This window comes from Mycobacterium sp. 852002-51613_SCH5001154, from assembly GCF_001667425.1.
Lineage (GTDB): Bacteria > Actinomycetota > Actinomycetes > Mycobacteriales > Mycobacteriaceae > Mycobacterium.
On sequence record NZ_LZII01000031.1, the window covers coordinates 1 to 57671 of the forward strand.

Genomic DNA, 57671 nt, shown 5'->3' on the forward strand with positions numbered 1-57671 from the left:
AACCTTCTCCTCGGGGGCTCCGCTTTCGCGCGCCCCCCCAACCTGGGCAAAAATATTGTTGCTAAATTTTTCCTCCCTGTGTCCAATACCCCCCGGCCCCGGGGCGGGGGCGGGCCCGCCCCCACGCCGTTCGTCTGGCGCGAGAGGGCGCCGACATCATCGCCGTCGACATCGCCGGAAAGCTGCCGTCCTGCGTCCCCTACGACCCGGCGACTCCCGACGATCTGAGCGAGACCGTTCGCCTGGTTGAGGAAACGAACCGCCGGATCATCGCCTCGGTGGTGGACACCCGCGACTTCGAGGGGATTCGCAAGGCGGTCGACGACGGTGTCGAGACTTTCGGGCGACTCGACATCATCGTCGCCAACGCCGGGGTCGCGGCCCCGCAGGCCTGGAACGACATCACGCCGGAAAACTTCCGCGACGTCATGGACATCAACGTGACCGGTACCTGGAACACCGTGATGGCCGGCGCCGACAGGATCATCGAGGGGGGCCGCGGCGGCTCCATCATTCTGATCAGTTCCGCGGCCGGCATGAAGATGCAGCCGTTCATGATTCACTACACCGCAAGCAAGCACGCCGTCACCGGAATGGCGCGGGCTTTCGCCGCCGAGCTGGGCAAGCATTCGATTCGCGTGAACAGCGTTCATCCCGGACCGGTGAACACTCCGATGGGAACGGGCGACATGGTCGCGGCGGTGGGCAAGGCCATGGAGACCAACCCCCAGCTGTCCAACGTCCTCACCCCATTCCTGCCCGACTGGGTTGCCGAGCCGGAGGAGATCGCCGATACGGTGTGCTGGCTGGCCAGCGATGAGTCCCGCAAGGTGACCGCTGCCCGCATCCCGGTCGATCAGGGCTCGACCCAGTACTGACCGGTCGCCCGATCCCGGGAATATATTCACCGGCATCGGCGCTTGCAGGGCACATGAAAGCCTTCACCGAGAGCGAACGTCAGGAGTTTCTGGCCGCCAAGCACGTGGCCGTGCTGTCCGTCGACGCCGCCGACGGCCGGCCGCCCGCCAGCGTCCCGATCTGGTACGACTACACCCCCGGTGGCGACGTCCGGATCATGACCGGAGCGTCCAGCCGCAAGGCGCGGCTCATCGAGCGGGCGGGCAAGGTGACGCTGGTGGTCCAGCGCGAGGAGCCCCCCTACCAATACGTGGTGGTCGAGGGCACGATCGTCGATACCACCAAGCCTGCCCCGGCCGACGTGCAGGAGGCAGTCGCCATCCGCTACCTCGGTGAGGAAGGCGGCCGCGCGTTCATCCGCAGCATGGAGGGCGTGGAAGAGGTGTTGTTCACCATTCGCCCCGACCGCTGGCTCAGCGCGGATTTCACCGGCGACCTGTAGAGTTCTCAGCCGATCAGTTCCAGCGTCCCGAGTTCGCGGATCGCTCGACAGCCTCGGCCGAGCATGGTCAGCACCATGTCGTCGCCGCGTTCGGTGGCGGCGGCGAACGCGAACCCCAGCGCCGAGATCAGCGGCGCCTGCAACACCCCGAGCCGGTAATCGCGCCAACATGTTTGGCCGTCATAGCCGGTGACGCCGCAGGCCACCAAGGCGCGGTGATAGTCGGCGACGAGCTCCTCTTCGATACTCGCGCGCAGCTGCGAATTGAGACTCGTCGCGGTGAAGTAGGCGAGATCCCTGGCCGGCAAACCGACGCCGAGCGTCTGCCAGTCGACCACGCTGACCCGGGTCTGGTCCGGGTCGAAGAGCAGGTTATCCAGGCGATAGTCGCCGTGCAGCAGGGCGAACCGGTCATACTCGGAGAGCAGCCACGGCGTGACCAAACCCATTGCCGTGCTGAAGGTCTCGCGGTCTTCGGCGCTCATCCGGTCGCCCAGCTTGTCCAGCGTGATATCGGCGCTCATCTTCGCCACTTCGCCCATGCCGCCGGCGCCCGCCTCGTCCGGCCTGGCGAACGCGATGCCCGGGAAGTCGAGCCAGACGGGATCACACCAGCTGGGCGCGTGCAGCCCGGCCAGAGCGGTAACCGCGAGGCGCGCTTCCGTCTCCCCGCAACCGGCCAGCTGATCGCCCTGCACCGCCGGCGCCTGGTCGGCGAGGAGCAACGCAAAATCCATCGCATCCTCGGTGATCTCGGAGTAGAAGCACTGCGGCGTCGGCACCTGCACCCGGTCCGCCACGGATGAGTAGAACGCGCATTCGCTGCGATATCCGATGACGACCCGGTCGCGCACGGTGTCGTCCAGGGCCGGCAGTTTGATGACGAAGGTCTGCGGCAAGTCACCGGGGTCGGTCGCGTAGCGGGCGCACACTCGGTAGGTGGCACCGGTCTGCCCGGTGCCGATCGCGACCACGTCGACGTCGGCGACCTCGACAGGGGCGCCACGCCCGCTGAGCGCGGCCGACAGCCATTGCGGGGTCACGTCGCCGGGATACCGCGGAATCGACACCACAGCACTCATGAACAGCACGCCTCCTGTACCCGGACCGCTCCGTCCGACTGACAAACTGTAAGGCATACCGCAAGTGCTGCGGTCAACTACGGTGACCTAGTCCGCGAGAATCCGCCAGTCGGCGGCCTCGTGCTGCTGGCGCCAGAACTCGTCGAAACGCCCACCCGCCGCAAGCAATTCGTCGACCGTGCCGTCCTCGATCACTCGGCCGTCGTCCAGAAACAGGACGCGGTCGGCGTGGCTGATGCTGGCCAACCGGTGCGCGACGATCACCTGGGTGCGTGAGCGCGGGTCTAGTGTGAGCGCGTCGACCACCGCGGCCTCGTTCTCGGTGTCCAGGGCGCTGGTCGCCTCGTCGACCAGCAGGATCGGCGCCGGCTTGAGCAGTGCCCGCGCGATGCTGACCCGTTGGCGTTCACCCCCGGAAAGCGCGGAACCGGCCTCGCCGACGATCGTGTCGGCACCGTCGGGCAGCCGATTGATGAGTTCATCTACACGGGCGAGGGCGACGGCTCGTTTGAACTGGCCGTCGCCGGCGCCGGGATCCCCGGCGAACACGTTGTCGCGGATCGACCCGTGGAAGAGATAGGGATGTTGGAACACCACGCTGCTCGCCGCCCGGCGGGCTTCGGCGTCCAGCGTCGCCGTGTCGACGCCGTCGATCAGGACCCGGCCGCGGGTGGGTTCGTGCAGTCCGGCGATCAGCGCCAGGATGGTGCTCTTGCCCGATCCTGACGGTCCGACGATCGCCGTGGTGCCCCCCGGCGCCAAGGTGAAGCTCACCCCATCGAGCACCGGCACGGTCGCACCGTCATAGCGAAAAGTGACGTCGTCGAACTCGATGCGCGGCGCCGCGGCGGCGTCGGGCAACGTGGCCGCCCCGGCGTTCATCAGCGGCGCGGTGAGGACCGAGCGAATGCGATCGAGCGTGGCGCGGGTGCTCTCCAACGCCGGTGCCAGCTCGCTGATCGTGGTGAACGGCTCCAGATAGCGCACGATCACGACGATCAGGGCGATGGCTTCCGGGATCGTGACCGTCTTGTTTACCGTCAGCGCGGCGGCCGCGCCTGCCAGCAGGATCAGGGAGAGCTGGCTGGCAAGGCTGAACAGCAGCTGGCCCGGGATCTGCATGGACAACAGCCGCATGGTCGCACCGTGCTGCGCGGCCAGCGCATCCCCGACCAGGCTGCGCGCGGGCTCGACGCGCCGCGCGGCCCGCAACGCCTGCTGGGTGCGGGCGAACTCGATGATCCGTTCGGTGAGGGCGCCATTGGCTTCGTCGGCCGCGGCGTCGGCTCGCCGCGTCAGCCGCGCCGACGCCCACAGCGCCCCCAGCAGCAGGGGCACGCCGCCCAGCGCGGCCGCGCCGAGCTGCCATGAAACCGGGAGTAAGGCCAGCCCGATGGCCGCGGGCAGCAGGATGGCCGAGATCAGCGGGGTCAACAGGTTGACGACGAGGCCGACCAGTTCGGGTCCCGTGGCGGCAATCGCCTGCCGTGCGGTCGCGGTGTGCTCGGCGGTGAACCAGTCCAGCCGGACGCCGGGCAACCGGTCCGCCACATCGTGCTGGCTGTGGTCGAGCACGGCAAAGCCGAGGCCGAAGCCGATGCGCGCGGTCGCGGTGTCGATCACCCATCCGATCACGGTGGCGGCGGAGAGCCAGCCCAGCCACACCAGCGCGCGGCGCGGATCATCGCCGAACAGGGCGCCCACCAAGGGAACCAGCAGGACGGTGGCCACCGCCCGCACCACCACCGAGAGCACCGCGAGCGCGGCGTAGGCGATCACCTTGGCGCGGCGATCCGCGGGCACCAAGCCCAACCACGTGCGGATCATCGCGCCCCCTCCTGAACCGTGGTGGCCGCGACCGGTTCTCGACGGCCACGCTCCCACAGCCGTCGATACCGACCGTCAGCGGCAAAAAGCTCGTCGTGCGTGCCGCGTTCGGCGATCCGGCCGTGGTCGAGCACGACGATCTGGTCGGCTCCGGTGATGGTGTGCAATCGATGGGCGATCACCAAAACGGTTCGATCCTGAGTCAACCGGCTAAGCGCTTGCTGCACAAGGTATTCCGATTCCGGATCGGCGAACGCGGTGGCCTCGTCCAGGATCAGCACCGGGGTATCCGCCAGGATCGCCCGGGCGATGGTCAGCCGCTGTCGTTCGCCGCCCGAAAGGGCGGTTTCCGCGCCCAGCACGGTGTCGTAGCCGTTGGGCAATCGCATGATCCGGTCGTGGATCTGCGCCTGACGCGCCGCCTCCTGGATCTGCCCCTCGGTGGCATCGGGGACGGCCAGCGCGACGTTCTCCGCGACGGTGCCGTGCACCAGCTGCGTCTCCTGCAGGACGAAGCCGACCTTTGCGTAGAGTTCGTCGGCGGTCATCGCCCGGATATCTTGTCCCCCAACGCGTATCACGCCCTGGTCGGCATCGTGAAAGCGGGCCAGGAGGGCGGCCAACGTCGACTTGCCGGACCCCGACGGCCCCACGAGGGCGGTGACCGTGCCGGGCCGCAGCGTCAGCGAGACGCCCTGGATCACCGGAACCCCCGGGCGATAGCCGAAACTGACGTCGTCGAACGCCACCGCCGCCGACGAATCTCCGGACCGCTCCTGCTCACGCACGTCGAGCTCGGGCTCGTCGAGCGTGTTCTGCAGGCGCCGGGCGGCAAGCATGCCGGCACTGATACCGCCGACCCCGTACGCGATCCCGAGCAGTCGCGCGCCGAAGGTGGTGCCCAACAACAGGAACGGCAAGAGGTTCACCGGATCCATTCGCCCCGTGACGGTGAGCAGGGTGCCCGTGAGCGCGATCAGCCACAGGAATGTCGACGGCCGGGTAACCAGGTCCATGAGCGTCTTCTTGCCGGCCAGCGGGCGCTGCCAGGAGACCAGGAATTCGACGTACTCGTCCAGGCGGCGGCGGAAGCTTGATGGGGCCGCCCCGCCGAAGACGCGGATCACCGGCTGGCCCTCCAGGTAGGCGCCGGCCTCACCGCTCATCTTCTCGGCCCAGCGCTGTGATTGGGGGATGCGCGGGCCCGACTGAATGGTGAGTGACGACGTCAACACCAGGTACACCAGGACGGGCAGGAATAGCACGAGCGCTACGCGCCAGTCGACGACGAAGAGGTAGACCAGCACCGCGACTGGCGCGACGATCGCCGCGACCGCGTCGGGGATGGCGTGGGTGACCAGATAGTGCAGTGAGAGCGTGTCGTCCTGCAGCAGCTGTTTGATCGAGCCCGATCCGCGCGCGGTGAACCAGCCCAGCGGTAGCCGAGATAGCTTGCGCAACAACCGCGAACGCAGGTCGGCGGCGAATCGCGCGTCGATGACGTGCAACCACAGCGTGAGGGCCGCACCCAGCACGGTTCCCGTTCCGAGCAGCGCGACAGCGGCGATCCCTACGTCCCAGAGTCGCGATGCGGGTGCCCCGGCGACCAGCAGCCGGGACAGCTCGACCAACAGCACGAACGGCGCCAGCTGCACCACCGTGATGACGGCCTGCAACACACCGGAGAGGATCAGCGCCGACCGCAGCGGCGCGAGCAACCGGCCGGCGCCCTGGGCGCGCCAACTTCCCCGGGCCGCGGGGGCGGGCGTCTTGTCAGGCGGCTTTGGTGGGCAAACATGCTCGGGGACAACGTCATTCACCGGCTCCGGCTCGTCGCCGCGGCGGGTGCCCATCGCACGCCCGGCACTCCAGTACGCCTGCGCATGTATTACCGACTTGGGGAAACCGAACTCGTCGCGCAGCCGTGTCCGCACGTGCTTGAGCACCGCCGCCTCGGGCGTGGCCCAGGCATACCAGTTGGACCAGTCGCGATTATCAATCGCCGCGGCAAGCGACCGCTCGTCGCGCCGCGTGACCCAGTGCACTTGCAGGCGAGGATGCTGGGCGAGCGGGATCAGGACGTCGTTGTCGTCGTGCTGCTCGAGATACATCTCGATCGGGACGTCGTCGGGGATGACCCCGATGATCCCGTTCATCCCCGGGATCGACGCCGAGTCGCCGATCAGCAGATAGCCGGCCGGCTGTTCGTCGGGCACGTCGAATCGGGACGAGCCCATCAGCGCCATGACGGCGATCGTCGCGCCGGGCTGCACGGTGCGCGCCCACTTCGACGCCGGGCCGGCGGGCTCGTGCAGCACGACGTCGACGGCGAAGCGGCCGCTGGGGACGTCGGCCTCCGAGATCGTGTAGGCACGCTGGAACTCGGTGTTGGATCCGTCCGGGTCCGGAAACCAGAACCGCAGCCACGCGGCGGGCTCGGCGTCCACGTCTTCGAACAACGTCGGGGATGTCATGCGCACCCGCACGAAATGCGGCGCAATCCGGACGGTTTCGATCACCGTTGCGGTGTGGTCACGTGCGCCGAAGCTTCGCAACATCACACCGGAGAACCCGCGCGCCATCAACGGTCCCTTCCTGCGGCGCTCAACTCCGCGACGACTTCACCGAACCGGGGCCCGGCGGACCCTCCGCTCGACAAGTTACCGCAAAACTAAGGGTTGCCTTACCAAAGGTCAACTCGTGGCCCGCGGGCTGTTGGGCCAGTAGCCTGGAAGCGTGAGCAGCGAAACGGTGCCGCCCGTGTTGCTTTACGACGGGGTCTGCGGCGTCTGCAACGCCGCGGTGCGCACGATACTTCGGTTCGATCACCACGGCACCCTGCGCTTTGCGGCCTTGGACAGCGACTTCGCCCAAGCGGTCTTTGCCCGGCACCCATCCATCAAGGACGTGGACTCCGTGGTGTTCGTCGACGAGCCCGAGCAGCCTGGAGAACGCGTCGCCGTGCGATCCGCCGCCGCGTTGCGGGTGGTGGATTACCTTGGCGGGCCGTGGAAGCTGCTCGAGGTCGCCCGCGTCATCCCCACTCCCCTACGGGACTGGCTATACGACAGGGTCGCCGACGTCCGCTACCGCATCTTCGGCAAGTACGACACCTGTCCGCTGCCGCCGCCGGAGGTTCGGGCACGCTTCCTCGACGCCTAGTCGATAACCAGGTCGGCCTCGGACTCTTTGCGCTTCAGCTCGGCGAGCTTGCGGTGGCCGATTCGCGGTTTTCACCCATCATCACCGCCGCCTCGTGATCTTCTCCCCGTCATGACGTGCCCGCCGAGAACGGGCCAACACCGCCCCAATCCCTCGCGTTGAGATAACGCCTCGGACGCCGAAAGCTCCTCGCCCTACCCCCGTCGCATGGAGTGAAACCTTATGTTGCTCAGCCGATTTCGCAGCCAAATCGGCTGACTCGCAACGACCTCAGGGAGACACCGCGATTGGCGACGCAGCGAAGCAGGCTGACCTATTTCGACCGACCGGTGCCGCCGTGCCAGGAGCCCGACCCCTGCTTGTGTTGGGAGTGGCTGTATGTGCCGTCGCCGTCCGGAAGGTTGCTCCGGGTGTGGTCCGGCGATGGCACGCAGTTTCCGTCGACGTCGGTGTAGCCGCCGCACAACGGAAGTGGCGCGTGCGGCGACAGCGGGGCGACCACTAAAGGCGGTTGAGCGCTCGCGATGGGCGCCGAACCGATGGCAGCCGAGATGAACATTGCGGCGCCGACGAGCACAGAACGAACCATGCGTATTTCCCCCTGAATTTGGCTTGTGAACCTGCCGTGGCAGTCCCGAGCGCCGCCTTGGGGGAGGTTAGCGTGACAGCCGCCTCCGAGAGGCGGTTTTCGTACAGAAGTACCAAAAGGGCCCAGAGAAAGCTCACTCCAATACCACGTGCTGATGATGTCGAAGCCAGTCAGACCGCTGCATGGACCGCCCTTGAAGATGAGTGCGGGCGGAGGGACTCGAACCCTCACGCTCTTTCGAGCACCGGCACCTAAAGCCGGCGCGTATGCCATTTCGCCACGCCCGCGCGCCTCAGCGATCGTACCGCCCAGTACAGGAAGCGACCGGACGGCGGCGCCTCGACGAATTCGTCGGACCCAGATCGTGAGCGGTACCGTCAAGGGGTGTCCACTACGCATCGTCGCAGGCCCGCGCTGATCGCCTTGGTGATCGTCGCGGCGTGCGGTTGCCTCGCGCTGGGCTGGTGGCAGTGGACCAGGTTCCAGTCGGTGTCAGGCACGTTCCAGAACCTCGGCTATGCGCTGCAGTGGCCGCTGTTCGCCTGGTTCTGCGTGTACGCGTACCGCAAGTACGTGCGCTACGAAGAGATGCCACCGGAGCCTCGGCAGGACGCCGCCGTCACCGAGATACCCGCCGGCTTGCTGCCCGAGCGCCCCAAGCCGACGCAACAGACTTCCGATGACCCCGCCATGACGGAGTACAACGCCTACCTGGCCGAGCTTGCCAAACAAGACACCGAAAAACAGAACAGGACCACCGCATGACCACACCGGAGAGATCAGCGTCGGCATTCCCCGTCGAGAAGATCCGCACCGCGTTGCTCGGCTACCGGGTCATGGCGTGGGCGACGGGTCTGTGGCTAATCGCGCTGTGCTACGAGATCGTCTCGCATCTCGTCTTGCACCACGAGATCCGCTGGATCGAGGTGGTTCACGGTTGGGTGTACTTCATCTATGTCCTGACCGCGTTCAATCTCGCGGTCAAGGTGCGGTGGCCGATTCCCAAGACGATCGGTGTGCTGCTTGCCGGCACCATCCCCCTCCTGGGCATCATCGTCGAGCAAGTCCAGACCAGGGATGTGAAGGCCCGATTCGGGCTGTAGGGCTCGAGTGTGCGGCTGGCTTCACACTCGAGGCCGAACGTGCGGCCAGCTTCACACTCGGCAGGCTCTAGGGCAGGTCGCGCAGCGCCGGCACTAGCGAAGCGAGAGCACGACCGCGATGGGAGACCGCGTCCTTCTCCTCGGGGCTGAGCTCGGCCGCGGTGCGGTCGGAACCCTCTGGAATGAAAACCGGGTCATACCCGAAGCCGCCGTCCCCCCGCGGTTCCCGGGCGATGCTGCCGGGCCACTCCCCGCGGACGACGACCTCGCCGGACGGCCCGGCCAGGGCGCACGCCGACACGAACGCCGCTCCGCGCCGTTCGTCGGGCACGTCGCGCAACTGCGCCAACAGCAGCGCGGTGTTGGCGGCGTCGTCGCCGTGATCACCCGACCAGCGCGCCGACAGGACACCGGGCATGCCGTTCAAAGCGGCCACCTCCAGGCCGGAGTCGTCGGCCACCGAAGCCAGGCCCGTCGCGGCGAATGCATCCCGCGCCTTGGCCAACGCGTTGTCCTCGAACGTCGCGCCCGTTTCGGGCGCCTCGTCGAAGGGCGGCACGTCATGCAATGAGACCAGTGTCAACCCCGTCAGGCCGGCCGCGTCGAGCACCCGGCGCAATTCGGCCAGCTTCTTGCGGTTGCGGCTGGCGACCAGAAGCCGGGTCATCATCTATTCCTAAATAGGCGTCTGGGCCGTTGCCGATGCACCCCGGCCACCTTACGGACCGCGAGATATGGGTCGGCGACGCGAAGGGCATCAGCAGTGCCGGCGTACAACGCGACACGCTCCGCAAGGAATAGCCAGGGCGCCGAAGTAGCTTCGTCCAGAGTGAGTCAAAAACCCGATAACGAGACGCTCAAGGCGCTCAATAACAACATCACCGATGAGTTTCGCGCCAATGCCGGCAAGGTCGGCGGACGATTCGAGGGCAACGAGCTGTTGCTACTCACTACGAAGGGCGCGAAGTCCGGCGAGCCGCGCGTCGCGCCGCTGGTGGTCTTCCGTATCGACGGCAAGCTGCTGATCGTCGCGGGTTACGGTGGCGCCGACGTCAACCCGGGGTGGGTCCACAACCTGCGGGCCAACCCGCGGGCGCGCGTTGAAGTCGCTTCCGACTCGTTCGACGTCGTCGCGCACGAGCTCGACTCGTCCGAACGCCAGGCGATCATCCCCAAGATCAACGCGACCGTACCCGCGTTCGCGTTCGCGAACTACCAGTCAAAAACCACACGCACCATCCCAATATTCGAGCTGCAGAAGGACGAGTCATGACCGACCGGAAGGGGTCTCGTCTTGGCCGCGGCGTCGGCGATGGTAAACGCGGGCAGTCAGGCCAAGGTCAAGCTGCCGACCAGAAGCCGGGTCAGCTGCCGAACGCCTTCGGCGGCGCCGAGCCCTCGGGCAGCTCACCCGGATAGGGCAGGGCCAGCGCCTCGCGCTGGGCGGCGAACAACTTGTCGCAAGCGGCTAGCGCCACGTCGAGCAATTTGTCCAGCGTCGAACGCGGGAACGTCGCGCCCTCGCCGGTGCCCTGCACCTCCACGAGTGTCCCGGTGTCGGTGGCGACGACGTTCATGTCGACCTCGGCCCGCGCGTCTTCCTCGTAGGGCAGGTCCACCCGGATCCTGCCGTCGACCACCCCGACGCTGACCGCAGCGATGGCACACGACAGCGGCCGCGGATCGGACAACTTGCCCGCCGCCGCCAGGTAGGTCACGGCGTCGGCCAGCGCCACGAAGGCGCCCGTGATGGCGGCGGTGCGGGTGCCGCCGTCGGCCTGCAGCACGTCGCAGTCGACGGCAATGGTGTTCTCCCCCAACGCCGCCAGATCGATGCAGGCCCGCAGCGACCGGCCGATTAGTCGGCTGATCTCCTGGGTGCGCCCGGACGGCCGCCCCTTCACGGATTCGCGATCGGAGCGCGTATGGGTTGCCGACGGCAGCATCGCGTACTCGGCGGTCAGCCATCCCAAACCCGACCCCTTGCGCCAGCGCGGCACCCCATCGGTGACGCTGGCGGTGCACATCACCTTGGTGTGGCCGAATTCGATGAGTACGGATCCCGCGGGGTGGTCTGTGAATCCGCGGGTGATGACTACGGGACGGAGCTCGTCGTCAAGACGACCGTCTTCTCTTCTGGTCACGACGCCAACCCTAACGCGGGCTTGCTCAGACCCTTTCAGAGCGGCGGATATCGAAAGATTCGCCGCACACCACCGCATGTACGGGGCCGTCGAACTCGGCCTTGGCCTCGCTGATCACGTCCTCGCGTGAGGTCCACGGCGGGATGTGGGTCAACAACAGCTCGCGAACGCCGGCCTGCGCCGCGATCCGGCCGGCCTCGGTGCCCGACAGATGCAGAGCGGGCGGGCGGTCCGGCGAGTGCGTCCAAGAGGCTTCGCAAAGGAAGACGTCGGCGTCCCGCGCCAGCTCGACCAGCTGATCACAGACGCCAGTATCGCCGCTGTAGACGAACGAGGCGCCGGTCGAATCGGTGAACCGCAGGCCGTACGACTCGGTGGGGTGGGCGACCACCCGCGGTGTCACGGTCAGCGAGCCGAGCGTGACCGGTTCGCCGTCGACCCAGTGCCGAACGTCGAAAATGTCTGAGCAGTCGTCGATTTCACCGCCATACGGTGACGACGCCGCACCCAGCCGAGACCAGGTGTCGCCGGGGCCGTACAACAACGCCTTGCCGTCCGGCCGCGACGGGTGGTAGCGCCGCCACACGAACAGACCGGGCAAATCGAGGCAGTGGTCGGCGTGCAGATGGGACAAGAGCACGTGCACGGAGGCGGGATCGGCATAGCGCTGGAGCGCGCCCAGCACGCCGCCGCCGAAGTCGATGACCATCGGCGGTGTGTCCGGTGCCCGGAGCAGATATCCCGACGCGGGCGAATCCGGCCCTACCACGCTGCCCGAGCAGCCGAGCACGGTTATTCGCACGGACACTACTGTGCCATGCCCGATAGGACCGTGACGAAAACATCGCCGCATTGGTGTGATGAGAATCTCGTCAGCACTAGTCGATCCGCACGTGGTGAACGGGCTGCACGCCGGTGACCGCGGGACCGAGGAATCGCGCGGCCAACTTGGTGAATGCCTCGGGGTCGCCGGTGGCTTCGAAGACCCGGGTCGCGGGCGGCGCGTCATGCGGGCGCAGCAGGTCACGCTCGGTGAGCACGCGGAGTACCTCCTTGGCCGTCTCCTCGGCGCTCGACACCAGCGTCACCTGCTCGCCCATGGCCAGCTGGATCAGCCCGGACAGCAGTGGGTAATGCGTGCACCCGAGCACCAGGGTGTCGACCTGGGCGCGTTGCAGCGGCTCGAGGTAGCCCTCGGCCAGCCCGAGCACCTGACGGCCACTGGTCACGCCGCGCTCCACGAAGTCGACGAATCGCGGGCAGGCCACGGCGCTGACCTCGGTGTCGCGCGCGGCCGCGAACGCGTCCTGGTAGGCGTGCGAGTTGATGGTCGCCTGGGTGCCGATGACACCGATGCGGCCGTTGCGCGTCGTGGCGACGGCACGACGGACCGCCGGCAGGATCACCTCGACGACCGGTACGTCATACCGCTCGCGGGCATCCCGCAGACAAGCCGCGGACGCGGTGTTGCAAGCAATCACCAACGCCTTCACCCCGCGCCCGACAAGGTCGTCCCCGATGGCCAACGCGTGCGCGCGGACCTCGGGAATCGTGAGCGGACCGTATGGCCCGTGACCCGTGTCGCCCACATAGACGATGTCCTCGTCGGGCAGTTGGTCGATGATGGCCCGCGCGACGGTCAGGCCCCCCACGCCGGAGTCGAAGATCCCGACGGGCGCCAACGGCGAGGTCATGTCTTGGGGCGCGGCGTGGCGGCGCCGGCTTTTCTCTTCGCGCGGGCTTTGCGTTCCGGCGCGGACAACCAGTACGCGGCGACGACGCCGGCGATCGCACCGCACAGGTGACCCTGCCACGACACGCCACCGCATCTGCCGAGCACCGGCATGGCACCCAGCAGCACTCCGCCGTAGGCGAACAACACCACCAGCCCGATCGCGATGTCCGCGAAGCGGCGCACGAAGATCCCGAACACGAGCAGGAAGGCCAGCCAGCCGAAGATCAGGCCGGAGGCCCCGATGTGATCCGTCGGCCCGCAGGAGCTGCCCATGTCCCCGATCAGCCAAGTGCCGAAGCCGCCGAGGATCCACACGATCGCGGTGGCCCAGACGAACCGGCTCAGGCCGGCGAGCGTCATGAGGAAGCCGAGCACCAACAGCGGGACCGTGTTGGCCATCAGATGCTGCCAACTGGCGTGCAGTACCGGGGAAAAGACGATCCCCCACAGCCCGTCGGCCTCCAGCGGTCTGATGCCGTTCTCGTCCAGGGAATGCCGGGTGAGCTGGTCGATGAGCTCAATCAGGTAAAGCAGCGCGACGAAGGTGAGGATCGTGGCTGCGCCGACCACCCACGGAGGACGCTTTGCCGACGTCGCCGGTGTCCCGGAGCGCCCCGTGGTCTTACCCATAGCTGCAGGTTACCGGCGCGGACGGCGGGGAACTTCTCATCGGTTAAACGCCCCGGGCAACACGTCGCGGTAGGCCGGTATGCCGGCCACCGAATCCGCGGCGAACACGCCCACCAGCACCGCGCGCGCCAGGCAGTCGGCCGCGGCGGCACCGACCTCCGCGGCCAGCCGCATCTCGGGCGAAAACGAGGCGGGCGCGTCGGGCGGGGGTGGCACCTCGACCGCCCCGGTGGCCAGTGCGAACACGGTGTCGCCGTCGTACGGGGTGTGCGCCGGCCGGACGGTACGGGCCAGGCCGTCCTGCGCGGCCACGGCGACGCGCCGGCACGCGGCCGGGCTCAGCGCCGCGTCGGTCGCCACCACGCCGATGACGGTGTTCAGCGGGCTGTCCAGCGAGCTCGACGCAGTCGGCAACTGCGCGAACGCGTCGATCTCCTCCCTCGGCGGTGGCCGCAGCGCGAACTCCTGGATGAGGTCCGCCATCCACGGCAGGCCGGTGGCCCGGTCGGCGACGTCGCCGGCGGAATTCACCACTACCACCGCGCCAACGGTCGCCCCGGACGGCAGCGTCGTGGAAGCGGTCCCGACTCCGCCCTTGAACACCCCGGCACGTGCCCCGACGCCGGCACCGACGTTCCCGACGGCCGGCGCCCCCTCGCCACTCGCCGCCGCGGCTTCGCAAGCCAGGTAGCCGAACTCCGCCGTCGGGCGGCGATCCCAGCCGCCGACCGGCAGATCGAAGATCACGGCGCCGGGCACGATGGGCACCACGCCACCATCCATCGCCACCCCACGTTCGCGTTCTTCCAACCAGCGCATCACGCCGTCGGCGGCGGCCAGACCGTACGCGCTGCCGCCGGCGAGCAACACGGCGTCGACGTAGCGGACGGTGTTGGCCGGATCCAGCAGGTCGGTCTCCCGGGTACCGGGGGCGCCGCCGCGACAGTCGACGGCCCCGACGGTGCCGGGCGGGGTCAGCACGACGGTGACGCCGCGGGCCCATCCGGCGCCCATGGACGCGTCGGGGTCGAGTCGATGATGGTGACCGACGCGGATACCCCCCACGTCGGTGATGGCGTCCATCCGGCGTCCATCGGGGCTCATCGGGACCCCATCAGCACCAGGACGAGGTATTCCTGCAAGACGGTCAACCACTGGTACACGTCGAAGTGCACCGCCAGCGGGTGGTCAGCGGGCAGCCGCTCCGGCCCTTCGGGCCCGACCTCGAGCATCACCCCCAGCGTGAGCCGGATGTCGTTCACCGCCGCCACCCAGGCGTTCGCGTCCTCCTCGGTCAGGTCGAACCGGCCACCGTCTGCCGGAACGGTGTCCAACATCCGCTGCGCCGCAAGGCGTTTGGCGTCGATGATCTCGGGCTCGTGCAGGCTGCGCAGCGCGGCGTTGAGGCTATTTACGGCGCCGGAAGCCGATGGGTCGTCGTCGTCGGGATGGAAGAAGTCGGGCAGCAGCCGGCGCAGGGTCGGGTCCTTCGGCGGATCACTGTTTCCGGTCTTTATGCCGGTGATCTGCTCGAGTTCGTCTGCGGGCGAGGATGATTCACGCTCATCGAGCAACCCGACCATGGCGGTTGCCAGGTTCTTCAGCAGGGCGGCCTCGTGGGACGCCAGGGCGGACCGAAAACGGGGACCGTCCGCGGTCTCGACGCGCTTCCACTTGCGCACAGGTATTCGCCGCAGCCCCGAGTATCAGCGGTCCTGCTGCAGCGTCGCCCACAACCCGGCCGCATGCAGCTTGGACACGTCGACTTCCATGGACTCCCGGCTGCCGGCCGACACCACCGCCCTGCCTTCGTTGTGCACCTGCAGCATCAGCTTGGTGGCGTGCGGCTCGCTGTAGCCGAACAACTTCTGGAACACATACGTCACGTAGGTCATCAGGTTGACCGGGTCATCCCACACGACCGTGACCCACGGACTCGCCGTGACGTCTACCGGAGCGGACTCGCGTTGTCCTGTAGTGCCCGGCTTAGTGGGCGCTGACATAACAACCATGGCCTCCACGATACCGAGCGACCGGCGAGGTTTCCGAGCCCCCGAGGGCAGCCGATACCGTTATGGAATGAACGACCCGGTCGTAACTGGGCTGCTTACCGACAAGTACGAGTTGACGATGCTGGCGGCGGCGCTGCGAGACGGTACCGCCGACCGACCGACGACCTTCGAATTGTTCGCGCGCCGACTCCCCGAGGGGCGCCGCTACGGCGTGGTCTGTGGGACCGGGCGCCTGCTCGAAGCGTTGCCGCAGTTCGGCTTCGACGACGAGGCGTGTCAGCTGCTGGCGCAATTCCTCGATCCAGATGCGTTGCGCTACTTGCGCGATTTCCGGTTCCGCGGTGATATCGACGGCTACGCCGAAGGCGAGCTGTACTTCCCCGGCTCTCCCGTCTTGTCGGTGACCGGCACGTTCGCCGAATGCGTCGTGCTCGAGACACTGGCGTTGTCGATCGTCAACCACGACACGGCGGTCGCGTCCGCAGCTGCGCGAATGGTGAGCGCGGCCAGGGACCGTCCGCTGATCGAGATGGGGTCACGGCGAACCCACGAGCATGCCGCGGTCGCCGCGGCACGCGCGGCCTATATCGCCGGCTTCGCCGCGTCCTCCAACCTCGAGGCCCAGCGCCGATACGGAATCCCCGCGCAGGGCACGTCGGCGCACGCGTTCACCATGCTGCACGCGAGCGGAGAGCCCGCCGATGTGACCGAACTGGCCGCTTTCCGCGCGCAGGTCGACGCGTTGGGCGTCGACACCACGCTGCTGGTGGACACCTACGACGTGACGACCGGCGTTGCCAACGCCGTGGCCGCCGCCGGGGAGTCGCTCGGCGCGGTCCGTATCGATTCCGGGGAGTTGGGCGTGCTGGCCCGCCAGGTCCGCGAGCAGCTCGACGGTCTGGGAGCCACCGCAACCCGCATCGTGGTCTCCGGCGACCTCGACGAGTTCTCGATCGCCGCCCTGGCTGCCGAACCGGTGGACAGTTACGGCGTCGGCACGTCGCTCGTGACGGGTTCGGGCGCGCCGACGGCGAATATGGTCTACAAGCTGGTCGAGGTCGACGGAATGCCGGTGCAAAAGCGCAGTAGCCACAAGGAATCCCGCGGCGGCCGCAAAGAGGCGCTGCGCCTGACGCGCACGTCCGGCACCGTCACCGAGGAGCTGGTGTATCCGGCCGGCCGCCGGCCCTCGGTCACCGAGCCGTCGCGGGTGTTGACCGTCCCGCTGGTCCGTGGTGGCGACGTGGTGTCCAAACCGAATGTGGCCGCGGCACGCGAGCTGGTAGCTTCCGGGCTGCGCAGTCTGCCGTGGGAAGGGCTGAACCTGTCCCACGGAGAACCTGCGATCCCGACCACGCAGATCCCCGCCGGCCGCCGGTAGCACCGCAGAGCAAAAGAGGCTGACCACGTCCGAAGTGTCCGTGCCCGAGTTGCTGGCCATCGCCGTGGCTGCGCTCGGCGGCAGCGAGCGCAGCGGCCAGCTCGAGATGGCCGACGCCGTCGCGCGGGCGTTTGCCACCGGCGAGCATCTCGTCGTGCAGGCCGGTACCGGCACCGGAAAGTCGCTGGCCTACCTGGTGCCCGCGATCGTCCGCGCCATCGATGACGACTCGCCAGTCGTCGTATCCACGGCCACCATCGCGCTGCAGCGGCAGCTCGTCGATCGGGACCTACCCAGGCTGATCGATTCGATCGCCGACGCCCTTCCGCGCCGCCCGCAGTTCGCGCTGCTCAAGGGCCGCCGAAACTATCTGTGCCTGAACAAGATTCACAATGGCGGCGCCGAGGCCGAGGAAGACGCCGGCGACCGGCCGCAGGAGGAGCTCTTCGATCCGATGGCGTCCACCGCCCTGGGCCGCGACGTCCAACGGCTCACCACGTGGGCGTCGACGACCGAGTCCGGTGACCGCGACGACCTGAAACCCGGTGTGCCGGATCGATCCTGGTCCCAGGTCAGCGTTTCGGCACGGGAATGCATAGGCGTGGCCCGCTGCCCGTTTGGCTCCGAATGCTTCTCCGAACGGGCGCGCGGCCGGGCCGGGGGTGCCGACATCGTGGTCACCAACCATGCGCTGCTCGCCATCGACGCCGTCGCCGAGTCTGCGGTGCTGCCCGAACATGCGCTGCTGGTCGTCGACGAGGCCCACGAACTGGTCGACCGGGTGACGTCGGTGGCCACCGCGGAGCTGACACCGGCCGCCCTGGGCGTCGCGGCGCGGCGGATCGCCCGATTGGTCAATCCGGAACTGACCCAGCGGCTGGAGGCGGCGACGGCCAACTTCGCCGCGGCGATCCATGACGGCACACCGGGCCGCATCGACCGCCTCGACGAGGAGCTCGCGACGTACGTGACCGCCCTGCGCGACGCGGCCGGCGCGGCGCGCTCGGCGATCGACACCACGAGCGACGCGAAAGCCGCCGCCGCACGCGCCGAAGCGATAGCGGCGTTGAGCGAGATATCCGACGCCGCCTCGCGGGTCCTGTCGTCGTTCACCCCGGCCATTCCCGATCGCACCGAAGTCGTGTGGCTGGATCACGAGGACAACAGGGGGGCGATGCGCCCGGTGCTGAGGGTGGCGCCGCTGTCGGTCGCGGGCCTGCTGCGCGACCGGGTGTTCGCCCGTTCCACCACCGTGTTGACGTCGGCGACCCTGACCATCGGCGGGTCCTTCGACGCGATGGCCGCGGCGTGGGGTTTGACCGCTGCCGATACCGAAATGCCATGGCGCGGCGTCGACGTCGGCTCGCCGTTTGAGCACGCCAAGGCCGGAATCCTCTATGTCGCCGCACACCTACCGCCACCTGGGCGGGACGGCACCGGGTCGGCCGAGCAGCTGACCGAGATCGCGGAGCTCATCACGGCGGCGGGCGGGCGGACGCTGGGATTGTTCTCGTCGATGCGCGCCGCGCGGGCCGCCGCGGAAGCCATGCGCCAACGGCTGTCGATGCCGGTGCTGTGTCAGGGCGACGACAGCACCTCCGCGCTGGTGGAGCAGTTCAGTGCCGAGGAGCAGACCTCGTTGTTCGGCACGCTGTCGCTCTGGCAGGGCGTCGATGTTCCGGGGCCGTCCCTGTCCCTGGTGCTCATCGATCGCATCCCGTTTCCGCGGCCCGACGACCCGCTGCTGGGCGCGCGCCAGCGAGCGGTGGCCGCGCGCGGCGGCAATGGCTTCATGGCGGTCGCCGCCAGCCACGCCGCGTTGCTGTTGGCGCAGGGCTCGGGTCGGCTGTTGCGCCGCATCACCGACCGCGGGGTGGTCGCGTTGCTGGATTCGCGGATGGTCACCGCCGGTTACGGCGGCTACCTGCGTGCCTCGCTGCCGCCGTTCTGGCAGACCACGAATCCGGCGCAGGTCCGCGCCGCCTTGGAGCGGCTGCGCACCGCGTCGGAGGGCCTTCCCGCGTGAGGTCAGCGGGCCAGAGTGACCAGACCCAGCTCGGTGCCGGCGCCAAGCATCGGGTGATGGGGCAGCACGCGAACGGTGTATCCGACCGCCCCGGCCAGCGGTAACGACAGCGTCGTCGAGAACACCTGGTTGCCGCCCTCGGCGGTCCCGGTATACGACATCTCGACGGTGACCGGGTCCAGCAGCGCGTCGCTGGCGTCGACCCTGCCCACCACCCCTTGGACCGTGACCTCGTCGGGCGCCAGCCCGGCGAGCGCCACGGTGGCGGTCAGGGTCAGCTTGGAGCCGAGCACGGGCGTGTCCGGCAGCCCGGTGCTGTCCACATCGGTGATGGTGATCTTGGGCCAGGCCTCCTCGGCGCGCCGACGGTAGGCGGCCACCTCGCGGGCCGCCCCGAACTCAGCGCCGTCCGCACCGTCCTCGGCGGGACCGATGGTCCTGCGCAGCGACTGCGCCGCGTGCGTGTAGTACCGCTCGACGTAGTCGCGCACCATGCGCGAGGCCAGCACCTTCGGGCCGAGCGTCTGCAGTGTGTGCCGCACCATCTCGATCCACCGTGGCGGCACCCCGTGTTCGTCACGTTCGTAGAACTTCGGCGCCACGGCCTGCTCCAGCAGATCGTAGAGCGCGCTGGCCTCCAGGTCGTCCCGGCGAGCCTCGTCGGCCACGCCGTCGGCAGACGGTATCTCCCAACCGTTTTCGCCGTCGTACCACTCGTCCCACCACCCATCTCGGATGGACAGGTTCAGCCCACCGTTGAGGGCGCTCTTCATCCCGGAGGTGCCGCAGGCCTCCAGCGGCCGCAGCGGATTGTTCAGCCAGACGTCGCAACCCCAGTACAGGTGCCGGGCCATGGACATGTCGTAGTCGGGCAAAAACGCGATGCGGTGGCGCACTTCCGGCCGGTCGGCGAAACGCACCACCTGCTGGATCAACGCCTTCCCCCCGTCGTCGGCCGGGTGCGACTTCCCGGCGACGATCAGTTGAATCGGCCTGTCCTCGTCGAGCAGCAGACGTTCGAGCCGCTCCGGGTCGCGCAGCATCAGCGTCAGCCGCTTGTACGTGGGCACCCGCCGGGCGAACCCGATGGTGAGCACATTCGGATCGAATGCCGTTGCTATCCAGCCTAATTCGGCGTCTGATGCGCCGCGTTCCAGCCAGGATTTACGCAGTCGCTGCCGGACGTCCTCGACAAGCAGCGACCGCAATTGCGAGCGGATCCACCAGAGATGCCCCGCGTCAACCTGGTTCAGTCGGAGCCAGACGCCCGGATCGCCGAACGAATCCGACCCGGCCAGTTCGCGCCCCAACTGCAACCATTGCGGCGCCGCCCAGGTGCGCGCGTGAACTCCGTTGGTGATCGACCCGATCGGCACCTCGTCCGCGTCGAACCCGGACCACAGCTCGTTGAACATGGCCCGGCTCACCTCACCGTGCAGCAAAGAGACTCCGTTGGCCCGCTGCGCCAGCCGCAGACCCATGTGCGCCATGTTGAACTTGGTCGGATCGTCCTCGGCGCCGAGCGCGAGAATCCGGGCCGTCGGTACGCCCGGCAACAACGAGGGCGCACTCTTGGCACCGGCTTTCTTCTTACCGGGATCGTCCTCGACGTGACCGTCGAAGTAGAGCCGCACCATGTCGATGGGGAACCGGTCGATACCCGCGGGCACCGGAGTGTGAGTGGTGAACACGGTGCTGGATCGCACGACGGCCAGCGCGGTGTCGAAGTCCAACCCGGCATCGACCATCAACTCGCGGATGCGTTCCGCTCCGAGGAACCCCGCGTGCCCCTCATTCATGTGGAACACCTCGGGCGCGGGCAGGCCTTCGATGGCGGTGAACGCGCGGATCGCCCGCACCCCGCCAATGCCGGCCAGCAGCTCCTGCCTCATCCGGTGTTCCTGGTCACCGCCGTAGAGCCGGTCGGTGATGCCGCGCAGCTCATGCTCGTTCTCGGGGACATCGGAATCGAGCAGAAGCAGCGGTACCCGGCCCACCTGAGCAACCCAGATCCGCGCGTGCAGCTGGGCGGAGTCGGGAAGCGTGAGCTCAACCAGGACGGGATCGCCGGCGGCATCGGTGAGTAGCCGCAGCGGCAGCCCTTGCGGATCCAGCGACGGATAGGTCTCGTTCTGCCAGCCGTCTGCGGTCAGCGACTGGCGGAAATAGCCGGACCGGTAGTAGAGGCCCACCGCCACCAGGGGCACCCCCAGATCGGAGGCCGACTTCAGGTGATCCCCCGCGAGGATGCCCAAGCCGCCCGAGTAATTGGGCAGCACCTCCGCGACGCCGAACTCCATCGAGAAGTAGGCGATCGCCGTCGGCATCGCCACGCCTTCGGCTTGCTGCTGCTGGTACCACAGCGGACGGCTCAGGTACTCGTTCAGGTCGGCGGCCAACTGATCGAGCCGGCCGAGGAACGCTTCGTCGAGCGCCAGCTCATCGAGTCGTGCCGGGTTCACCGCGCCCAGCAACGCCACCGGATCAGAGCCGCACCGCTCCCACAGGCCGTCGTCGATGGTTGCGAACAAGTCCTGGGTCGGCTTGTCCCATGACCATCGCAAGTTGGTCGACAGCTGATCCAGCGCGGCCAGCCGTTCGGGTAGGTGAGCGCGGACGGTAAAGCGGCGGAGGGCTTTCACGCGTCCTTACCTTACTGAGGATTTCGCCCCACGCACGGCGGCGGTAGAGACCGCTTTTCCCGCCGAGGGTGTGACCGGACACTAGGCTGGGTATCGGTTAGTTATTGGGGCCGCAACGCTGCTTCCCCACAAAGGAAGTTCCCCACGACAGGAAGTTTCGCCAGACGAGAGGCCTTCCGCGGCGGAGCACACCGCGGTTGGGCCGCACACAATCGGAACCAGTCGACGACGATGCGGTCCGAGAATGCGGACCGAGGAGGAGTCGGCTAGTCGGAATACTGCCGGCGACGATGCGGTCCGCGAAGCGGGCCGAAGAAGAGCTGGCAAATCGGAACGGAGTGTTGTGCCTGGTCGTGTCGAGATCGATAACGTACAACCGGTCGTCTCCTGCGGCGCGTATCCCGCCAAGGCGGTGGTTGGTGAGACCATCCCGGTCAGCGCGGCGGTATGGCGGGAGGGCCACGAGGCCGTCGCGGCGACGCTGGTCGTGCGATACCTCGGGCCGCGTTATCCGCAGGTAAACGAAACCCGCCGGATCAAAGCGGTCCAGGCCCCGGTGAAGGCCGCGACGGAAGTCGACGGGGCCGGCGATCAGCAACGGATCAAGCCGCTGCTGCTGCCGATGACGTTGGGCCTCGAGCCCTATGTCTTCCACGGGCAATTCACGCCCGACCGGGTGGGCCTGTGGACCTTCAGAATCGACGGGTGGGGCGACCCCATCCACTCCTGGCGGCACGGCCTGGTTGCCAAGCTCGAGGCCGGCCAGGGCGAGACGGAACTGTCCAACGACCTCTTGGTCGGGGCCGCGCTGTTCGAGCGCGCCGCGATGGGGGTGCCGCGCGCGCGGCGCGAACCGCTGATGGCGGCCGCGACGGCGTTGCGAAGCCCCGGGGACCCGATCACCCGCACCGTGCTGGCCCTGGGGCCGGAAATCGACGAGATCCTGGCCGAGTATCCGTTGCGCGATCTGGTCACCCGCGGCGACCAGTACGGGGTCTGGGTGGACCGGCCGCTTGCCCGCTTCGGCTCCTGGTACGAGATGTTCCCCCGCTCGACCGGCGGGTGGGACGCCGAGGGCAAGCCCGTGCACGGCACGTTCGCCACCGCGGCCGCCGAGCTTCCGCGCATCGCGGCAATGGGATTCGACGTGGTGTACCTGCCGCCGATCCACCCGATCGGCAAGGTACACCGCAAGGGCCGCAACAACTCTCCCACCGCCGCTCCCGGAGATGTCGGTTCTCCGTGGGCAATCGGCAGCGACGAGGGCGGCCACGATGCCGTCCACCCGGACCTGGGCACGATCGAAGACTTCGACGCATTCGTCGCCGCGGCGCGTGAGCTGGGCATGGAGGTGTCGCTGGACCTGGCGTTACAGTGCGCCCCGGACCATCCGTGGGCGCGCGATCACCGTGAGTGGTTCACCGAGCTGCCCGACGGCACCATCGCCTACGCGGAGAACCCGCCCAAGAAATACCAAGACATCTATCCGCTCAACTTCGACAACGATCCGGCGGGCCTCTACGACGAGGTGCTGCGCATCGTCCGGCACTGGATGGACCACGGCGTCAAGTTCTTTCGGGTCGACAACCCGCACACCAAGCCGCCGAACTTCTGGGCATGGCTGATCGCCCAGGCGAAGAGCATCGACCCCGATGTGCTGTTCCTCTCGGAGGCCTTCACGCCCCCGGCCCGCCAGTACGGACTGGCCAAGCTCGGGTTCACGCAGTCCTACAGCTACTTCACCTGGCGCACGGCCAAGCAGGAGCTCACCGAGTTCGGCGACGCCATCGCCGCCGCCGCGGACTTTCGGCGCCCGAACCTGTTCGTGAACACCCCGGACATCCTGCACGCCATCCTGCAGCACAACGGCCCTGGCATGTTCGCGATCCGGGCGGTACTGGCGGCGACCATGGGCCCGGCCTGGGGCGTGTATTCGGGTTACGAGCTCTTCGAGCACCGCGCGGTGCGGGAAGGCAGTGAGGAGTACCTGAACTCGGAGAAGTACGAATTGCGGCCTCGTGATTTCGCGGGCGCCCTGGCCGAAGGGCGCTCGCTCGAACCGTTCATCACGCGGCTCAACTCCATACGCCGGCTACATCCGGCGCTGCAGCAGTTGCGTACCATCCATTTCCACGCCGTGGACAACGATGCGCTGCTTGCCTACAGCAAGTTCGACCCGGCGACCGGCGACTGCGTGTTGGTGGTCGTGACGCTCAACGCGTTCGGGGCCGAAGAGGCCACGCTGTTTTTGGATATGGCGGCTTTGGGTATGGAGCCCTATGAGCGTTTCTGGGTGCGCGACGAAATCACCGGCCAGGAATTCCAATGGGGGCAAACAAACTACATTCGCATCGACCCTGCGCGAGCGGTCGCGCATGTCATCAACATGCCACTCATCCCGCAGGAGTCCCGAATGACGCTGCTCCGCAGGCCACCAAAAGGACCGGAGGGATTGTGACATGAGCCAAGCCGACCAACTCGCCAGGACACACCTGGCGCCCGACCCCGCCGACCTGTCGCGCCTGCTGGCCGGAACCCATCACAACCCGCACGGCATCCTGGGCGCCCACGAGTACACCGACCACACCGTCATCCGGGCGTTCCGCCCGCACGCGGCCGAGGTCGTGGCGCTCGTCGGAGACGACCGGTTTCCGTTGGAGCACATCGAGTCCGGCCTGTTCGCCGTAGCGCTCCCCTTCGTCAACCTGATCGACTACCGCCTGCAGGTGAAATACGAGGGTTCCGACCCGTACACCGTCGCCGACGCCTACCGTTTCCTGCCCACTTTGGGCGAGATCGACCTCTTCCTGTTCGGGGAGGGCCGGCACGAGCGACTCTGGGAAGCCCTTGGCGCGCACCCCCGTTCGTTCACCACAGCCGACGGCGTCGTCAACGGCGTGTCGTTCGCGGTGTGGGCGCCCAACGCCAAGGGCGTCAGCCTGATCGGCGAGTTCAACGGCTGGACCGGCAGCGATGCCCCCATGCGGTCGCTGGGCTCCTCGGGTGTGTGGGAGTTGTTCTGGCCCGACTTCCCCGCCAACGGCCTGTATAAGTTTCGCGTGCACGGCGCCGACGGCGTCGTGACCGATCGGGCCGACCCCATGGCGTTCGCCACCGAAGTGCCGCCGCACACCGCGTCCCGCGTGACGCGCAGCGAATACACGTGGCAGGACGCCGAATGGATGGAACGGCGCGCCCAGCGCAATCCGGTGTTCGAGCCGATGAGCACCTACGAAGTCCACCTCGGCTCGTGGCGCCCAGGACTCGGGTACCGGCAACTGGCGGAAGAGCTGACCAATTACGTGGTCGAGCACGGGTTCACCCACGTCGAGTTGCTCCCGGTCGCCGAGCACCCGTTCGCCGGGTCGTGGGGCTACCAGGTGACGTCGTACTACGCGCCGACATCGCGATTCGGCACGCCCGACGAATTCCGGGCGCTGGTCGATGCGCTGCACCACGCCGGCATCGGCGTCATCGTCGACTGGGTGCCGGCGCACTTCCCGAAGGATGCGTGGGCGCTGGGACGGTTTGACGGCACCCCGCTTTACGAACACGCTGATCCCAAGCGCGGTGAGCAACTCGACTGGGGCACTTACGTTTTCGACTTCGGACGCGCCGAGGTGCGTAACTTCTTGGTGGCCAACGCGCTGTATTGGCTCGAGGAGTACCACGTCGACGGGCTACGGGTCGACGCCGTTGCCTCCATGCTGTACCTGGACTACTCGCGCCCCGAGGGCGGCTGGACGCCGAACATCTACGGCGGGCGGGAAAACCTGGAGGCCGTGCAATTTCTGCAGGAGATGAACGCCACGGTGCACAAGTCGGCCCCGGGCATCGTCACCATCGCCGAGGAGTCGACGTCGTGGCCCGGCGTCACCCGCCCGACAAACCTTGGCGGCCTGGGCTTTTCGATGAAGTGGAACATGGGCTGGATGCACGACACGCTCGACTACATCAGCCGCGACCCGATCTACCGCAACTACCACCACCACGAGATGACGTTCTCGATGCTCTACGCATTCAGCGAGAACTACGTGCTGCCGATCAGCCACGACGAAGTCGTGCACGGCAAAGGCACGCTGTGGGGGCGCATGCCGGGCAACAACCATGTCAAGGCGGCCGGACTGCGCAGCCTGCTCGCCTACCAGTGGGCGCACCCCGGCAAGCAATTGCTGTTCATGGGCCAGGAATTCGCCCAGCGCGCCGAGTGGTCCGAGGAGCGCGGCCTGGATTGGTGGCAGCTCGACGAGCAAGGCTTCTCGAACGGCGTCCTGCGTCTGGTGCGCGACATTAATGACATCTACCGCAACCACCCCGCGCTGTGGAGCCAGGACACCGTCCCCGACGGTTACTCCTGGATCGACGCCAACGACTCCGCCAACAACGTGTTGAGCTTCCTGCGGTACGGCAGTGACGGCTCGGTCATGGCCTGCGTCTTCAACTTCGCCGGCAACGAGCACAGCGGATACCGCCTCGGCCTGCCGTCCGCCGGCCGTTGGCGCGAGGTGCTCAACACCGACGCCACCGACTACAACGGCACCGGCATCGGCAACATGGGCGGTGTCGACGCCACCGAGGACCCGTGGCACGGGCGACCCGCGTCGGCGGTGTTGGTGCTGCCGCCCAACTCGGCCCTATGGCTGGAGCCCGAGTAGGCCGTCAGTAGAGCGCGTTGGCGAGGTTGCGCCGTCCGGCGACGACCTCGGGATCGGCAGGATCGAAAAGTTCGAAAAGCTCGATCAATCGGGTGCGCACCCGGGTGCGCTCGTCCCCGGATGTGCTGCGCACCAAGGCAATCAGGCGGTCGAAGGCCGCGCTCGCATCCTGGTTGAGGATTTGCACGTCGGCGGCGGCGAAGGCCGCGTCGATGTCGCTCGGTGCCGCGTCGGCAGCCGCGAGGGCATCCGGCGAGTGGGTGGTTGCGCGCGTCAGAAAATCGATCTGCCGGATCGCGCCCTTGGCTTCGACGCTGCCCGGGTTGGCGTCCAGGATCGCTTGATACGAGGCTCTGGCCGCCTCGAAATCACCGGTCTCGAGCTGTTCGCGGGCCGCTGCCAGCTCGGGGTCGACCTCATCGGAGTCCGCGGAACCGCTTGGGCCCTTGAGCTTTCCGGCCGTGGCCGAGAGAAGCGAATCCACCCAGCCTCGCAACTGGTCGGGCGGCTGCATCCCCTGGAAGCTGGACAGCGGCTGCCCGCCGGCCAGAGCCACGACGGTCGGCACCGCATCGACACCGAATATCTGGGCCACCCTTGGCGCCACGTCGACGTTGACCGTCGCCAGGGACCACTTGCCGTCGTCCTCGGCGGCCAGGCCGGACAGGATGTCGACGAGCTGGACACACGCATCGCTGCGCGGGGACCAGAGCAGCGCCACGACCGGCACTTCCTCGGACCGGAGCAGGACTTCGGTTTCGAAATTGGCCTCGGTGATCGCGGTAACTCCGGGACCGGCCTCAGCGGCCGGCGTTGCGCCGGCGCCCGTCGCGCCGGCCGGCGGCTGTTGCTGGGCCCGCTGCTTCAGGCCGGACAAGTCGACCGCACCGGCCATCGCCGGGCCTATCGAGGGTCGCGGGCGCGTCACGTCGTCAAGTTTGTCATGGGCGTCGGTGACCTATCCACCCGGTGGCGAGGACGTCCGGGCCGGTCCGGAGGTCGCACCAACAGGCCCGACCGGCAGATATGACCAAGATCACAAAACTTCCCGTACGTCTGGAGCCAGCAACGTCTTCTGAGGGCGCTAGCGCCCCCCGGTCGAGCTACTTTGCCCGCAGAATCAGCGCGTCGCCCTGGCCACCCGCGCCGCACAGGGCGGCGACGGCGTAGCCGGAGCCGCGGCGGGCCAGTTCCAGGGCCGCATGCAGCGTGATCCGCGCGCCCGACATCCCGATGGGATGCCCGACGGCGATCGCACCGCCGTTGACGTTGACGATCTCGGGATCCAGGCCGAGTTCGCGGGTCGATGCCAGCGCGACCGCCGAGAACGCCTCGTTGATTTCCACGACGTCCAGCTGGTCGACGGAGATGCCCTCGCGGCTGAGCGCTTTCTTGATCGCGTTGGCGGGCTGCGACTGCAGAGTGGAGTCCGGCCCGGCCACCACACCGTGGGCGCCGATTTCGACCAGCCAGGGCAGCCCGAGCTCTTCTGCCTTGGCCTTGTTCATCACCACCACGGCGGCCGCCCCGTCGGAGATCTGAGACGCCGAACCGGCGGTTATGGTGCCGTCGCGACGGAAGGCCGGTTTGAGGCCGGCCAGGGACTCGGCGGTGGTGTTGGCGCGGATCCCCTCGTCCTCGGTGAACTGCAGCGAATCACCCTTGCGCTGGGGGATGTTGACCGGCACGACTTCGTCGGCGAAGACGCCGTCCTTCCACGCCGCGGCCGCCTTCTGATGCGACCGCGCAGCGAACTCGTCCTGCTCCTGGCGGGTGAATTTGTCCACGTCGTTGCGCTGCTCGGTGAGCGCGCCCATCGGCTGGTCGGTGAACACGTCGTGCAGACCGTCGTAGGCCATGTGGTCAAGGACCGAGACGTCGCCGTACTTGTAGCCCGCCCGGCTGTCCATCAGCAAATGAGGCGCCTTGGTCATCGACTCCTGCCCCCCGGCCACCACCACGTCGAACTCTCCGGCGCGAATGAGCTGGTCAGCGAGCGCGATGGCGTCGATGCCGGACAGGCACATCTTGTTGATGGTCAGCGCCGGGACGTCCCAGCCGATGCCGGCCGCAACGGCCGCCTGGCGCGCGGGCATCTGGCCGGCCCCGGCCGTCAGCACCTGCCCCATGATCACGTATTCGACCGCCGAGGCGGGCACGTTGGCCTTCTCCAGCGCGCCGGCGATCGCGATGGCACCCAGGTCGCTGGCCGAGAAACCCTTCAGCGAACCCATCAACTTGCCGATCGGCGTGCGCGCTCCAGCAACGATCACCGACGTCGTCATGAAAACCTCCTAGGGGTCCGTGGACGGCCGGTTCGGCCTCCCGGAGAAGCGCAATCTTTGCCGCCAGGTTACCTTTATGTGATGACGACCGATCAAGTTGACGCCCGTCAGATCCTGGCCACCGGCCTGGTGACGGCGATCGATCACGTCGGCATCGCAGTCGCCGACCTGGACGCGGCAATCGCCTGGTATCACGACCACCTCGGCATGAACCTGGTGCACGAGGAAGTCAACGAGGAGCAGGGAATCCGCGAGGCCATGCTGGCCGTGCGCGGTGCGCCGGCTGGTACCGCGCAGATCCAGCTGATGGCCCCGTTCGACGACTCCTCGACCATCGCGAAGTTCCTCGACAAGCGCGGGCCCGGCATCCAGCAGATGGCGGTTCGCGTGAGCGACCTCGACAGCGTGATCGAGCATCTGCGCGCCCAGGGCATCCGGCTCATCTACGACGCGCCGCGTCGCGGCACGGCAAACTCGCGGATCAACTTCATCCACCCCAAGGACGCCGGCGGCGTGCTCATCGAGCTGGTCGAACCGGCCGCCTGAGTCCCTCAGATCACGACCACTTCCGGGTCGGGCCGCGCGTGGCGCGGTGGCTCCAGCACGGGGCATGCCAATGCCGCCGATCGTCAGCTCCCCCGAGCGTCGAATCGATCGGCCACACCACCAGATGTGCGGTGCCGGCGCGTATTTCGTGGTCACAACCGGGGCAGCGGTACGTCTTGACCGCACGATCCGCGGCGACGGGACGGACTTCGTACTCGTGGCCGTCGGGCCCGGTCTCCACCCGGCGCGGCACCAGGGGCGGCGGTGACGCCCGCTGCCGGCGTGGCGGTGTGCGGCGCCTAGCCATGCCGCCAGCCTAGCGGGGTTCAGAACAGCCGGTACTCGTCGCTGTCCATCCCCCGCATCTTGTCGTAATCCAATGTGATGCAACGGATCCCGCGGTCAGTAGCCAGCGTGCGCGCCTGCGGCTTGATCTGCTGGGCGGCGAACACCCCCTTCACCGGCGCGAGCACGCTGTCGCGATTGAGCAACTCGAGGTAGCGGGTGAGCTGCTCGACGCCGTCGATCTCGCCGCGCCGCTTGATTTCCACCGCGACGGAACCGCCCTGCTCGTCACGGCAGAGCAGGTCGACGGGCCCGATGGCGGTCATGTATTCGCGACGCACCAGCGTGTAGCCCGCACCGAGCAGCTGCACGTGTTCGGCGAGCAACGCCTGCAAGTGGGCTTCGACGCCGTCCTTGACCAGCCCGGGGTCAACGCCCAGATCGTGGCTGGAGTCGTGCTCGACCTCCTCGACGGTGATGCGCAGCTGTTCCCCGGCCTTGTTCTGGACGACCCACACGGGCAGCTGATCACCGGGCTCCTCGGTGAGCCAGCAAGGTGGACTCATCCAGTTCAGCGGCTTGTAGGCGCGGTCGTCGGCGTGCACGCTGACCGATCCGTCGGCCTTGAACAGCAACAGCCTGCGGGCCGACGGAAGATGCGCGGTGAGCCGGCCGACGTAGTCCACAGTGCACTGGGCGATCACTAGACGCACCCGACTCACCTTAGAGCGTGGCCGACAAATTAGGCTGACGCCACCATGTCGGCCAACCAGAGCTTGGCAAAACGGATCGGCCGGGTGCTCGAGACGGTCACCCGGCAGAGCGGGCGGCTACCAGAGACCCCGGCGTACGGCTCGCTGCTGCTGGGACGGGTTTCCGAAAGCCAGCGACGTCGCCGCATCCGCATCCAGGTCATCCTGACGGTGTTGGTCTTGGGCGCCAACCTGATCGGCATCGCCGTTGCGCTGCTCCTGGTGACCATCGCCATTCCGCAGCCCAGCGTGTTCGACGCGCCCGGGTGGATCACCTTCGCGGCGTCACCGGCCTATATCGCGCTGGCACTGGCGGTGGGCACCTATTGGATCACCCGCAGGACCGTCGTCTCGCTGCGCTGGGCGATCGAGGAACGCACGCCGAACCGGGAGGACGAGCGAAACACTTTTCTGGCCCCATGGCGCATCGCCCGCTTCGATCTCATCCTGTGGGGTGTCGGGGCGACGGTCCTGACGACGCTTTACGGACTGGTCAACACGCTGTTCATCCCGCGCTTCCTCATCGCGGTCGGCATCTGCGGCATCTTGGTGGCCACAGGCAGTTATCTGCTCGCCGAGTTCGCACTGCGCCCGGCGGCGGCTCAGGCGCTCGAAGCAGGCCCACCACCGCGGCGATTCGCCTCGGGGATCATGGGCCGGACCATGGTGGTCTGGTTCCTCGGCTCGGGCCTGCCCGTTCTCGGCATCGGCTTCCTGGCCGGCTTCCAGGCCCTGATGCGCAATCTGACCGAGACACAATTCGCCGTCGGCGTGCTGATTGTGTCGATCGCCACGCTGATCTTCGGCTGCCTTCTGATGTGGATCCTGGCCTGGCTCACCGCAACTCCAGTCCGCGTGGTCCGCGCGGCGCTGAGGCGTGTCGAGCGCGGTGATCTGCGGGGCGACCTGGTGGTGTTCGACGGAACCGAACTCGGTGAGCTACAACGCGGATTCAACGCGATGGTCGACGGGCTGCGCGAGCGCGAACGGGTTCGCGATCTGTTCGGCCGGCACGTCGGGCGCGAGGTCGCCCTGGCCGCCGAACGCGAGCGGCCGAAGCTGGGCGGAGAAGAACGGCATGTGGCGGTCGTATTCATCGACATCGTCGGGTCGACCAGGCTGGTGACGACCCGGCCCGCGGCGGAGATCGTCCAGTTGCTCAACCAGTTCTTCGCGATAGTCGTCGAGGAAGTGGACCGACACTGCGGGCTGGTCAACAAGTTTGAGGGCGATGCAACGCTGGCCGTGTTCGGGGCGCCCAATCATCTGGACTGCCCCGAAGAGCAAGCGCTGGCCGCCGCGCGCGCCATCTCCGAGCGACTGAACAACGAAATCTCGGTGTGCCGGGCCGGTATCGGGGTGGCGGCGGGGCAAGTCGTTGCCGGGAACGTCGGCGCCCGGGAACGCTTCGAGTACACCGTAATCGGCGGGCCGGTCAACGAGGCAGCCCGCCTGTGCGAGCTCGCCAAGTCGTACCCGGGCCTACTGCTTGCGGCGGCCGACGCGCTGGAAGGTGTGAGCGAGAAGGAGCGCGCCCGTTGGTCTTTGGGCGAGACCGTGACCCTCCGCGGACACGAGCAACCAACCCGCCTCGCCACGCCCGCCGACCCGCCGGCTCAACGCGATTGATTTCGGGCCCGAATGGGTAAGGGGACTAAGGACATCGCCCCTCGAGAGATTGGTGTTGACATGACCGGTAGTGGGACTGCCCGCCGTGTTTCCCTGGCCGCGGGCATCGCCGCGGCAATCGCCCTGAGTTCGTTCACCGCGGGATGCAGTTCGAACAACAACAACAAGAGCCCGACGACTTCGACCGTCACCACCACCGTCACGACGCCCGCGAGCGTCACAACGACGGCACCGGCCGCAACGACTCCCGCCGGACCGGGCGGCGGCGGCCCCGAGACCGGACCCGGGGGCGCCACGACCGCCGGACCGGGTGGTTCCGGCGCCGGCGCCGGTCCCGGCGGGGCGAGTGCCGGTGTGCCCGGCGCGGGGGCTTCCGCCGGACCCGGCGGAGCGGGCGCCTGCGCCGGCGGCGTTTGCGTCGGAACCCCTCCCGCCCCGTAACGCTCGAGCTACGGCTACCGGCCGGGTCACCGGCCGGTAGCCGTAGTTGCACCGATGCGCCGTTTTGGTGCGGGGCCGCCGTCCGTCAGGGCTCCCGATCCGTCCGCACTACGATGTCGTTTTTCCGCCAGTTTTGTCGGCGGGCGGGTGTAAGTCTTGTAAGCGTGCACGAAGACTTCGAACGCTGCTACCGCGCCGTCCAGTCCAAGGACGCCCGGTTCGACGGCTGGTTCGTCACGGCGGTGCTGACAACCGGCATCTATTGCCGGCCCAGCTGCCCGGTGCGGCCGCCTTTCGCTCGCAACGTCCGGTTCTACCCGACCGCCGCCGCTGCTCAGCGCGCAGGATTCCGGGCATGTAAGCGGTGCCGTCCCGACGCATCTCCGGGGTCGCCGGAATGGAATGTGCGCGGTGACGTCGTCGCACGGACGATGCGGCTCATCGCCGACGGCACGGTGGACCGTGAAGGTGTCGGCGGCCTGGCGGCCCATCTCGGTTACACCACCCGCCAGCTGGAGCGGCTGTTGCAGGCCGAGGTCGGCGCCGGCCCGCTCGCGCTGGCCCGCGCCCAACGAGCGCAGACCGCCCGCCTGCTCGTCGAGACCACCAACCTGCCGTTCGGCGACATCGCGTTCGCTTCGGGATTTTCCAGCATTCGCCAGTTCAACGACACCGTGCGCTCGGTCTTCGACAATGCGCCGACGGAGCTGCGCCGGCGCGCCGCGGATCCATCGAGCGCCGCAAAACTCGGAGCCGCTTCGGCGGGGACGGTCAGCCTGCGGTTGCCGGTGCGCACGCCGTTCGCCTACGAGGGCGTCTTCGGTCATCTCGCCGCCGGCACGGTGCCCGGCTGCGAGGAGGTCCGCGAAGGTGCCTACCGACGCAGTCTGCGCCTTCCGTTCGGCAGCGCCGTGGTCGCCCTGACACCGGTGATCGACCATGTCCGCTGTGTGCTCACCCTCGACGATTTCCGTGACCTGACGACGGCGATTGCCCGCTGTCGCCGGCTGCTGGATCTCGACGCCGACCCCGAGGCGGTGGACGACGCGCTGGCCGGGGACCCGTACCTGGCTCCCGTGGTGGCCAAGGCGCCCGGCCAACGCATTCCGCGCACCGTCGACGAGGCTGAGCTGGCCGTGCGGGCGGTCCTGGGGCAGCAGGTGTCCACCAAGGCGGCCCGAACCCACGCCGGCCGCCTGGTCGCGGCATACGGTGAGCCGGTCGCGGACCCCGACGGCGGATTGACCCGCACCTTCCCGTCAGCGGAGCAGCTCGCCGAGATCGACCCCGTCCACTTGGCGGTCCCCAAAGCGCGCCGGCGAAGCCTCAACGCATTGGTCGCCGGCCTGGCCGACGGCAGTATCGTCCTGGACAGCGGGAGCGACTGGGAATCCGCCCGCAGGCAATTGCTGGACGTGCCCGGAGTAGGCCCATGGACCGCAGAGGTGATCGCGATGCGCGGCCTCGGTGATCCGGACGCGTTCCCCGCCACCGACCTTGGCCTTCGCCTGGCCGCCAAGCAGCTGGGCTTACCGATTGGCGAACGGGCCCTGGTCGCCCATGGCGTCCAGTGGCGCCCTTGGCGCTCCTACGCCACCCAATACCTATGGACCACCCTCGAGCATCCGGTTAACCAATGGCCACCACAGGAGGTCGCATGATCGAGTACCGCACCATCGACAGCCCGATCGGGCCGCTGACCCTTGCCGGCCAGGACTCGGTTCTGACCATGCTTCGGATGGTCGACCAGACCTACGAGCCGAGCCGCACCGGCTGGGCCCCGAATCCGGCGGCATTCAACGAGACCACTGAGCAACTCAACGCTTATTTCGAGGGCGAACTCACGGAGTTCGATTTCAAATTCGAGCTGCGCGGCTCCGCATTTCAGCGGCGAGTGTGGGAGGCCCTTCGGACTATCCCCTATGGCGAAACCAGATCGTACGGACAAATCGCGGCACAGATCGGCGCCACCGGCTCCGCTAGGGCCGTTGGGTTGGCCAATGGCCACAACCCGATCGCAATTGTCATCCCCTGCCATCGCGTCATCGGTGCCAACGGCAGCCTCACCGGCTACGGCGGCGGCCTCGACCGAAAGCGAACGCTGCTCGCATTGGAAAAGAAACGCGCATCGGTGAATTCGGCTCTGACACTATTCGACTAATAACGCACCGGAATCAGCGAATGCAAAAACACCCCCGTTGCCGGGGGTGTTTTTGTGTATGTTCGGCGGTGTCCTACTTTTCCACCCGGATGGGCAGTATCATCGGCGCTGACAGGCTTAGCTTCCGGGTTCGGAATGGGACCGGGCGTTTCCCTGTCGCTGTGGCCGCCGTAACTCTATTTAAATTTGGTTTCGGTGGGGGGTGTGGCGTCAGAGCGTCCCGCGACTAATAGTCGCTGGAACTGAAAAGTGGTTGCGATTGTGTGTTGGTAAGTTTTCGGCCGGTTAGTGCCAGTTCCCTACACCCATTACTGGGCTTCCAGGTCTGGCCTATCGATCCCGTGGTCTGCGGGGGGCCTTATCCCTCTAAAAGGGTGAGAAACCTGATCTTGGAGAAGGTTTCCCGCTTAGATGCTTTCAGCGGTTATCCTGTCCGAACGTGGCTATCCAGCCGTGCCCCTGGTGGGACAACTGGTATACCAGAGGTTCGTCCGTCCCGGTCCTCTCGTACTAGGGACAGGTTTCCTCAAGTTTCTGACGCGCGCGGCGGATAGAGACCGAACTGTCTCACGACGTTCTAAACCCAGCTCGCGTGCCGCTTTAATGGGCGAACAGCCCAACCCTTGGGACCTGCTCCAGCCCCAGGATGCGACGAGCCGACATCGAGGTGCCAAACCATCCCGTCGATATGGACTCTTGGGGAAGATCAGCCTGTTATCCCCGGGGTACCTTTTATCCGTTGAGCGACACCCCTTCCACTCGGGGGTGCCGGATCACTAGTCCCGACTTTCGTCCCTGCTTGACTTGTAAGTCTCGCAGTCAAGCTCCCTTGTGCACTTACACTCAACACCTGATTGCCGTCCAGGTTGAGGGAACCTTTGGGCGCCTCCGTTACATTTTAGGAGGCAACCGCCCCAGTTAAACTACCCGCCAGGCACTGTCCGTGAACCCGATAAGGGTTCGACGTTAGGTGTCCAATACGATCAGAGTGGTATTTCAACAACGACTCCGCCCCAACTGGCGTTGAGGTTTCACAGTCTCCCACCTATCCTACACAAACCGTACCGAACACCAATACCAAGTTGTAGTGAAGGTCCCGGGGTCTTTTCGTCCTGCCGCGCGTAACGAGCATCTTTACTCGTAGTGCAATTTCGCCGAGTCTATGGTTGAGACAGTTGGGAAGTCGTTACGCCATTCGTGCAGGTCGGAACTTACCCGACAAGGAATTTCGCTACCTTAGGATGGTTATAGTTACCACCGCCGTTTACTGGGGCTTAAATTCTCCGCTTCACCTTACGGTTAACGGGTCCTCTTAACCTTCCAGCACCGGGCAGGCGTCAGTCCGTATACATCGTCTTGCGACTTCGCACGGACCTGTGTTTTTAGTAAACAGTCGCTACCCACTGGTTTCTGCGGCCGAATCCCGCTCCCACCGCAAGGGTGTTCACGGTATTCCGGCCCCCCTTCTCCCGAAGTTACGGGGGCATTTTGCCGAGTTCCTTAACCATAGTTATCTCGTACGCCTTGGTATGCTCTACCTGACCACCTGTGTCGGTTTGGGGTACGGGCCGTGTGTGTGCTCGCTAGAGGCTTTTCTTGGCAGCAGAGGATCACCGAATTCACCTCAATCGGCTATGCATCACCTCTCAGGATTAATGAGCGACGGATTTGCCTATCGCTCTCCCTACAGGCTTGCCCCAGTATTACCACTGACTGGTACGGCTACCTTCCTGCGTCACCCCATTGCTTGACTACTACCAACGAAGGTCCCACGCAGCCGGCGATCCTCGCACCCCGAAGGGATTGATAGACCACCATTTGGGTGGTTAGTACCGCTGATTCGTCAGGGACGCCCACACACGGGTACGGGAATATCAACCCGTTGTCCATCGACTACGCCTGTCGGCCTCGCCTTAGGTCCCGACTCACCCTGGGCGGACTGGCCTGGCCCAGGAACCCTTGGTCTTACGGCGGGCAAGGTTCTCACTTGCCTTATCGCTACTCATGCCTGCATTCTCACTCCCCCAAACTCCACCACCGGTTACCCGGTAGCTTCGCTGCATGGGGGACGCTCCCCTACCCAACCTTGCGGTTGCCGCGGCTTCGGCGGTGTGCTTGAGCCCCGCTACATTATCGGCGCACAATCACTTGACCAGTGAGCTATTACGCACTCTTTCAAGGGTGGCTGCTTCTAAGCCAACCTCCTGGTTGTCTTTGCGACTGCACATCCTTTTCCACTTAGCACACGCTTAGGGGCCTTAGCCGGCGATCTGGGCTGTTTCCCTCTCGACGTACGGAGCTTATCCCCCGCCGTCTCACTGCCACGCTATACACCACGGCATTCGGAGTTTGGCTGACGTCAGTAACCTAGTAGGGCCCATCGGCCATCCAGTAGCTCTACCTCCGTGGTGAAACACGTAACGCTGCACCTAAATGCATTTCGGGGAGAACCAGCTATCACGGAGTTTGATTGGCCTTTCACCCCTACCCACAGCTCATCCCCTCAGTCTTCAACCTAAGTGGGTTCGGGCCTCCACGCGGTCTTACCCGCGCTTCACCCTGGCCATGGGTAGATCACTCCGCTTCGGGTCCAGAACACGCCACTACACCCCAAAGGGGATGCGCCCTATTCAGACTCGCTTTCGCTGCGGCTACCCCGCACGGGTTAACCTCGCGACGTGTCCCTGACTCGCAGGCTCATTCTTCAAAAGGCACGCCATCACCCCACAAGGAGGCTCTGACGGATTGTAGGCACACGGTTTCAGGTACTCTTTCACTCCCCTCCCGGGGTACTTTTCACCATTCCCTCACGGTACTAATCCGCTATCGGTCATCGAGAAGTATTTAGGCTTACCGGGTGGTCCCGGCAGATTCACAGCAGATTCCACGGGCCCGCTGCTACTCGGGAATTGATACAAGGTAGGTGCCGGGTTTTCGCGTACCGGGCTTTCACCGTCTACGGCAGGCCGTCCCAGGCCACTTCCGCTAACCACGACACTTTATGACTACCCCTCAGCCAGGTAGAGCTGAGACATATCAATCCCACTACCCCGCACACACAACCCCTACCCGGTTACACATGCGTGCGGTTTAGCCTGTTCCGCGTTCGCTCGCCACTACTGACGGAATCACAATTGTTTTCTTCTCCTACGGGTACTGAGATGTTTCACTTCCCCGCGTTACCTCCCGCACCCTATATATTCAGATACGGGTAACACGACATCACTCGTGCTGGGTTTCCCCATTCGGAAATCCTCGGATCAAAGCTAGGTTGACAGCTCCCCGAGGCATATCGCAGCCTCCCACGTCCTTCATCGGCTCTCGATGCCAAGGCATCCACCATGCGCCCTTAGACACTTACATACACACAAAAATCAAAAAGAAATTACACATTTTAACGAACACGCGACCGTTGCCGGCAACGCATCCGTTTAGATGCTCGCAACCACTATCCAATACTCAAACACCACACCCCACCACCAAGATGGAGGGACACCACACGGACTGGCCGAGTGTTGTCTCAGGGCCCAATAGTGTGTCTGGCAATCATTTGCTGTTGTGCACCCGGCCCTCACCCACTACAGGTGAGAACCCCGCACGGCTTACATCCCACCAATTGGGATGTTTTTCGTGGTGCTCCTTAGAAAGGAGGTGATCCAGCCGCACCTTCCGGTACGGCTACCTTGTTACGACTTCGTCCCAATCGCCGATCCCACCTTCGACAGCTCCCTCCCAAAGGGTTAGGCCACTGGCTTCGGGTGTTACCGACTTTCATGACGTGACGGGCGGTGTGTACAAGGCCCGGGAACGTATTCACCGCAGCGTTGCTGATCTGCGATTACTAGCGACTCCGACTTCACGGGGTCGAGTTGCAGACCCCGATCCGAACTGAGACCGGCTTTAAAAGGATTCGCTTAACCTTACGGCATCGCAGCCCTTTGTACCGGCCATTGTAGCATGTGTGAAGCCCTGGACATAAGGGGCATGATGACTTGACGTCATCCCCACCTTCCTCCGAGTTGACCCCGGCAGTCTCTCACGAGTCCCCGGCATTACCCGCTGGCAACATGAGACAAGGGTTGCGCTCGTTGCGGGACTTAACCCAACATCTCACGACACGAGCTGACGACAGCCATGCACCACCTGCACACAGGCCACAAGGGAACGCCTATCTCTAGACGCGTCCTGTGCATGTCAAACCCAGGTAAGGTTCTTCGCGTTGCATCGAATTAATCCACATGCTCCGCCGCTTGTGCGGGCCCCCGTCAATTCCTTTGAGTTTTAGCCTTGCGGCCGTACTCCCCAGGCGGGGTACTTAATGCGTTAGCTACGGCACGGATCCCAAGGAAGGAAACCCACACCTAGTACCCACCGTTTACGGCGTGGACTACCAGGGTATCTAATCCTGTTCGCTCCCCACGCTTTCGCTCCTCAGCGTCAGTTACTGCCCAGAGACCCGCCTTCGCCACCGGTGTTCCTCCTGATATCTGCGCATTCCACCGCTACACCAGGAATTCCAGTCTCCCCTGCAGTACTCTAGTCTGCCCGTATCGCCCGCACGCTCACAGTTAAGCCGTGAGATTTCACGAACAACGCGACAAACCACCTACGAGCTCTTTACGCCCAGTAATTCCGGACAACGCTCGCACCCTACGTATTACCGCGGCTGCTGGCACGTAGTTGGCCGGTGCTTCTTCTCCACCTACCGTCAACTCACGAAGTGAGCCTTCGTCGATGGTGAAAGAGGTTTACAACCCGAAGGCCGTCATCCCCCACGCGGCGTCGCTGCATCAGGCTTGCGCCCATTGTGCAATATTCCCCACTGCTGCCTCCCGTAGGAGTCTGGGCCGTATCTCAGTCCCAGTGTGGCCGGACACCCTCTCAGGCCGGCTACCCGTCGTCGCCTTGGTAGGCCATCACCCCACCAACAAGCTGATAGGCCGCGGGCCCATCCCACACCGCAAAAGCTTTCCACCACAAGGCATGCGCCGAGTGGTCCTATTCGGTATTAGACCCAGTTTCCCAGGCTTATCCCGAAGTGCAGGGCAGATTGCCCACGTGTTACTCACCCGTTCGCCACTCGAGTACCCCCGAAGGGGCCTTTCCGTTCGACTTGCATGTGTTAAGCACGCCGCCAGCGTTCGTCCTGAGCCAGGATCAAACTCTCCAAACAAAATCTCCTCGCAGAACGAGGTGAATTTCAAATCAGAGAAAATCTGACCTAACAAAAAGACACCAAATAACTGGCATCAAAAATTGCCATACCCGCACACGGGGAGTGCTTAGGTATGGCCAAAAAAACAACAACAAATAAAAAGACCAAACACACTATTGAGTTCTCAAACAACACTTGTTTCGCCCGTTTTGGGGCAACCCTGCCAGCTTAATACAAGTCCGGCAGTGGAGTCAACTCCCAGTTTTGGTCTTCCAGAGACCGTTTCGGGAGCAGCCGTGCCAGGCTAGTACCAATCCAGCGAGGGAGTCAAGCGCCCGGGGTGTCGACCGCCTGGTGTGGCGACCGGCCCTGCGGGGCACTGACTTTGGTTACTCTACCCGCTCGATCTCCGCTCCCAAAATCGCCAGGTTTTCGACGAACAAGGGGTAGCCGCGATCGATGTGGAAGACGTCGTGGACCTCGGTGTCACCGTCGGCCACCAGCCCCGCCAACACCAGGCCGGCACCGGCCCGAATATCCGAACACCACACCGGGGCGCTCGACAATTGCGGCAGACCTCGTACGACGGCATGGTGCCCGTCGGTGCGGGCGTCGGCGCCCAACCGGATCATTTCTTCGACGAAGCGGAAGCGCGCCTCGAAGACGTTCTCCGTGATCATCGACGTGCCGTCGGCGATCGACGCCAGGGCGATAGCCATCGGCTGCAGGTCGGTCGGGAACCCGGGGAACGGCAACGTCGCGACGTTGACGGCCTTGGGGCGCTCGTACTGCGTGATCCGGAAGCTGTTGTCCGTTTGGGTGACCGTCGCGCCGGCGTCGTGCAGTTTATGCAGCACGACCTGGAGGTGGGCCGGGTCGACGCCCGTCACCGAAATGTCGCCTCGGGTCATCGCAGCCGCGATGCCCCACGTGGCCGCAACGATGCGATCGCCGATCACGCGGTGCTCCGTCGGGTGTAGCCGGGGAACGCCGGTGATGGTCATGGTCGGCGAACCCGCACCTTCGACCTGCGCGCCCATCTGATTCAACATGGTGCACAGGTCCACGACATCGGGTTCGCGCGCCGCGTTGTGGATCGTGGTTACGCCCTCGGCGAGGACGGCGGCCATCAGGATGTTTTCGGTGGCTCCCACCGACGGAAACTCCAGCTGAATCTCCGCGCCGCGCAACGTGTCGGCCTGGGCGACGACGCAGCCGTGCTCGATGTTGCATTGCGCGCCCAGTTGGCGCAGGCCCGACTGGTGCATGTCCAGCGGACGAGACCCGATCGCGTCGCCGCCCGGCAGGGCGACCCTGGCCCGCTTACACCGGCCAACCAGCGGCCCAAGCACGCAGACCGATGCGCGGAACTGTCGTACCGCAGCGAAATCGGCGTCGTATTTCGGCTCGTCGGGTGAGGTGATGCGGGCGACGTCGCCGTCGAGCTCGACGGTGGCGCCGAGCCCACGCAACACCTCGGCCATCAACGGCACGTCGAGGATGTCGGGGCAGTTGGTGATGGTGCTGGTGCCTTCGGCCAGCAGGGTCGCTGCCATCAGCTTGAGCACGCTGTTTTTGGCGCCTCCCACTGCGACTTCGCCGGACAACCGGTTCCCGCCGGTCACCACGAATCGCTCAGCCACCCGCGTCAGTCTAGTGAAGCGGTATCGCCTTGTCAGTCAGCCCGCTTGACGGCGATGCGCTCCGCCGAGCGAAGTGAGGTGGAATCAAGCGGTCAGCCGAGGCTCCATGCCCACCCGGGCCGCAGTACCGTCTTGCTCATGGCGATACACCTGACCCGGATCTATACGCGAACCGGTGACGACGGCACGACGGGGTTGAGTGACTTCTCGCGGGTCTCCAAGAACGACCCTCGCCTGGTCGCGTACGCCGACTGCGACGAGGCCAACTCGGCGATCGGCGTCGCGATCGCCTTGGGGCAGCCCGACGAGGAAACCGCTGGCGTACTGCGGCAGATCCAGAACGACCTGTTCGACGCGGGCGCGGACCTGTCGACCCCGGTGGTGGAAAACCCCGAATATCCCCCGCTGCGAATCACCCAGCCCTACATCGATCGACTGGAAGGCTGGTGTGACAAATATAACGAGCACCTGCCGGCGCTGAATTCCTTTGTGCTGCCGGGCGGTTCGCCGTTGTCGGCGCTTCTGCACGTCGCCCGCACGATCGTCCGTCGAGCGGAACGATCGGCCTGGGCGGCGATCGATGCCGCGCCGCAGCAGATCAACGTGCTCCCGGCGAAATACCTGAACCGCCTGTCGGATCTGCTTTTCATCCTGGCACGTGCGGCCAATCCCGACGGTGACGTGTTGTGGCAACCCGGCGGAGGCGCGCCGACCCCGGGTTAGCCTGCGGCACGAGGCCTAAACGCTGCGGCGACGAGCGCGTGGTGACGGACGGGACTCCAGCCAGGACAGGAAGGCCGTCAAAGCGCCCTTGTCCAGCGCGATCTCGTAACCGGTCCTGCGGTCCTGCGTCGTGTCGCGCAGCTCCAGCACGACGATCTCGTCGGTCATGATGTCGAATTCGTCGCCGCGCGGCGCACGCCGGGCGACGATTTCCACTCCCCTGCGGCTGAGTCGACGGTCCGGCCACAAACGCAGGCTGGACAGCCGGTAGAACGCCGCTTCACCGCCGCGGTAACGAATCACGCCGTGACGCCAGCCATGACCTCCGACCGCGGGGATGTCCCGCATGATTCCCGCCGTGCCGCCCTGACGCAGCTTCCACAACCGATAACTCAGCGCGACGACCGCGCACGCGAGGACAACGACGAGCACGACCATGCCGACCATGGGCGCGCTCATCCTCTTGTCCGGGGTGGCTAGTCGATCGCGCCGACAGCGCGCAATCTGCCGCGCCCCCGCGCCGCGATGCGCGGGTCGTCGGACTCAGATTCCTCCCTGGCGGCGCTTTCGTCGATCTCGGATTCGAATGCGGCGGACTCGGCCAGCACCGTGACCGTCTCCTCGGTGACCGACAGGAACCCGCCTTCGATGGCGACCCGCAGATCGTCTTCGCCCTCTCGCTCGACGCGCACCATTGCGTCGTCGACCAATTGCGCTACCAGCGGGATATGCCGCGGCAGGATGCCGATCTCGCCGACGGTGGTGCGGGTGAACAGGAAAGTCGCCTCACCCGACCAGATCTTCCGGTCTACGGCGACTATCTCAACATTCAAATCCGCCATGCCACAGTGCCCTTCACAGCCTCGACTCAGTCCTCAGGAATCCAGTTTGGCGCCGAAGCTTTCGGCTTTCTTGGCCAAGTCGTCGAGGCCACCGATCAAGAAGAACGCCTGCTCCGGTATGTGGTCGAAGTCGCCCTTGGTCAGGCGGTCGAACGCCTCGATGGTCTCCTTCAGCGGCACCGTCGAACCCGGCTGACCTGTGAACTGCTCGGCCGCCATCATGTTCTGCGAGAGGAACCGCTCGATGCGTCGTGCGCGCTGAACGAGCTGCTTGTCCTCTTCCGAGAGCTCGTCGATACCGAGGATCGCGATGATGTCTTGGAGATCCTTGTACCGCTGCAGGATTCGGATGACCTCCTGCGCCACGGCGTAGTGCTCGTCACCAACGACGCTCGGGTCCAGGATGGTCGAGCTCGATGCCAGCGGGTCCACCGCCGGGAAAATTCCCTTGGAGAACACCGAACGCGACAGTTCGGTGGTCGCGTCCAGGTGCGCGAACGTCGTCGCCGGCGCGGGGTCGGTGTAGTCGTCGGCGGGCACATAGACCGCCTGCATCGACGTGATCGAGCGCCCGCGCGTCGACGTGATGCGCTCCTGCAGCTCGCCCATCTCGTCGGCCAGCGTGGGCTGGTAACCCACGGCCGAGGGCATACGGCCGAGCAGGGTCGACACCTCGGAACCCGCCTGAGTGAAGCGGAAGATGTTGTCGATGAACAGCAGCACGTCCTGGCCGGCCTCGTCGCGGAACCACTCCGCCATCGTCAGCGCCGACAGCGCCACCCGCATACGGGTGCCGGGCGGCTCGTCCATCTGACCAAACACCAGCGCGGTGTCCTTGAGCACGTCAGCCTCTTTGAGCTCGACCCAGAGGTCGTTGCCCTCACGGGTGCGCTCACCGACGCCGGCGAAAACCGAAGTACCACCGAAGTTTCGGGCGATACGGTTGATCATCTCCTGGATGAGCACCGTCTTGCCCACGCCGGCGCCGCCGAACAGGGCGATCTTGCCACCACGCACGTAGGGGGTAAGCAGGTCGACGACCTTCAGGCCGGTTTCGAGCATCTCGGTGCGGGGCTCGAGCTCTTCGAACGGCGGCGGCTTGCGGTGGATCGACCAGTGCTCGAAGTCTTCGCCGTATCCGGGCTTGTCCAGGCAGTCTCCCAGCGCGTTGAAGACGTGACCCTTCACCTCTTGGCCGACCGGTACCGATATCGGCTTGCCGCTGTCGGTCACCTCGACGCCGCGGACCAGGCCGTCGGTGGGCTGCAACGAAATGGTGCGAACCAGGTTGTCGCCGAGGTGCTGTGCGACCTCTAGCGTGAGGGTCTTCTTGAGTTCCTCGAACGTGATCTTGGCGTTGAGCGCGTTGAACAGTTCGGGAACGGATCCACGCGGAAACTCGACGTCGACCACGGGGCCGGTGATTCGTACCACGCGGCCGCTGGTCTCGGAGTTGGTGGACTTATCGTTCTTCTTCGTTGCTTCGGTAGTAGCAGCCATATTTTTCTTCTTCCTCGTGTGCTACTTGGCGTCGGCGAGTGCGTTTGCACCGCCGACGATTTCGCTGATCTCTTGGGTGATCTGAGCCTGCCGCTCGCGGTTCGCCATCAGCGTCAGTTCTTTGATCAGGTCGTCCGCATTGTCGGTCGCCGACTTCATCGCCCGTTGGCGCGACGCGAGCTCCGATGCCGCCGATTCAAGCAACGCGGCGTAGACGCGGGTCGTCACGTACCGCGGCAGCAACGACTCGAAAAGCGTTGTCGCGTCTGGCTCGAACGAGTACAGCGTATGAAGTTCCTCGGTGTCCTCGACATATTCCACGACCAGCGGAGCGATGCGGTGGGCCACCGCTGCCTGCGACATCATCGACTTGAACTCCGAGTAGACGATGTGCAGTTCGTCCACGCCTTGGTCGTCCGATGACTCGTCGTCGCCCGCACCCGTCATGAAAGTCTCGACCAGGGTCGAAGCGATCTCCGCGGCGTTCTCGTAGCTGGGTTGCTCGGAGAATCCCGTCCACGATTCGGTGATGTCCCAGTTGCGGAACTTGAAGTAGTTCAGCGCCTTCCGGCCAACCGTGTACACGACCGGCGTCTTGCCTTCCTCCCTCAGCAGCGAGAACAGCTCCTCGGCCCGACGGAAGATGCTGGAGTTGTACGCCCCGCACAATCCGCGGTCGGAGGACACCACCAGAACGCCGGCCCGCTTGGGTTCCTCTCGCTCGACCAGCAGAGGGTGATCCAGTGCGGCTTCGGAGGACAGCGTGGTCAGCATCGAGGTGATCTGAAACGCGTAGGGCCTAGCGGCTTGCAGCCGAGCCTGCGCCTTTCCGATGCGCGATGTCGCGATCATCTCCTGGGCCTTGGTGATCTTCTTGATCGACCCTGCCGAGCGAATTCGGCCGCGTAGTTCGCGAAGTGTGGCAGCCATTGTTAGTTACTTCTTGTCCTTGCCGCTCTTGGAGTCCTTCTTGTCCTTGGGCTTCTCCTTCTTGACCTGGACCGACTCCTTTTCGAGATCTTCCTCGTCCAGGGGCTCGACGTGCTCGTCCGGCACCACCGATCCACCGCCCGTGGCAGCGAACCCCTTCTTGAAGTTCTTGATGATCTCGGTCAGCTGGTTCTCGCCCTCTTCGGAGAGCTTTCCGCTGTCGCGGACACCGGCCAGGAACTTCTCTTCCGACGCCCGCATGTGGTCCAGCAACTCGGTTTCGAAGCGCCTGACGTCCTCGACCGGCACGGAGTCCAGGTGACCGCCGGTGCCCAGGAAGATCGAAACCACCTGCTCCTCAACCGGCATGGGCTGGTATTGCGGTTGCTTGAGCAGTTCGACCAGCCGTTCACCGCGCTCCAGCTGCGCCTTGGACGTCGCGTCCAGGTCCGAAGCGAAGGCCGCGAACGACTCGAGTTCGCGGTACTGCGACAGGTCCAGACGCAGCGAGCCGGCCACCTCTTTCATGGCCTTGATCTGCGCCGCACCGCCGACGCGGGACACCGACACACCGACGTTGATGGCCGGCCGCACACCCTGGTTGAACAAATCGGACTCCAGGAAGCACTGGCCATCGGTGATCGAGATGACGTTGGTCGGGATGTAGGCCGAGATGTCGTTGGCCTTGGTCTCGATGATCGGCAGACCCGTCAGCGAGCCGCCCCCGAGGTCGTCGGAGAGCTTCGCGCAGCGCTCCAACAGCCGCGAGTGCAGGTAAAACACGTCACCGGGGTACGCCTCGCGACCCGGCGGCCGGCGCAGCAGCAGCGAGATCGCGCGGTACGCCTCGGCCTGCTTGCTCAGGTCGTCGAAGACGATCAGCACGTGCTTGCCGTCGTACATCCAGTGCTGGGCGATTGCCGAACCCGTGTAGGGCGCAAGCCATTTGAAGCCGGCGGAGTCCGATGCCGGGGCGGCGACGATGGTGGTGTAGTCCATCGCGCCGCCCTCTTCGAGCGCTCGCCGCACCGACGCGATGGTGGTGCCCTTCTGCCCGATGGCCACGTAAACGCAGCGAACCTGCTTCTTTTCGTCGCCGCTCTCCCAGTTCTCCCGCTGGTTGAGGATGGTGTCGACGCAGACGGCGGTCTTGCCGGTCTTGCGGTCGCCGATGATCAGCTGCCGCTGACCGCGACCGATCGGGGTCATCGCGTCGATGGCCTTGATGCCGGTCTGCAGCGGCTCGCTCACGCTCTGCCGCTGCACCACGGACGGCGCCTGGATCTCCAGGGCGCGGCGCGTGTCGGTGTCGATGTCTCCCCGGCCGTCGATGGGGTGGCCGAGCGGATTGACGACGCGTCCGAGGAATGCGTCGCCGACGGGGACGGACAGCACCTCCCCGGTGCGCTTGACCTGTTGGCCCTCTTCGATTTTCTCGAAGTCGCCCAAGATCACCGCGCCGACGCTGTGCTCGTCGAGGTTCAGTGCGACGCCGAGGACCCCGCCCGGGAACTCGAGCAGTTCCTGGGTCATGACGGAGGGCAAGCCTTCGACGTGCGCGATGCCGTCTCCGGCATCGACGACGGTACCGACCTCTTCGCGGGAGGTGTCGGAGGTGAAAGAGCCTACATACTCCTCGATGGCGTTCTGGATGTCATCAGCGGAGATCGTCAACTCGGCCATGGCTTTTCGTCTTCCTACTTGATCTTGGTTCGCGTGTGGTTGTGGTAGGCGGTTGGTGTCAGTCGGGCAGTTGCGCCTTCGCAGCGGCGAGGCGAGAAGCGAGTGTCCCGTCAATCACTTCGTCTGCCACGGAGATGAGCAGACCGCCGAGCAGTTCGTCGGAGACCTGCAGCTGCACCGTCACCGGATGACCGTAGATACGGCCGAGCACGTCGGTGAGGCGAGATCGTTGGGCGTCGCTGAGGTCGGCCGCCGCGCTGACTCGCGCGACGATCTCGCCGTGGCGCGCCACCGCAACTTTCGCCAAGAACTGGAAGGCCTCCTCGGCCGACTCACCCCTGAGCAGTTGGACGGTTTGGGTCAGCAGCGCCACCACAATCGGATCGACCCGGGCGCTGGCGCTGTCAAGAACCTTGCGAAGCAGGTCGATTCGGCCTTCGACCGGCACGCCGTAGTCGCCCAACATGATCCCGAGCCGGGGCTGTGCGTCCAGTATTCGGGAGAAGCGGAACAACTGGTCTTCCACGTCGTCGACCTTGTCCTCGCGTTCGGCGACTTCGAGCAACGCCTGGCGCGAGATGTGCTCGATCGCATCGCCCAAATCGGAGTTGGCCGACCAGCGCTCCGAGACGGCCATCCGCAGAACGTCGAGCGTGGCGTCGGCGACTTTGCCCGAGACCAGCCGCTCGATAAGCCGTACCCGGGGCGCCGGATCCTCGGCGGGCACGGTCAGGTACCGGGTGACAACGATCTCGCGGTCCAGCATTTCGGCGACCGAAACGAGCTCGGCGGACAGGCTGGAAAGGGCCTTGTTGTCAAGGTCTTTGGCGATGTCGCTGAACCGCTCCGCCAGGCTGGCCACCGCCAGCCGACTGGCGGAGCGCATCTTGGCCAGCAGCGGATATTGGACCTCTGCGGGTGCCGGGGCCATCGCTTCGAGGTCGTCTAGGAAGCGATCGACGGTACCCGCTTGTTGCGCGGGGTCGGCGACGTAGTTACGCACCAGCTCGCCCGCCTGACGCACCGCCTCGTGACCGAGTTCCAGGCGAAGCTGGCGGCTCAGCTGGGTGCGCAGCAGGTCGGCCTGGCGGGCACCCTGCGCGGTGATGCGTTCGGACTCGACACCGGCCTGGGTCCGGAACTGTTCGGCGATGCGGCCGGAATCCGTCTCCGCTTCTTCGACGAGCCGCTCGGCCTCGGTCTTGGCGGATTCCACCGCGTTGCTGTGGGCCGTGGTCGACTCGCTCAACCGATCTGCCGCTGCCGCAGAGTCTTTCAACTGTTGGCGCACGGTCTCTTGGCGGGCGGCCATCAGACGACGTACCGGCGGTACGACGTACCGCACGACCAAGAGCACGATGGCCGCGAAACCGATCAACTGCCCGATGAATGTCGACATACGCGATTACCGTCCAGATTTCCCGGTTGCAGATGCTGCCGAAGTGGCCGGGACCACCTCGACGCCAAGGATCCGGCTCGCCAGCGTCGCCGCCATGCCCGCCACGTTGGCGCGCAGATCCAGCTCCACGGCGTCTCTCTCCCGCTTGAGTTGCTCGGAGGCCATTTGCAACGTCGACATCACCTGTTGCTCGGCACTGGCGCGCGCGTCTTCGACCACCTTACGGCCCTCGGCGCGGGCATTGTCGCGCAACGACGACGCCTGAACCCGGCCCTCCGTCAGGGCCTCCTCATAGTCGGCCTTGGCGGCGTCGAACTGCTCGGCCGCCTTCTTGTTGTCGGCGGCCGTCTTGGCAACCATGTTGTCGCGTTCCCGCAACACCCGCATGACCGGCGGCACCACGAACGTACCGATGACGGCCAGCACGATCAGGAAGATGGCCAGCACAAAGAAGAAGGTGCCGTTGGGGACGAGGAAGTTGTTGCCTCCCTCTGCCACCACCTGGCTGGATGCCAAAATGCTCAGACTCGCGTCACGCATTGCGGCGAATTACTTGACCGGGGTCGCGAAGACGAACAACGCCATGAACGCCAGGTTGATGAAGTAGGCCGCCTCGACCAGACCGACCGTGATGAAGAACGGCGTGAACAGCCGGCCCTGCGCCTCGGGTTGCCGGGCGATACCCGAAACCAGCGCGTTACCGGCGATACCGTCACCGATGCCGGCGCCGATCGCGCCGCCACCCATGATCAGGCCACCGCCGATGAGAGCGGCGGCAGCGATTTGTGGGTCCAGGGCTGCCATTCTTTTCCTCCTTGATAGCTGGTAGCGGTCTACCAGGCCTCTGTAATGGTGTGTGGGACAAAGCGATTGGTGACCTCAGTCATGGTGTTCCTCGATCTCCATGGCCTGGCTGAAGTAGAGAATCGTCAAGATCGAGAAGATGAACGCCTGGATCGCCCCGACGAACAGGTCGAAGGCCTTCCAGATCGCGTTGGGCGCCCACATGATGTACGGCGGGAAGAGCGCGATCAGCGCGACCAGGATGCCGCCGGCGAAGATGTTGCCGAAAAGTCGGAGCGACAACGAGATCGGCTTGGCGAGCTCTTCGACGAGGTTGATCGGGGCCAGGAACGCCACGTGGCCCTTGAGCACGGCGAGCGGGTGGCCGACGATGCCGCGGCGCCAGATGCCCGCCACGTGATAGCAGACGAACACGAAGAGGGCCAGCGCCAGAACGTAGTTGATGTCCGCGGCCGCCGACTTCAGCAGTTCGGTGGTGCGCCCCGACTTGTCGGTGTACTGCAGCGGGAGCACCGACAGCCAGTTGGAGATCAGGATGAACACGAAAATCGTGACGGCCAGCGGCAACACGAACGGCGCGATCCGCATCCCGACCGCGCTCTCGATCTGATCGCGCATCTGGACGGTGATGGCCTCCCAGAACAACTGCACACCGCTGGGGACCCCGGTGGAGGTGATCTTCGCCCGCAGGAAGAAGGCCAGTGCCAGCACGATCACGGCGGCGATCGCGGTCGACAGAATCGTGTCGGTGTTGACGGTCAGCCCGAGCCATTTGGCCTGGCTGTGCTCCCCAACCTCGATTGCGGCGGCCAGGAACGTCGTCTCAGTCATCGGTGCTGCCTCTTCCTTCCGTTCCTTCCGATCCCGCGGTGACGCCGCCTCCGTCCGAGGGATGGGCGTCCGCCCAGTCACCGGCGCGCAGCTTCTTCCACACCGGAAGCGCCGTCGATGCCACCAACAAAACCTGGAAAAGCGCCAGCCCGAACACGACACCCAGGCCGGCGGGCCGGAAAATGTAGGCGATGATCAGCCCGATGATCGTGATAATCGCCAGCCGGGTAGCAGAATTGAGCGCCATCGTGCTTTTCAGCGGGTGCTCTTTCGCGGTGATCGACGCGACCGAACGGCGCACGAGAAGGGCGTTGAGCAAACCGAGCAGCAACCCGACGCCGAAGAAGACCCCGACCATCGGGTGACCGGTCAAGCTGGCGGCGACGACTGCCACCGCAGTAACCGCAATGCTGAGGACGAACAGCCGGACCGGGCGGAACGCCACAGAGGGAAACACCAACGGCGCGTCCTGCGCTGGTGTCGTCACTGCAGCACCTCAATCCCAAGTTAGTGGAGCGGGAGTCCCCCGACCGACTGATCGGTGGCCCGCCGAGCGTATCGCACGTCACAGTGGAATCACCCAAGGGGTATCTCCCGACGCGACTCCCCAGCCGACCCAACCGGATCTGCGTCCGATGGACCGGCGTTCTGTGCGGCTTTTTGGGGTTCTACCTGCACCGTACCATACGGCGAACGCCACTACTACTAGCTGTCGTAGTCCTCGTCTTCGTACTCGTCTCGCCGGCGCATTAGCGGGATCGCCGTCGCGACGCCGGCGACCACGATCGCGCCCAACATCACCGCGGCGGTATCGCGGGGATTGAAGAAAATGGTGCTGGCGGCGCCGAACGCGACGATGCCGACCCACAGGTAGATCAACAACACCACCCTGCGGTGGGAATGACCGATCTGCAGCAAGCGGTGGTGCAGGTGCATCTTGTCCGGGCTGAACGCGCTGCGACCCGCGCGGGTGCGGCGCACGATCGCCAGCAGCAAATCGAGCATCGGCACGAACATGACGGCGACCACCAGCAGGAACGGCGACAGGAGCGCGAACACGTCGCGCGCACCGTAGGCGTTTTGCGAAACGGGGCCGGCGGCGGTGGTAGAGGCCGCGGCGAGCATCAGGCCGATCAGCATCGAGCCCGAATCACCCATGAAGATCTTGGCGCGGTGGAAGTTGTGCGGCAGGAAGCCCAGACAGGCACCCGCGAGCACCACGGAGATCACGGCGGGCGGATAGAAGAGCACATCGCCGCCGTGGTCGCGCAACAGGCCGACCGAGAACATGCAGATCGCCAGAGCCGTGATCAGCCCGAGCCCGGCGGCCAGTCCGTCGAGCCCGTCGACGAAGTTCATCGCGTTGACGATGGACACCGTGAGCGCCAGCGTGAGCAGGATCGACGAGGCTTGGTCCAGCACGATGGTGCCGACACCGCCGATCGGGATATAGAGGACGCTCCAGGCCACGCCCATGGTGACCAGCACGCTGGCCGCGGTGATCTGGCCGGCGAATTTCGTCAGGGCGTCGAGCCCCCAACGATCGTCGATGAGGCCGATGCCCATGATCACCGCGCCGGCCACCAGTACGGCCGGCATACCCGTCGAATAGACGAACCCGCGAGTGAGCGCCGGAAGCTGGGACGCCAGGAAGACGGCCGAGAGGACGCCGAGGAACATCGCCAGCCCGCCCATGCGCGGGGTCGGGGTCACGTGTACGTCGCGTTCCCGCGGATAGGCAACCGCGCCCAGCCGGGTGGCGAGCACGCGCACGGGACCGGTGGCGAAGTACGTGATGATGGCGGCGGTCAGTCCAACGAGTGCAAGCTCGCGCAGCGGGACACCGGTGCCCCGGTCACCCAGGGCGAGCAAACCACTGGCTAGGTCGGTTATGTCGCTGGACACGTCGAGACCGTACTGCACCAACCTGGCAACCAGAGAACCGCTCGGGCTAGGCCTGGGCGGTCAGGCTTTCGAGGTCTAACCCGAGCACTTCCGCGATCCGTTCGGCGCTCACCGGGCCGGGCCGCAGGATCCGCGGGGCGGAACCGGTGAGGTCGACGATCGTGGAAGCGGCCTGCTGCTCAGCCGTCCCCGCGTCGAGATAAACGTCGACGAGATCGCCGAGTTGATCACGGGCCTCGTCGGCATCCACCGCGGGCGGACGGCCGGACACGTTCGCGCTGGACACCGCCATGGGCCCGACTTCGCGCAACAGCTCGATGGCGACCGGGTGCAGCGGCATCCGCAGCATCACGGTGCCGCGTGCGTCGCCGAGGTCCCACTGCAGCGACGGCGCCTGCGTCACCACCAGGCTCAGCGCCCCCGGCCAGAACGCGCGGATCAGGTCGCGGGCCCCGTCCGGCATGGTGTAGACGAGACCCTCGATGGTGTGCCACGAGCCGACCAGCACGCCGACCGGCATGTCGCGTCCCCGCCCCTTCGCCGACAGCAGGGCGGCCACCGCGGCGCTGTTGAAAGCGTCGGCGCCGATGCCGTAGACGGTGTCGGTCGGCATGACGACCAATCGGCCACCCTTCAGCGCCCCTGCCGCCGAGGCGATCCCGCGCGAACGTTGATCGGGATCGGCGCAGTCAAAGACTTCAGTCATCCGCCCGCTCCTTTCTGCGGGCGGTGACGAATCTCGGCCGGCCGGCCAGGTCATTGCGGGCGGTGGCGTCGTCGAAAAGCCCCGTCTCACAAATTAACTCGACGGTCGGCTGCGACGTCGTGTCGTCATGTTCGACGGCAAAGATGCCGCCCGGGCGAAGCCAGCGCCCGGCCAGGCGGACGATGGGGCCGATCACCGCCATCCCGTCCGGGCCGCCGAACACCGCATGGCGTGGGTCGTGTTGGGCGACTTCGGGTTCCACCTCCGCGGCGTCGGGAACGTAGGGCGGATTGGCCACCACCAAGTCGACTCCGTCGTCCAGTTCGGAAAGCAGTCCCCGGGCTGTGACGTCGGCCTGCAGGAGTTCGACCGGGGTGCCCGCCGCGTTGCGGCGCGCGTACTCGAGGGCCGTCCCGGAGTCATCGATCCCGATGATCCGCGCCGTGGGGTGGTGCTGGGCCAGCGCCACCGCCAATGCGCCCGAACCGGTGCACAGATCGACGATGACGGGCCGGGTGGGGAGGCGCTGTTCGGTCACCCACGCCAAAAGGGCTTCGGTTTCCGGGCGCGGGATGAAGACGCCGGGCCCGACGTGCAGCATGAGCGGGCCGAACGCGGCTGCGCCGGTGAGATGCTGCAAGGGCACCCGCCGGGAGCGTGCGGCCACGACGTCGCGGTAACGACCGAAGAAGTCGTCGCCGGGCGACTCGAGCAAGGCCAGCCGACCGCGCTCGGTGCCCGTCAGGTGCGCGGCCAGCTCCTCGGCATCCCAACGGGCGGAGTCGATTCCCGCTTCGGCGAGCGTCGCCGCCGCGGAGTCGATCGCACGCCGCAAGACACTCATGCCTGTTGCAACCGGGACTGTCTGTCGGCGGCTCCCAACGCGTCGAACATCGCGTCCAGGTCGCCGTCGAGTACTTGATCGAGATTGTGTGCCTTGTAACCGATTCGGTGGTCGGTGATCCGGTTCTCCGGGAAGTTGTAGGTGCGAATGCGTTCGCTGCGGTCGACGGTCCGGATCTGGCTGGCCCGGTCGGCCGATGCGTCTGCCAGTGCCTGCTCTTCGGCCAATGCCTGCAGGCGGGCGGCCAGCACCTGCAACGCACGCGTCTTGTTCTGCAGCTGCGAGCGTTCGTTCTGACACGTGACCACGATGCCGGTGGGCAGGTGCGTGATTCGCACCGCGGAGTCGGTGGTGTTCACCCCCTGGCCGCCCTTGCCGGACGAGCGGTACACGTCGACGCGCAGATCCGACTCGTCGATCTGCACCTCGCCCACTTCCTCGGGTTCGGGATAGACCAATACGCCCGCCGCCGAAGTGTGTACGCGGCCTTGCGATTCCGTCACGGGAACGCGCTGCACCCGGTGCACCCCACCCTCGAACTTCATGCGGGACCACACTCCGTCGGCCGAGTCGCCCTTGCTGGCGATGGACAGCGTCGCGTCCTTATAGCCACCGAGGTCCGACGTGGTTTCGTCCAGCACGGTCACGTTCCAGCCGTGCCGCTCGGCATAGCGGATGTACATCCTGGCCAGGTCCGCCGCGAACAAAGCCGATTCCTCGCCGCCCTCGCCGGATTTGACCTCTAGCACGATGTCGTCGGCGTCATGCGGGTCGCGCGGCGCCAGCATGTCGGTCAGTTGGGTGTCCAATTCAGCGACCCGTGATTCCAGTTCGGTCACCTCATCGGCGAACGACTCGTCGTCGGCGGCCAGCTCGCGCGCCGCCTCCAGGTCACCGCGCGCCGCCTCCAACTTGCGATGCGTCGCGACGATCGGGGCCAATCGGGCGAACCGGCGGCCGGCTTTGCGCGCCTCGGCGGGATTGCTGTGCAGGTCGGGATCCGCCAGCCGTTGCTCGAGCTCGGCGTGTTCGGCCAACAGCACATCAATGGTCTGCACCGGCTGCGTCACCTGTCACCTCCTGCCCGCTCAGCCCCGCGTTCTCATTTGCCGTAAACGCAAACCGACGCCCGGCCTGTGCTCTCTCGCACAGTTCGGGCGTCGGCAACGCAGCTACTTGTCGGTGTCGTCCGCCGCGGCACCTTTGCGCTTGCCGTAACGCTTCTCGAAGCGGGCCACCCGGCCGCCGCTGTCAAGAATCTTCTGCTTGCCGGTATAGAACGGGTGGCACTGCGAGCACACCTCCACGACGATGTTGCCGCCGGGCTTGGTGCTGCGGGTCTGGAACGTGTTTCCGCACCCGCAGTGCACGGTGGTCTCCGCGTAAGCGGGATGAATGTCAGATTTCATGCTGTCCTCTTCGATCTTGTCGAGCACCGATTATGCCGGGTCAACCGCTGTTCTCCCAAAACAACGGGGTACCCGTCGGCATTCCCGGCGCTTGGGTTGCCTCGAAACTTAAACCAGGGCGGCGCCAGCCGGCGTGTCGCGTACGTGCTTTAAATGTCGCGGTGACGACGCGCCGAGGAACGTGGTTCGGTTAGTCGTTGTCCATCGATCCCGGTGTGGTCTTGGAGACCTGCACCAGGAACTCGTAATTGGTCTTCGTCTTGCGCAACTGCGACATCAGCAGGTCGATGGCCTGGTGGGAGTCCAGACCCGACAGCACGCGGCGCAGCTTGTGCACGATGCCGAACTCGTCCGGCGAGAGCAACAGCTCGTCCTTACGGGTGCCGGACGGGTTCACGTCGACCGCCGGGAAGACCCGTCGTTCGGAGATCTTGCGGTCCAGTTTGAGCTCGGCGTTACCGGTGCCCTTGAACTCCTCGAAGATGACTGTGTCACCGGTGGATCCGGTCTCGACCATCGCGGTGGCGATGATCGTCAGCGACCCGCCTTCCTCGATGTTTCGCGCGGCACCCAGGAACCGCTTCGGCGGATACAGAGCGGTGGAGTCGACACCACCGGACAGGATCCGGCCCGACGCGGGTGACGCGTTGTTGTACGCGCGGCCCAGGCGGGTGATCGAGTCGAGGAGCACCACGACGTCCTTGCCCTGCTCAACGAGCCGCTTGGCGCGCTCGATGGCCAGCTCGGCGACTGCCGTGTGGTCCGTGGGCGGCCGGTCGAAGGTCGAGGCGATGACCTCGCCCTTGACGGAGCGCGTCATGTCGGTGACCTCCTCTGGGCGCTCGTCGACGAGCACGACCATGAGGTGGCATTCCGGGTTGTTCTTGGTGATCGCGTTGGCGATGTCCTGCAGGATCGTCGTCTTACCGGCCTTCGGCGGCGACACGATCAGGGCGCGCTGGCCCTTACCGATCGGCATGATCAGGTCGATGACCCGGGTGGTCAGCCGGTCGGGAGTGGTTTCCAGGCGAAGCCGCTGGTTCGGGTAGAGCGGCGTCAGCTTGCTGAAATCGGGTCGCTTCTTCGCGTCTTCGACCGGACCGCCATTGACGCTGTCCAAGCGGACCAGCGGGTTGAACTTCTGACGCTGGTTGGGCTGTTCGCCGTCCTTCGGCACGCGAACCGCGCCGGTTACCGCGTCGCCGCGGCGCAGGCCGTTCTTGCGCACCATGTTCATGGACACGTAGACGTCGTGCGGACCGGCCAGGTAACCGGAGGTGCGGACGAACGCGTAATTGTCGAGCACGTCAAGGATTCCGGCGACCGGCTGCACGACGTCGTCCTCACGGAGTTCGGTGTCGCCGCCCTCGCCGGACCGCTCGCCGCGCCGCCTGCGATCGCGGAAGCGGCGACCACGCCTGCCGCCACGACCGTCGCCGTCGTCGTCCTGCTGGTTCGAGCCGCCGCGAGACTGCTGGCCGCCCGAGCCCTGCTGATCACCGCTTTGCTCGCTGCCCGAGTCCTGGCCGCGCTCTTCGCGCTGGTTGTCGCGCTTGCCGCCCTGGCGGGCGTGGTCCTCGCCGGTCGCATTGCCCTCGCGGTTGCGTGAGCGCTCGCCATCCGCTTCGTCGCCGGTGCGGGCTGATCCCGGCTCGCGTGAGGCGCTGCGCCGTTCGCGGCGGGGCGCCTCGGTTGTCGAACCGTTCTGGTGGTCCTCGCCAGCCGGTGCTTCAGCACTGGCGGCCTCGGACTTGGCGCCGTCCTCGGAGGTGGTGGGGGCGGATGTCCCGTTGGACTGTCCCCTGATTTCCTTTATGGCGGCGATGAGTTCGTTCTTGCGCATGCCCGACGTCCCCTTGACGCCGACCTCGTTAGCCAGCGCGCGCAATTCGGGAAGCACCATGGTCGACAGAGAGCCAACCGTGGCTTTGGTTTTGACATCGGGTGTGTCTGGGGTCACAGCGCTCGGCACCTCGTTGCTGTCGGTGCTCGCGTCAGCCGTGAACAGGTCCGTATCGGTCACGGAGTTCCTTTCTTCCCCCGTTGATCACGTCATACGGGGGGTTCGTTGCATTCAGCCAAATCGCCGAGTGCGCCCAAATATCGACTCTGCAACGGTGATCGCCTTAATCGGCGGAGTAAGCGGCGAACCTCGTCCACGAGAAGAATTGGTGTTGTCCTAGCGGCAAGGCAGTATGTATGCAGATGCAGATGCTGCGATTGCTGGACGGGTCCGAGGATAGCCCGCATCCTGCCTGGAAGCAAGCAAACCCTCCGGCCACGCTGTGGATCAACCGGGGACTGTGACTCCCGGGCTCCAGCGAACTCCTTCGCCGGCGGTCATCTCAGTAAGGGCAAATCCGTTCGCGGCCCCGTACTCCACCACTTCCGTTGGCAACTCCGGCGCCGTGCTCAGCGCAATCAGTGCCGGACCAGCCCCCGAAAGTGTCGCTGCCACGTTATGACGCCGCAACAGTCGCAAATATTCCGCGGAGGCGGGCATTGCGGGAGCCCGCTGCGGCTGGTGGAGCACATCCTCGGTGGCCGGCATGAGCATGTCCGGGCGTTCGCTCAGCGCTACCACCAGCAATGCGGCCCGGCTGACGTTGAACCGGGCATCCTCGTGGCTCACCTGGGCGGGCAGTAGCACCCGGGTCTCCGCGGTCAACGAGCGCTCTTGGGGTATCGCGCAGTACAGACGGATGTCGGGGTGCAGGCGCACGGACACCGCCGAATACCGGGGACGGTCGCCCGAGCTGTCGATCCAGGAAACCACCGCACCACCCAGCACGGCGGCCGCAGCGTTGTCGGGATGACCCTCGAACTCCGAGGACAGCTGGATCAGCTGAG

Annotated in this window: 51 protein-coding genes, 1 tRNA gene and 3 rRNA genes (1 of these 55 running past the window's edge); 16 read left to right on the forward strand and 39 right to left on the reverse strand. The window is 66.0% G+C overall.

Annotated features, from left to right (window positions below; genetic code table 11):
• The first annotated feature begins 65 nt into the window (after positions 1-65).
• Together A5750_RS07750 and A5750_RS07755 are read left to right on the forward strand one after the other, a co-directional pair.
• Positions 66-878 (forward strand): mycofactocin-coupled SDR family oxidoreductase, encoded by an 813-nt coding sequence (locus A5750_RS07750; RefSeq protein ID WP_067261883.1) that lies wholly within the window; start codon positions 66-68, stop codon positions 876-878.
• A gap of 53 nt (positions 879-931) precedes the next feature.
• Positions 932-1360: a pyridoxamine 5'-phosphate oxidase family protein gene (locus A5750_RS07755; protein WP_066948308.1), complete on the forward strand. Its 429-nt coding sequence runs from the start codon at positions 932-934 to the stop codon at positions 1358-1360.
• A 5-nt stretch (positions 1361-1365) separates the two neighbouring features.
• On the opposite strand, the gene A5750_RS07760 is transcribed toward A5750_RS07755, so the two are convergent.
• The 3 genes from A5750_RS07760 to A5750_RS07770 form a co-directional block, all read right to left on the reverse strand.
• The gene (locus tag A5750_RS07760) at positions 1366-2442 is read right to left on the reverse strand and encodes a phosphotransferase family protein (RefSeq protein ID WP_067261999.1); all 1077 of its coding nucleotides are present in this window, start codon (positions 2440-2442) and stop codon (positions 1366-1368) included.
• 87 nt (positions 2443-2529) lie between these two features.
• Complete coding sequence (locus A5750_RS07765) at positions 2530-4269, reverse strand: ABC transporter ATP-binding protein (RefSeq protein WP_067261884.1); 1740 nt, start codon at positions 4267-4269, stop codon at positions 2530-2532.
• Positions 4266-6851, reverse strand: a complete 2586-nt coding sequence (locus tag A5750_RS07770) for an ABC transporter ATP-binding protein/permease (RefSeq protein WP_067261886.1) — start codon at positions 6849-6851, stop codon at positions 4266-4268. The genes A5750_RS07765 and A5750_RS07770 overlap by 4 nt, the downstream gene beginning before the upstream one ends.
• 154 nt (positions 6852-7005) lie before the next feature.
• Here A5750_RS07770 and A5750_RS07775 point away from each other — a divergent pair, with 154 nt between their 5' ends.
• Positions 7006-7431 carry a thiol-disulfide oxidoreductase DCC family protein gene (locus tag A5750_RS07775; RefSeq protein ID WP_066948318.1) on the forward strand — a complete coding sequence of 142 codons (426 nt, stop codon included), beginning with the start codon at positions 7006-7008 and terminating at the stop codon, positions 7429-7431.
• 313 nt (positions 7432-7744) lie between these two features.
• On the opposite strand, the gene A5750_RS07780 is transcribed toward A5750_RS07775, so the two are convergent.
• Both A5750_RS07780 and A5750_RS07785 read right to left on the reverse strand, forming a co-directional pair.
• Complete coding sequence (locus A5750_RS07780; protein ID WP_082948362.1) at positions 7745-8020, reverse strand: DUF3761 domain-containing protein; 276 nt, start codon at positions 8018-8020, stop codon at positions 7745-7747.
• Positions 8021-8224: 204 nt separating this feature from the next.
• Positions 8225-8307, reverse strand: a tRNA-Leu gene (locus tag A5750_RS07785).
• A 97-nt stretch (positions 8308-8404) separates the two neighbouring features.
• Here A5750_RS07785 and A5750_RS07790 point away from each other — a divergent pair.
• Together A5750_RS07790 and A5750_RS07795 are read left to right on the forward strand one after the other, a co-directional pair.
• On the forward strand, positions 8405-8785 hold the full coding sequence (locus tag A5750_RS07790; protein WP_067261890.1) for a hypothetical protein: 381 nt from the start codon (positions 8405-8407) through the stop codon (positions 8783-8785).
• Entirely contained in the window at positions 8782-9123 is a 342-nt protein-coding gene (locus A5750_RS07795) for a DUF3817 domain-containing protein (RefSeq protein WP_066948327.1), read from the forward strand. The genes A5750_RS07790 and A5750_RS07795 overlap by 4 nt, the downstream gene beginning before the upstream one ends.
• A 67-nt stretch (positions 9124-9190) precedes the next feature.
• On the opposite strand, the gene rdgB is transcribed toward A5750_RS07795, so the two are convergent.
• Positions 9191-9793 (reverse strand): RdgB/HAM1 family non-canonical purine NTP pyrophosphatase, encoded by a 603-nt coding sequence (gene rdgB, locus A5750_RS07800; RefSeq protein WP_197505383.1) that lies wholly within the window; start codon positions 9791-9793, stop codon positions 9191-9193.
• A gap of 159 nt (positions 9794-9952) precedes the next feature.
• On the opposite strand from rdgB, the gene A5750_RS07805 reads away from it, so the two are divergent.
• Entirely contained in the window at positions 9953-10396 is a 444-nt protein-coding gene (locus A5750_RS07805; protein WP_067261892.1) for a nitroreductase family deazaflavin-dependent oxidoreductase, read from the forward strand.
• 91 nt (positions 10397-10487) lie between these two features.
• On the opposite strand, the gene rph is transcribed toward A5750_RS07805, so the two are convergent.
• The 7 genes from rph to clpS form a co-directional block, all read right to left on the reverse strand.
• Positions 10488-11267 (reverse strand): ribonuclease PH, encoded by a 780-nt coding sequence (gene rph / locus A5750_RS07810; protein ID WP_067261895.1) that lies wholly within the window; start codon positions 11265-11267, stop codon positions 10488-10490.
• A gap of 25 nt (positions 11268-11292) precedes the next feature.
• A complete protein-coding gene (locus tag A5750_RS07815) occupies positions 11293-12075 on the reverse strand; it encodes a cyclic nucleotide-degrading phosphodiesterase (RefSeq protein WP_066948350.1) in 783 nt (260 codons plus the stop codon).
• Between the two features lie 70 nt (positions 12076-12145).
• Complete coding sequence (gene murI / locus A5750_RS07820; protein ID WP_067261897.1) at positions 12146-12961, reverse strand: glutamate racemase; 816 nt, start codon at positions 12959-12961, stop codon at positions 12146-12148.
• The gene (locus A5750_RS07825) at positions 12958-13632 is read right to left on the reverse strand and encodes a rhomboid family intramembrane serine protease (RefSeq protein ID WP_066948358.1); all 675 of its coding nucleotides are present in this window, start codon (positions 13630-13632) and stop codon (positions 12958-12960) included. Before A5750_RS07825 ends, murI begins: the two co-directional genes overlap by 4 nt.
• Positions 13633-13668: 36 nt before the next feature.
• On the reverse strand, positions 13669-14715 hold the full coding sequence (locus A5750_RS07830) for a P1 family peptidase (protein ID WP_067261899.1): 1047 nt from the start codon (positions 14713-14715) through the stop codon (positions 13669-13671).
• A gap of 17 nt (positions 14716-14732) precedes the next feature.
• Positions 14733-15314 carry a DUF2017 domain-containing protein gene (locus A5750_RS07835; RefSeq protein ID WP_066948366.1) on the reverse strand — a complete coding sequence of 194 codons (582 nt, stop codon included), beginning with the start codon at positions 15312-15314 and terminating at the stop codon, positions 14733-14735.
• 24 nt (positions 15315-15338) lie between these two features.
• A complete protein-coding gene (gene clpS, locus A5750_RS07840) occupies positions 15339-15644 on the reverse strand; it encodes an ATP-dependent Clp protease adapter ClpS (protein WP_066948522.1) in 306 nt (101 codons plus the stop codon).
• Positions 15645-15711: 67 nt separating this feature from the next.
• Between clpS and A5750_RS07845 the strand changes: the two genes are divergently transcribed.
• Positions 15712-17025: a nicotinate phosphoribosyltransferase gene (locus tag A5750_RS07845; protein ID WP_067261902.1), complete on the forward strand. Its 1314-nt coding sequence runs from the start codon at positions 15712-15714 to the stop codon at positions 17023-17025.
• 19 nt (positions 17026-17044) lie between these two features.
• On the forward strand, positions 17045-19051 hold the full coding sequence (locus A5750_RS07850; protein WP_066948373.1) for an ATP-dependent DNA helicase: 2007 nt from the start codon (positions 17045-17047) through the stop codon (positions 19049-19051).
• 2 nt (positions 19052-19053) lie between these two features.
• Here the strand turns inward: A5750_RS07850 and glgP are convergent, their stop codons facing one another.
• Positions 19054-21693 carry an alpha-glucan family phosphorylase gene (gene glgP / locus A5750_RS07855; RefSeq protein ID WP_066948376.1) on the reverse strand — a complete coding sequence of 880 codons (2640 nt, stop codon included), beginning with the start codon at positions 21691-21693 and terminating at the stop codon, positions 19054-19056.
• 343 nt (positions 21694-22036) lie between these two features.
• On the opposite strand from glgP, the gene A5750_RS07860 reads away from it, so the two are divergent.
• Both A5750_RS07860 and glgB read left to right on the forward strand, forming a co-directional pair.
• The gene (locus A5750_RS07860) at positions 22037-24151 is read left to right on the forward strand and encodes an alpha-1,4-glucan--maltose-1-phosphate maltosyltransferase (protein WP_066948379.1); all 2115 of its coding nucleotides are present in this window, start codon (positions 22037-22039) and stop codon (positions 24149-24151) included.
• Between the two features lies 1 nt (position 24152).
• Positions 24153-26348 carry a 1,4-alpha-glucan branching protein GlgB gene (glgB, locus tag A5750_RS07865; protein WP_066948382.1) on the forward strand — a complete coding sequence of 732 codons (2196 nt, stop codon included), beginning with the start codon at positions 24153-24155 and terminating at the stop codon, positions 26346-26348.
• A 4-nt stretch (positions 26349-26352) separates the two neighbouring features.
• Here glgB and A5750_RS07870 read toward each other — a convergent pair whose 3' ends face one another.
• Positions 26353-27276, reverse strand: coding sequence for a tetratricopeptide repeat protein (locus A5750_RS07870; RefSeq protein ID WP_067261904.1), 924 nt, complete (start codon positions 27274-27276; stop codon positions 26353-26355).
• Between the two features lie 175 nt (positions 27277-27451).
• Positions 27452-28633: an acetyl-CoA C-acetyltransferase gene (locus A5750_RS07875; protein ID WP_067261907.1), complete on the reverse strand. Its 1182-nt coding sequence runs from the start codon at positions 28631-28633 to the stop codon at positions 27452-27454.
• Positions 28634-28711: 78 nt separating this feature from the next.
• Here A5750_RS07875 and mce point away from each other — a divergent pair, with 78 nt between their 5' ends.
• Positions 28712-29179: a methylmalonyl-CoA epimerase gene (mce, locus tag A5750_RS07880; protein ID WP_082948363.1), complete on the forward strand. Its 468-nt coding sequence runs from the start codon at positions 28712-28714 to the stop codon at positions 29177-29179.
• A gap of 10 nt (positions 29180-29189) precedes the next feature.
• On the opposite strand, the gene A5750_RS25230 is transcribed toward mce, so the two are convergent.
• Positions 29190-29486 carry a hypothetical protein gene (locus tag A5750_RS25230; protein ID WP_082948364.1) on the reverse strand — a complete coding sequence of 99 codons (297 nt, stop codon included), beginning with the start codon at positions 29484-29486 and terminating at the stop codon, positions 29190-29192.
• 19 nt (positions 29487-29505) lie between these two features.
• Entirely contained in the window at positions 29506-30177 is a 672-nt protein-coding gene (gene nucS, locus A5750_RS07885; protein ID WP_066948396.1) for an endonuclease NucS, read from the reverse strand.
• A 45-nt stretch (positions 30178-30222) separates the two neighbouring features.
• Between nucS and A5750_RS07890 the strand changes: the two genes are divergently transcribed.
• From A5750_RS07890 to A5750_RS07905, 4 genes are all read left to right on the forward strand, one after another.
• Positions 30223-31845, forward strand: coding sequence for an adenylate/guanylate cyclase domain-containing protein (locus A5750_RS07890; protein ID WP_067261909.1), 1623 nt, complete (start codon positions 30223-30225; stop codon positions 31843-31845).
• Between the two features lie 60 nt (positions 31846-31905).
• Positions 31906-32286 (forward strand): hypothetical protein, encoded by a 381-nt coding sequence (locus A5750_RS07895; protein WP_066948405.1) that lies wholly within the window; start codon positions 31906-31908, stop codon positions 32284-32286.
• A gap of 164 nt (positions 32287-32450) precedes the next feature.
• Positions 32451-33947 (forward strand): DNA-3-methyladenine glycosylase 2 family protein, encoded by a 1497-nt coding sequence (locus A5750_RS07900; protein WP_067261911.1) that lies wholly within the window; start codon positions 32451-32453, stop codon positions 33945-33947.
• Entirely contained in the window at positions 33944-34447 is a 504-nt protein-coding gene (locus A5750_RS07905; protein WP_067261914.1) for a methylated-DNA--[protein]-cysteine S-methyltransferase, read from the forward strand. Before A5750_RS07900 ends, A5750_RS07905 begins: the two co-directional genes overlap by 4 nt.
• A 60-nt stretch (positions 34448-34507) precedes the next feature.
• Here A5750_RS07905 and rrf read toward each other — a convergent pair.
• The 4 genes from rrf to murA all read right to left on the reverse strand — a co-directional run bounded on the left by rrf (position 34508) and on the right by murA (position 41245).
• Positions 34508-34620, reverse strand: a 5S ribosomal RNA gene (rrf, locus tag A5750_RS07910).
• A 92-nt stretch (positions 34621-34712) separates the two neighbouring features.
• Positions 34713-37810 (reverse strand): 23S ribosomal RNA (locus A5750_RS07915).
• A 281-nt stretch (positions 37811-38091) separates the two neighbouring features.
• A 16S ribosomal RNA gene (locus A5750_RS07920) occupies positions 38092-39620 on the reverse strand.
• The 16S, 23S and 5S rRNA genes sit together here, the layout of an rRNA operon.
• Before the next feature lie 371 nt (positions 39621-39991).
• Positions 39992-41245 carry a UDP-N-acetylglucosamine 1-carboxyvinyltransferase gene (gene murA / locus A5750_RS07925; protein ID WP_066948415.1) on the reverse strand — a complete coding sequence of 418 codons (1254 nt, stop codon included), beginning with the start codon at positions 41243-41245 and terminating at the stop codon, positions 39992-39994.
• Between the two features lie 138 nt (positions 41246-41383).
• On the opposite strand from murA, the gene A5750_RS07930 reads away from it, so the two are divergent.
• A complete protein-coding gene (locus A5750_RS07930) occupies positions 41384-41968 on the forward strand; it encodes a cob(I)yrinic acid a,c-diamide adenosyltransferase (protein ID WP_066948419.1) in 585 nt (194 codons plus the stop codon).
• 15 nt (positions 41969-41983) lie between these two features.
• On the opposite strand, the gene A5750_RS07935 is transcribed toward A5750_RS07930, so the two are convergent.
• From A5750_RS07935 to thrB, 17 genes are all read right to left on the reverse strand, one after another.
• Positions 41984-42427, reverse strand: a complete 444-nt coding sequence (locus A5750_RS07935; RefSeq protein WP_067261917.1) for a DUF2550 domain-containing protein — start codon at positions 42425-42427, stop codon at positions 41984-41986.
• A gap of 17 nt (positions 42428-42444) precedes the next feature.
• Positions 42445-42810 carry a F0F1 ATP synthase subunit epsilon gene (locus A5750_RS07940; RefSeq protein WP_066948427.1) on the reverse strand — a complete coding sequence of 122 codons (366 nt, stop codon included), beginning with the start codon at positions 42808-42810 and terminating at the stop codon, positions 42445-42447.
• 33 nt (positions 42811-42843) lie between these two features.
• Complete coding sequence (gene atpD, locus A5750_RS07945) at positions 42844-44310, reverse strand: F0F1 ATP synthase subunit beta (protein ID WP_066948432.1); 1467 nt, start codon at positions 44308-44310, stop codon at positions 42844-42846.
• A 21-nt stretch (positions 44311-44331) separates the two neighbouring features.
• A complete protein-coding gene (locus A5750_RS07950; protein WP_066948435.1) occupies positions 44332-45240 on the reverse strand; it encodes a F0F1 ATP synthase subunit gamma in 909 nt (302 codons plus the stop codon).
• A 6-nt stretch (positions 45241-45246) separates the two neighbouring features.
• Positions 45247-46923 carry a F0F1 ATP synthase subunit alpha gene (atpA, locus tag A5750_RS07955; protein ID WP_066948440.1) on the reverse strand — a complete coding sequence of 559 codons (1677 nt, stop codon included), beginning with the start codon at positions 46921-46923 and terminating at the stop codon, positions 45247-45249.
• Positions 46924-46981: 58 nt separating this feature from the next.
• Positions 46982-48322 (reverse strand): F0F1 ATP synthase subunit B/delta, encoded by a 1341-nt coding sequence (locus A5750_RS07960; RefSeq protein ID WP_066948443.1) that lies wholly within the window; start codon positions 48320-48322, stop codon positions 46982-46984.
• A 6-nt stretch (positions 48323-48328) separates the two neighbouring features.
• Entirely contained in the window at positions 48329-48862 is a 534-nt protein-coding gene (locus A5750_RS07965) for a F0F1 ATP synthase subunit B (protein ID WP_066948447.1), read from the reverse strand.
• Positions 48863-48871: 9 nt separating this feature from the next.
• The gene (locus A5750_RS07970) at positions 48872-49117 is read right to left on the reverse strand and encodes a F0F1 ATP synthase subunit C (protein ID WP_065052998.1); all 246 of its coding nucleotides are present in this window, start codon (positions 49115-49117) and stop codon (positions 48872-48874) included.
• An 84-nt stretch (positions 49118-49201) separates the two neighbouring features.
• Positions 49202-49957 carry a F0F1 ATP synthase subunit A gene (gene atpB, locus A5750_RS07975; RefSeq protein ID WP_067261919.1) on the reverse strand — a complete coding sequence of 252 codons (756 nt, stop codon included), beginning with the start codon at positions 49955-49957 and terminating at the stop codon, positions 49202-49204.
• Complete coding sequence (locus tag A5750_RS07980) at positions 49950-50444, reverse strand: ATP synthase subunit I (protein WP_066948457.1); 495 nt, start codon at positions 50442-50444, stop codon at positions 49950-49952. The genes atpB and A5750_RS07980 overlap by 8 nt, the downstream gene beginning before the upstream one ends.
• 218 nt (positions 50445-50662) lie before the next feature.
• Positions 50663-51880 carry a glycosyltransferase family 4 protein gene (locus tag A5750_RS07985; protein WP_156659255.1) on the reverse strand — a complete coding sequence of 406 codons (1218 nt, stop codon included), beginning with the start codon at positions 51878-51880 and terminating at the stop codon, positions 50663-50665.
• Positions 51881-51908: 28 nt separating this feature from the next.
• On the reverse strand, positions 51909-52568 hold the full coding sequence (locus A5750_RS07990) for an L-threonylcarbamoyladenylate synthase (RefSeq protein ID WP_066948462.1): 660 nt from the start codon (positions 52566-52568) through the stop codon (positions 51909-51911).
• Positions 52561-53412 (reverse strand): peptide chain release factor N(5)-glutamine methyltransferase, encoded by an 852-nt coding sequence (gene prmC / locus A5750_RS07995; RefSeq protein WP_066948467.1) that lies wholly within the window; start codon positions 53410-53412, stop codon positions 52561-52563. Before prmC ends, A5750_RS07990 begins: the two co-directional genes overlap by 8 nt.
• Complete coding sequence (gene prfA, locus A5750_RS08000; protein WP_066948472.1) at positions 53409-54482, reverse strand: peptide chain release factor 1; 1074 nt, start codon at positions 54480-54482, stop codon at positions 53409-53411. Before prfA ends, prmC begins: the two co-directional genes overlap by 4 nt.
• A 102-nt stretch (positions 54483-54584) precedes the next feature.
• On the reverse strand, positions 54585-54821 hold the full coding sequence (rpmE, locus tag A5750_RS08005; protein WP_066948533.1) for a 50S ribosomal protein L31: 237 nt from the start codon (positions 54819-54821) through the stop codon (positions 54585-54587).
• A 190-nt stretch (positions 54822-55011) separates the two neighbouring features.
• Positions 55012-56844 carry a transcription termination factor Rho gene (gene rho / locus A5750_RS08010; RefSeq protein WP_067261922.1) on the reverse strand — a complete coding sequence of 611 codons (1833 nt, stop codon included), beginning with the start codon at positions 56842-56844 and terminating at the stop codon, positions 55012-55014.
• 267 nt (positions 56845-57111) lie between these two features.
• Positions 57112-57671, reverse strand: the 3' portion of a protein-coding gene (gene thrB / locus A5750_RS08015; RefSeq protein WP_066948537.1) for a homoserine kinase. 376 nt of this gene lie beyond the right edge of the window; only the last 560 of its 936 coding nucleotides appear in the window; its start codon lies beyond the right edge, outside the window — the gene reads right to left on this strand; it ends in the stop codon at positions 57112-57114.

Excerpts from the sequence above, each read along its gene's own strand:
- clpS (WP_066948522.1), bottom strand. The coding sequence starts at position 15,644 with ATGGTTGTTATGTCAGCGCCCACTAAGCCGGGCACTACAGGACAACGC.
- A5750_RS07940 (WP_066948427.1), bottom strand. The coding sequence starts at position 42,810 with ATGGCGGATTTGAATGTTGAGATAGTCGCCGTAGACCGGAAGATCTGG.
- A5750_RS07930 (WP_066948419.1), top strand. The coding sequence starts at position 41,384 with ATGGCGATACACCTGACCCGGATCTATACGCGAACCGGTGACGACGGC.
- A5750_RS07770 (WP_067261886.1), bottom strand. The coding sequence starts at position 6,851 with ATGGCGCGCGGGTTCTCCGGTGTGATGTTGCGAAGCTTCGGCGCACGT.
- atpD (WP_066948432.1), bottom strand. The coding sequence starts at position 44,310 with ATGGCTGCTACTACCGAAGCAACGAAGAAGAACGATAAGTCCACCAAC.
- A5750_RS07895 (WP_066948405.1), top strand. The coding sequence starts at position 31,906 with ATGACCGGTAGTGGGACTGCCCGCCGTGTTTCCCTGGCCGCGGGCATC.
- glgB (WP_066948382.1), top strand. The coding sequence starts at position 24,153 with ATGAGCCAAGCCGACCAACTCGCCAGGACACACCTGGCGCCCGACCCC.
- atpB (WP_067261919.1), bottom strand. The coding sequence starts at position 49,957 with ATGACTGAGACGACGTTCCTGGCCGCCGCAATCGAGGTTGGGGAGCAC.
- A5750_RS07960 (WP_066948443.1), bottom strand. The coding sequence starts at position 48,322 with ATGTCGACATTCATCGGGCAGTTGATCGGTTTCGCGGCCATCGTGCTC.
- A5750_RS07830 (WP_067261899.1), bottom strand. The coding sequence starts at position 14,715 with ATGGACGCCATCACCGACGTGGGGGGTATCCGCGTCGGTCACCATCAT.
- atpA (WP_066948440.1), bottom strand. The coding sequence starts at position 46,923 with ATGGCCGAGTTGACGATCTCCGCTGATGACATCCAGAACGCCATCGAG.
- A5750_RS07765 (WP_067261884.1), bottom strand. The coding sequence starts at position 4,269 with ATGATCCGCACGTGGTTGGGCTTGGTGCCCGCGGATCGCCGCGCCAAG.
- A5750_RS07760 (WP_067261999.1), bottom strand. The coding sequence starts at position 2,442 with ATGAGTGCTGTGGTGTCGATTCCGCGGTATCCCGGCGACGTGACCCCG.
- A5750_RS07795 (WP_066948327.1), top strand. The coding sequence starts at position 8,782 with ATGACCACACCGGAGAGATCAGCGTCGGCATTCCCCGTCGAGAAGATC.
- A5750_RS25230 (WP_082948364.1), bottom strand. The coding sequence starts at position 29,486 with ATGGCTAGGCGCCGCACACCGCCACGCCGGCAGCGGGCGTCACCGCCG.
- A5750_RS07845 (WP_067261902.1), top strand. The coding sequence starts at position 15,712 with ATGAACGACCCGGTCGTAACTGGGCTGCTTACCGACAAGTACGAGTTG.
- rdgB (WP_197505383.1), bottom strand. The coding sequence starts at position 9,793 with ATGATGACCCGGCTTCTGGTCGCCAGCCGCAACCGCAAGAAGCTGGCC.
- rpmE (WP_066948533.1), bottom strand. The coding sequence starts at position 54,821 with ATGAAATCTGACATTCATCCCGCTTACGCGGAGACCACCGTGCACTGC.
- A5750_RS07905 (WP_067261914.1), top strand. The coding sequence starts at position 33,944 with ATGATCGAGTACCGCACCATCGACAGCCCGATCGGGCCGCTGACCCTT.
- A5750_RS07950 (WP_066948435.1), bottom strand. The coding sequence starts at position 45,240 with ATGGCTGCCACACTTCGCGAACTACGCGGCCGAATTCGCTCGGCAGGG.
- prmC (WP_066948467.1), bottom strand. The coding sequence starts at position 53,412 with ATGAGTGTCTTGCGGCGTGCGATCGACTCCGCGGCGGCGACGCTCGCC.
- A5750_RS07990 (WP_066948462.1), bottom strand. The coding sequence starts at position 52,568 with ATGACTGAAGTCTTTGACTGCGCCGATCCCGATCAACGTTCGCGCGGG.
- A5750_RS07965 (WP_066948447.1), bottom strand. The coding sequence starts at position 48,862 with ATGCGTGACGCGAGTCTGAGCATTTTGGCATCCAGCCAGGTGGTGGCA.
- murI (WP_067261897.1), bottom strand. The coding sequence starts at position 12,961 with ATGACCTCGCCGTTGGCGCCCGTCGGGATCTTCGACTCCGGCGTGGGG.
- A5750_RS07780 (WP_082948362.1), bottom strand. The coding sequence starts at position 8,020 with ATGGTTCGTTCTGTGCTCGTCGGCGCCGCAATGTTCATCTCGGCTGCC.
- A5750_RS07935 (WP_067261917.1), bottom strand. The coding sequence starts at position 42,427 with ATGAGCGCGCCCATGGTCGGCATGGTCGTGCTCGTCGTTGTCCTCGCG.
- A5750_RS07825 (WP_066948358.1), bottom strand. The coding sequence starts at position 13,632 with ATGGGTAAGACCACGGGGCGCTCCGGGACACCGGCGACGTCGGCAAAG.
- A5750_RS07875 (WP_067261907.1), bottom strand. The coding sequence starts at position 28,633 with ATGACGACGTCGGTGATCGTTGCTGGAGCGCGCACGCCGATCGGCAAG.
- A5750_RS07890 (WP_067261909.1), top strand. The coding sequence starts at position 30,223 with ATGTCGGCCAACCAGAGCTTGGCAAAACGGATCGGCCGGGTGCTCGAG.
- A5750_RS07755 (WP_066948308.1), top strand. The coding sequence starts at position 932 with ATGAAAGCCTTCACCGAGAGCGAACGTCAGGAGTTTCTGGCCGCCAAG.